This is a genomic window from Psychroflexus montanilacus (assembly GCF_020164535.1).
In the GTDB taxonomy this organism is placed as follows: Bacteria; Bacteroidota; Bacteroidia; order Flavobacteriales; family Flavobacteriaceae; genus Psychroflexus; species Psychroflexus montanilacus.
Map to the genome: position 1 here is coordinate 230,686 of NZ_JAIQZC010000005.1, position 54,525 is coordinate 285,210.

Annotated in this window: 50 protein-coding genes (1 of these 50 only partly in view); 26 read left to right on the forward strand and 24 right to left on the reverse strand. The window is 35.6% G+C overall.

What is annotated here, in order from left to right:
- Positions 1 to 542 carry the 3' portion of a 5-oxoprolinase subunit C family protein gene (locus tag LB454_RS13685; RefSeq protein WP_224465244.1) on the forward strand. It extends 310 nt beyond the left edge of the window, so 542 of the gene's 852 nt are visible here — the last part of the coding sequence; the start codon falls outside the window, past its left edge; the stop codon is at positions 540 to 542.
- Here LB454_RS13685 and LB454_RS13690 read toward each other — a convergent pair.
- The gene (locus tag LB454_RS13690; protein ID WP_224465245.1) at positions 523 to 1,899 is read right to left on the reverse strand and encodes an aldehyde dehydrogenase; all 1,377 of its coding nucleotides are present in this window, start codon (positions 1,897 to 1,899) and stop codon (positions 523 to 525) included. The two genes, LB454_RS13685 and LB454_RS13690, sit on opposite strands and share 20 nt — an antisense overlap.
- 104 nt (positions 1,900 to 2,003) lie before the next feature.
- Here LB454_RS13690 and LB454_RS13695 point away from each other — a divergent pair, with 104 nt between their 5' ends.
- From LB454_RS13695 to LB454_RS13705, 3 genes are all read left to right on the forward strand, one after another.
- Positions 2,004 to 3,767 (forward strand): TonB-dependent receptor, encoded by a 1,764-nt coding sequence (locus tag LB454_RS13695; RefSeq protein ID WP_224465246.1) that lies wholly within the window; start codon positions 2,004 to 2,006, stop codon positions 3,765 to 3,767.
- Between the two features lie 92 nt (positions 3,768 to 3,859).
- Positions 3,860 to 4,993 (forward strand): hypothetical protein, encoded by a 1,134-nt coding sequence (locus LB454_RS13700; protein WP_224465247.1) that lies wholly within the window; start codon positions 3,860 to 3,862, stop codon positions 4,991 to 4,993.
- On the forward strand, positions 4,990 to 6,633 hold the full coding sequence (locus LB454_RS13705) for an amidohydrolase (RefSeq protein WP_224465248.1): 1,644 nt from the start codon (positions 4,990 to 4,992) through the stop codon (positions 6,631 to 6,633). The genes LB454_RS13700 and LB454_RS13705 overlap by 4 nt, the downstream gene beginning before the upstream one ends.
- Here the strand turns inward: LB454_RS13705 and LB454_RS13710 are convergent.
- On the reverse strand, positions 6,626 to 7,333 hold the full coding sequence (locus LB454_RS13710; RefSeq protein ID WP_224465249.1) for a class I SAM-dependent methyltransferase: 708 nt from the start codon (positions 7,331 to 7,333) through the stop codon (positions 6,626 to 6,628). The genes LB454_RS13705 and LB454_RS13710 overlap by 8 nt on opposite strands.
- 23 nt (positions 7,334 to 7,356) lie before the next feature.
- On the opposite strand from LB454_RS13710, the gene LB454_RS13715 reads away from it, so the two are divergent.
- Complete coding sequence (locus tag LB454_RS13715; RefSeq protein ID WP_224465250.1) at positions 7,357 to 7,851, forward strand: YkgJ family cysteine cluster protein; 495 nt, start codon at positions 7,357 to 7,359, stop codon at positions 7,849 to 7,851.
- Here LB454_RS13715 and LB454_RS13720 read toward each other — a convergent pair.
- Positions 7,841 to 9,220: a pyridoxal phosphate-dependent decarboxylase family protein gene (locus tag LB454_RS13720; protein ID WP_224465251.1), complete on the reverse strand. Its 1,380-nt coding sequence runs from the start codon at positions 9,218 to 9,220 to the stop codon at positions 7,841 to 7,843. The genes LB454_RS13715 and LB454_RS13720 overlap by 11 nt on opposite strands.
- 70 nt (positions 9,221 to 9,290) lie before the next feature.
- Between LB454_RS13720 and LB454_RS13725 the strand changes: the two genes are divergently transcribed.
- The 5 genes from LB454_RS13725 to LB454_RS13745 are packed head-to-tail and all read left to right on the forward strand — an operon-like array spanning position 9,291 to position 13,328.
- Complete coding sequence (locus tag LB454_RS13725) at positions 9,291 to 9,827, forward strand: cysteine dioxygenase (RefSeq protein ID WP_224465252.1); 537 nt, start codon at positions 9,291 to 9,293, stop codon at positions 9,825 to 9,827.
- 13 nt (positions 9,828 to 9,840) lie between these two features.
- On the forward strand, positions 9,841 to 10,674 hold the full coding sequence (locus LB454_RS13730) for a 1,4-dihydroxy-2-naphthoyl-CoA synthase (protein ID WP_224465253.1): 834 nt from the start codon (positions 9,841 to 9,843) through the stop codon (positions 10,672 to 10,674).
- A 41-nt stretch (positions 10,675 to 10,715) separates the two neighbouring features.
- Positions 10,716 to 11,294 (forward strand): SPOR domain-containing protein, encoded by a 579-nt coding sequence (locus LB454_RS13735; protein ID WP_224465254.1) that lies wholly within the window; start codon positions 10,716 to 10,718, stop codon positions 11,292 to 11,294.
- Positions 11,294 to 11,815 carry a PH domain-containing protein gene (locus tag LB454_RS13740; RefSeq protein WP_224465255.1) on the forward strand — a complete coding sequence of 174 codons (522 nt, stop codon included), beginning with the start codon at positions 11,294 to 11,296 and terminating at the stop codon, positions 11,813 to 11,815. Before LB454_RS13735 ends, LB454_RS13740 begins: the two co-directional genes overlap by 1 nt.
- Positions 11,802 to 13,328, forward strand: a complete 1,527-nt coding sequence (locus LB454_RS13745) for a PH domain-containing protein (RefSeq protein WP_224465256.1) — start codon at positions 11,802 to 11,804, stop codon at positions 13,326 to 13,328. The genes LB454_RS13740 and LB454_RS13745 overlap by 14 nt, the downstream gene beginning before the upstream one ends.
- Before the next feature lie 2 nt (positions 13,329 to 13,330).
- On the opposite strand, the gene LB454_RS13750 is transcribed toward LB454_RS13745, so the two are convergent.
- From LB454_RS13750 to aroQ, 7 genes are all read right to left on the reverse strand, one after another.
- On the reverse strand, positions 13,331 to 13,807 hold the full coding sequence (locus LB454_RS13750; RefSeq protein ID WP_224465257.1) for a PAS domain-containing protein: 477 nt from the start codon (positions 13,805 to 13,807) through the stop codon (positions 13,331 to 13,333).
- A gap of 147 nt (positions 13,808 to 13,954) precedes the next feature.
- Positions 13,955 to 16,366, reverse strand: a complete 2,412-nt coding sequence (locus LB454_RS13755) for an alpha-ketoacid dehydrogenase subunit alpha/beta (protein ID WP_224465258.1) — start codon at positions 16,364 to 16,366, stop codon at positions 13,955 to 13,957.
- 211 nt (positions 16,367 to 16,577) lie between these two features.
- Positions 16,578 to 19,601 (reverse strand): AAA family ATPase, encoded by a 3,024-nt coding sequence (locus LB454_RS13760; protein ID WP_224465259.1) that lies wholly within the window; start codon positions 19,599 to 19,601, stop codon positions 16,578 to 16,580.
- Positions 19,598 to 20,809, reverse strand: a complete 1,212-nt coding sequence (gene sbcD, locus LB454_RS13765) for an exonuclease subunit SbcD (RefSeq protein WP_224465260.1) — start codon at positions 20,807 to 20,809, stop codon at positions 19,598 to 19,600. The genes LB454_RS13760 and sbcD overlap by 4 nt, the downstream gene beginning before the upstream one ends.
- Before the next feature lie 8 nt (positions 20,810 to 20,817).
- Positions 20,818 to 21,498, reverse strand: a complete 681-nt coding sequence (locus tag LB454_RS13770; RefSeq protein WP_224465261.1) for a DUF2490 domain-containing protein — start codon at positions 21,496 to 21,498, stop codon at positions 20,818 to 20,820.
- A 1-nt stretch (position 21,499) separates the two neighbouring features.
- The gene (locus tag LB454_RS13775; RefSeq protein ID WP_224465262.1) at positions 21,500 to 22,072 is read right to left on the reverse strand and encodes a hypothetical protein; all 573 of its coding nucleotides are present in this window, start codon (positions 22,070 to 22,072) and stop codon (positions 21,500 to 21,502) included.
- Positions 22,073 to 22,083: 11 nt separating this feature from the next.
- Positions 22,084 to 22,500: a type II 3-dehydroquinate dehydratase gene (aroQ, locus tag LB454_RS13780; RefSeq protein ID WP_224465263.1), complete on the reverse strand. Its 417-nt coding sequence runs from the start codon at positions 22,498 to 22,500 to the stop codon at positions 22,084 to 22,086.
- Between the two features lie 112 nt (positions 22,501 to 22,612).
- On the opposite strand from aroQ, the gene LB454_RS13785 reads away from it, so the two are divergent.
- The 4 genes from LB454_RS13785 (at position 22,613) to LB454_RS13800 (ending at position 25,909) form a co-directional block, all read left to right on the forward strand.
- Positions 22,613 to 23,386: a LexA family transcriptional regulator gene (locus LB454_RS13785; RefSeq protein ID WP_224465264.1), complete on the forward strand. Its 774-nt coding sequence runs from the start codon at positions 22,613 to 22,615 to the stop codon at positions 23,384 to 23,386.
- The gene (locus LB454_RS13790; RefSeq protein ID WP_224465265.1) at positions 23,387 to 24,043 is read left to right on the forward strand and encodes a DUF2461 domain-containing protein; all 657 of its coding nucleotides are present in this window, start codon (positions 23,387 to 23,389) and stop codon (positions 24,041 to 24,043) included.
- A gap of 9 nt (positions 24,044 to 24,052) precedes the next feature.
- Positions 24,053 to 25,537, forward strand: coding sequence for a BCCT family transporter (locus LB454_RS13795; RefSeq protein WP_224465266.1), 1,485 nt, complete (start codon positions 24,053 to 24,055; stop codon positions 25,535 to 25,537).
- Positions 25,538 to 25,603: 66 nt separating this feature from the next.
- Positions 25,604 to 25,909, forward strand: a complete 306-nt coding sequence (locus LB454_RS13800) for a DUF202 domain-containing protein (RefSeq protein WP_224465267.1) — start codon at positions 25,604 to 25,606, stop codon at positions 25,907 to 25,909.
- Between the two features lie 9 nt (positions 25,910 to 25,918).
- Here LB454_RS13800 and LB454_RS13805 read toward each other — a convergent pair whose 3' ends face one another.
- A complete protein-coding gene (locus LB454_RS13805) occupies positions 25,919 to 27,154 on the reverse strand; it encodes a 3-deoxy-D-manno-octulosonic acid transferase (RefSeq protein ID WP_224465268.1) in 1,236 nt (411 codons plus the stop codon).
- An 86-nt stretch (positions 27,155 to 27,240) separates the two neighbouring features.
- Between LB454_RS13805 and LB454_RS13810 the strand changes: the two genes are divergently transcribed.
- Positions 27,241 to 28,407 (forward strand): DegT/DnrJ/EryC1/StrS family aminotransferase, encoded by a 1,167-nt coding sequence (locus tag LB454_RS13810; RefSeq protein WP_224465269.1) that lies wholly within the window; start codon positions 27,241 to 27,243, stop codon positions 28,405 to 28,407.
- A 159-nt stretch (positions 28,408 to 28,566) separates the two neighbouring features.
- Here the strand turns inward: LB454_RS13810 and LB454_RS13815 are convergent, their stop codons facing one another.
- The 6 genes from LB454_RS13815 to LB454_RS13840 are packed head-to-tail and all read right to left on the reverse strand — an operon-like array spanning position 28,567 to position 33,190.
- The gene (locus LB454_RS13815) at positions 28,567 to 28,842 is read right to left on the reverse strand and encodes an ATP-dependent Clp protease adaptor ClpS (RefSeq protein WP_224465270.1); all 276 of its coding nucleotides are present in this window, start codon (positions 28,840 to 28,842) and stop codon (positions 28,567 to 28,569) included.
- Between the two features lie 45 nt (positions 28,843 to 28,887).
- On the reverse strand, positions 28,888 to 29,712 hold the full coding sequence (gene prmA / locus LB454_RS13820) for a 50S ribosomal protein L11 methyltransferase (protein WP_224465271.1): 825 nt from the start codon (positions 29,710 to 29,712) through the stop codon (positions 28,888 to 28,890).
- Positions 29,713 to 30,465: a triose-phosphate isomerase gene (tpiA, locus tag LB454_RS13825; protein ID WP_224465272.1), complete on the reverse strand. Its 753-nt coding sequence runs from the start codon at positions 30,463 to 30,465 to the stop codon at positions 29,713 to 29,715.
- A gap of 17 nt (positions 30,466 to 30,482) precedes the next feature.
- Positions 30,483 to 31,550 (reverse strand): ABC transporter permease, encoded by a 1,068-nt coding sequence (locus tag LB454_RS13830; RefSeq protein ID WP_224465273.1) that lies wholly within the window; start codon positions 31,548 to 31,550, stop codon positions 30,483 to 30,485.
- Positions 31,551 to 31,562: 12 nt separating this feature from the next.
- The gene (locus LB454_RS13835; protein WP_224465274.1) at positions 31,563 to 32,651 is read right to left on the reverse strand and encodes a BT_3928 family protein; all 1,089 of its coding nucleotides are present in this window, start codon (positions 32,649 to 32,651) and stop codon (positions 31,563 to 31,565) included.
- Positions 32,651 to 33,190, reverse strand: coding sequence for a DUF1599 domain-containing protein (locus LB454_RS13840; RefSeq protein WP_224465275.1), 540 nt, complete (start codon positions 33,188 to 33,190; stop codon positions 32,651 to 32,653). The genes LB454_RS13835 and LB454_RS13840 overlap by 1 nt, the downstream gene beginning before the upstream one ends.
- Before the next feature lie 203 nt (positions 33,191 to 33,393).
- Between LB454_RS13840 and lon the strand changes: the two genes are divergently transcribed.
- Together lon and porQ are read left to right on the forward strand one after the other, a co-directional pair.
- Positions 33,394 to 35,841, forward strand: a complete 2,448-nt coding sequence (lon, locus tag LB454_RS13845) for an endopeptidase La (RefSeq protein ID WP_224465276.1) — start codon at positions 33,394 to 33,396, stop codon at positions 35,839 to 35,841.
- A gap of 121 nt (positions 35,842 to 35,962) precedes the next feature.
- Positions 35,963 to 36,985 (forward strand): type IX secretion system protein PorQ, encoded by a 1,023-nt coding sequence (gene porQ, locus LB454_RS13850; RefSeq protein ID WP_224465277.1) that lies wholly within the window; start codon positions 35,963 to 35,965, stop codon positions 36,983 to 36,985.
- Between the two features lies 1 nt (position 36,986).
- Here porQ and LB454_RS13855 read toward each other — a convergent pair whose 3' ends face one another.
- Positions 36,987 to 37,964, reverse strand: coding sequence for an arginase family protein (locus LB454_RS13855; RefSeq protein WP_224465278.1), 978 nt, complete (start codon positions 37,962 to 37,964; stop codon positions 36,987 to 36,989).
- A gap of 111 nt (positions 37,965 to 38,075) precedes the next feature.
- Here LB454_RS13855 and LB454_RS13860 point away from each other — a divergent pair, with 111 nt between their 5' ends.
- From LB454_RS13860 to ribB, 9 genes are all read left to right on the forward strand, one after another.
- On the forward strand, positions 38,076 to 39,218 hold the full coding sequence (locus LB454_RS13860) for a trans-sulfuration enzyme family protein (protein WP_224465279.1): 1,143 nt from the start codon (positions 38,076 to 38,078) through the stop codon (positions 39,216 to 39,218).
- Between the two features lie 124 nt (positions 39,219 to 39,342).
- The gene (locus LB454_RS13865) at positions 39,343 to 39,981 is read left to right on the forward strand and encodes a peroxiredoxin (protein ID WP_224465280.1); all 639 of its coding nucleotides are present in this window, start codon (positions 39,343 to 39,345) and stop codon (positions 39,979 to 39,981) included.
- Positions 39,982 to 40,024: 43 nt separating this feature from the next.
- Positions 40,025 to 40,339 carry a thioredoxin family protein gene (locus LB454_RS13870; protein WP_224465281.1) on the forward strand — a complete coding sequence of 105 codons (315 nt, stop codon included), beginning with the start codon at positions 40,025 to 40,027 and terminating at the stop codon, positions 40,337 to 40,339.
- Entirely contained in the window at positions 40,320 to 40,571 is a 252-nt protein-coding gene (locus tag LB454_RS13875) for a DUF6952 family protein (RefSeq protein ID WP_224465282.1), read from the forward strand. The genes LB454_RS13870 and LB454_RS13875 overlap by 20 nt, the downstream gene beginning before the upstream one ends.
- 97 nt (positions 40,572 to 40,668) lie before the next feature.
- Positions 40,669 to 41,043, forward strand: coding sequence for a diacylglycerol kinase family protein (locus tag LB454_RS13880; protein WP_224465283.1), 375 nt, complete (start codon positions 40,669 to 40,671; stop codon positions 41,041 to 41,043).
- A 51-nt stretch (positions 41,044 to 41,094) separates the two neighbouring features.
- The gene (locus LB454_RS13885; protein WP_224465284.1) at positions 41,095 to 43,503 is read left to right on the forward strand and encodes a DNA translocase FtsK; all 2,409 of its coding nucleotides are present in this window, start codon (positions 41,095 to 41,097) and stop codon (positions 43,501 to 43,503) included.
- A gap of 10 nt (positions 43,504 to 43,513) precedes the next feature.
- Complete coding sequence (locus LB454_RS13890; protein WP_224465285.1) at positions 43,514 to 44,167, forward strand: LolA family protein; 654 nt, start codon at positions 43,514 to 43,516, stop codon at positions 44,165 to 44,167.
- A gap of 9 nt (positions 44,168 to 44,176) precedes the next feature.
- Positions 44,177 to 45,736 carry an LptF/LptG family permease gene (locus LB454_RS13895; RefSeq protein ID WP_224465286.1) on the forward strand — a complete coding sequence of 520 codons (1,560 nt, stop codon included), beginning with the start codon at positions 44,177 to 44,179 and terminating at the stop codon, positions 45,734 to 45,736.
- Positions 45,733 to 46,866, forward strand: a complete 1,134-nt coding sequence (gene ribB / locus LB454_RS13900; RefSeq protein WP_224465287.1) for a 3,4-dihydroxy-2-butanone-4-phosphate synthase — start codon at positions 45,733 to 45,735, stop codon at positions 46,864 to 46,866. Before LB454_RS13895 ends, ribB begins: the two co-directional genes overlap by 4 nt.
- 47 nt (positions 46,867 to 46,913) lie before the next feature.
- Here the strand turns inward: ribB and LB454_RS13905 are convergent, their stop codons facing one another.
- From LB454_RS13905 to LB454_RS13930, 6 genes are all read right to left on the reverse strand, one after another.
- Entirely contained in the window at positions 46,914 to 47,624 is a 711-nt protein-coding gene (locus LB454_RS13905) for a hypothetical protein (RefSeq protein WP_224465288.1), read from the reverse strand.
- Positions 47,625 to 47,850: 226 nt separating this feature from the next.
- Positions 47,851 to 49,659, reverse strand: a complete 1,809-nt coding sequence (locus LB454_RS13910) for an acyl-CoA dehydrogenase family protein (protein WP_224465289.1) — start codon at positions 49,657 to 49,659, stop codon at positions 47,851 to 47,853.
- Between the two features lie 82 nt (positions 49,660 to 49,741).
- Positions 49,742 to 50,098 (reverse strand): four helix bundle protein, encoded by a 357-nt coding sequence (locus tag LB454_RS13915; protein ID WP_224465290.1) that lies wholly within the window; start codon positions 50,096 to 50,098, stop codon positions 49,742 to 49,744.
- A gap of 41 nt (positions 50,099 to 50,139) precedes the next feature.
- Positions 50,140 to 51,327 carry an acetyl-CoA C-acyltransferase gene (locus LB454_RS13920; protein ID WP_224465291.1) on the reverse strand — a complete coding sequence of 396 codons (1,188 nt, stop codon included), beginning with the start codon at positions 51,325 to 51,327 and terminating at the stop codon, positions 50,140 to 50,142.
- Positions 51,328 to 51,443: 116 nt separating this feature from the next.
- A complete protein-coding gene (locus LB454_RS13925; protein ID WP_224465292.1) occupies positions 51,444 to 53,849 on the reverse strand; it encodes a 3-hydroxyacyl-CoA dehydrogenase/enoyl-CoA hydratase family protein in 2,406 nt (801 codons plus the stop codon).
- A gap of 5 nt (positions 53,850 to 53,854) precedes the next feature.
- Positions 53,855 to 54,310: a MarR family winged helix-turn-helix transcriptional regulator gene (locus tag LB454_RS13930; RefSeq protein ID WP_224465293.1), complete on the reverse strand. Its 456-nt coding sequence runs from the start codon at positions 54,308 to 54,310 to the stop codon at positions 53,855 to 53,857.
- Between the last annotated feature and the right edge of the window lie 215 nt (positions 54,311 to 54,525).

Here is a 54,525-nt window from a genome sequence, read left to right on the forward strand (position 1 = left end):
AGGAACTGAAAACTGGAAGTTGGGGTTACATCGCCGTGAAAGATGGTTTTGATTCAGCTAGTTTTCTAGGAAGTCAAAGTTTCTATAAAGCACTTACAGCCCATCAACTTCAAAAAGAGGATAAAGTTGACTTTAAGCCTTATGATGGTGAAACTGGTGGAGAATCTACTCAGCTTGATTTGACTTACTATGAAACGTCTGTTCTCGAAGTTTTCAGAGGTCCAGAGTATCACAAATTGAGTCAAACCTTAAAATATCAGCTTATCCATGCAGAGTTTTCGGTGTCTACCTCGCAAAACCGAATGGCTTATCAAATTCAGGAACGCCTGGAAAACGAGCTTGACGAAATTGTAACAGGCCCAGTGCTGCCAGGAACTGTTCAATATACTCCAGGCGGTAAAATGATCATTTTGATGAGGGATGCTCAAGTGACTGGAGGTTATCCACGCATACTTCAGCTCTCTGAGAAAGCTATTAATATATTATCTCAATTGCGTGCCAAATCTAAATTCACTTTCAATCTTATCGAAATAAATTCATAAACGACTTAAATGAATTGACACGGGTGTAGGGTGGATATTTAATTGGAATATCGAGCCATGTCTTTCGGTTTACAATTGGTTTTTTTCTAGTAAAAGTGTCAAAGGAAGCTTTTCCATGATAATTGCCAACTCCACTGGCACCAACGCCACCAAATGGCAGTTTGTCATTTACGAAATGAACAATAGTGTCATTGATGACACCGCCACCAAAATCAAACTTTTCATTTACACGATCTGTAAATTCTTTTCTACTGCTAAAGGCGTAAAGTGAAAGTGGTTTGTCAAATGCTGTAATTATATTTTCCAGTTCATCAAAAGACGAATATGAGTAGAGGGGCAGGATAGGTCCAAAAATCTCTTCCTGCATCAGTGAAGATGAGAAATCTGGAGAGTCAACTAATGTTGGCGATAGAAAATTTGTATCAGGATCACTGTCACCACCATAAATGATGGTCTGATCTTTTAAGTAGCCAACAAGTTTTTTAAAATGATCGGCATGTATTAATCTGGCGTAATCATCAAAACTACCGTCTTCATAAAAGGTCTTCAGAGTTGAAATAAGTTTCTCTTGAAATTCGGTTTTGATTTTAGCATCGATAAGCAGATAGTCGGGAGCAATACAAGTTTGACCTGCGTTAAGAAATTTCCCCCAGCAAATGCGTTTTGCAGCTACATCCAGATTGGCTGAAGCATCTATAATACAAGGATTTTTACCTCCCAACTCAAGTGTATGAGGCGTCATGTGTTTTGCGATTTGTTGTGATACAATTCTTCCTACAGGCACACTGCCGGTAAAAAAGACATAATCCCATTTTTGATTCAGAAGCTTTTTTGAAGTCTCTACCGCTCCTTGTATTACTTTTGCCTGTTGTGGTTCGAATACTTCACTGATAATTTTTTCGAGAATATCTGCTGTATGCGGAGTATGTTCTGAAGGCTTAAGAACAACTGTATTCCCACAGGCAATAGCTCCTATTACTGGTGTAATAGCTAATTGAAATGGGTAATTCCACGGTGCAATGACCAAAACTTTTCCCCAGGGGACAAAATGAATTTTATCCGAAGATGGAAAGTTGAGCCAGGCTGGAGATACAGACTGAGGCTTCGACCATTGTTTTAGTTTTTTGATAAAGAGGTTTAATTCCTTATAAACCACAAAAAGTTCAGTCGTGTAAACTTCAAATTCTGGTTTTTGAAAATCTTTATAAATTGCTTTAATGATTTCGTGTTCATGAGCTTTTATAGTCGCCTTTAATTTTTTCAGAATGGAAACACGCTCCAAGACTGAAGTTTTCGAAGTAGTTTTGAAAAATTGATCCTGTGACTGAAGCAAATTTGAGATGTCTTCTTCCTTCATGTTTTAGTTTTTATAAATTTGAACCGCAATGAAATAAAATCCATTGCATAGCAGTTAATATGTTTTAAAGATACCGTTATTTGTATTGATTAATTAAAATTACAATGAATTTAAACCAAAAGTCTTTTATCTTTTTCTTGCTTGGAGTTGTTGCTAGTTTTCAAAGTTTCGCCCAACGGGACACCATCAGCACTGATAAACTTATCATTATCAAACAATATTCACCGACAGTGAATGATGCGTTCAAGATCAAGCAAAAACCAAGTGAGAAGGACACTATAAAGCAACAGAGAAGAGCTATTTCTTACTCTTTTATAGATGTTCCTGTAGCTTCTACATTTACACCAGCCAAAGGAACAGCTTCTGGTGTTAGAATGGCGCAGCCTGAGAGACTTTTTGAAAATTATGCCCGTTTTGGTGCAGGAAATTTTGCTAGGATATTAGCTGATTTCTACAGTAACTTTGATATCAATCGCGATCGAAATTTGGATATCCGGTTCTCGCATTTATCTTCACAGGGAGGGATTGATAACGTGGTTTTGGATGATGATTTTTCTAATACTACTTTAGGGTTAAATTTGAAGTCAAAAGATCGATATTTCGAGTGGAATAGTGGGATTGATTTAAATCACAGAGAAGTCAATTATTACGGTATTTCAGATAACTTAATCTCCAGTCTGTCTGAAGACCAAATCAATTCAATTGATTCAAAACAAACTTATACTAAACTTTCCGCATTTGGTGGTATCGAATTTTACGATCAATATCTTAAATCTGCAGAAGTTGTCATTCAGAACTTTTCGGACAGTTATAGTAATTCTGAGCAGTTACTGCAAATCAAGCCGCTAGTTGAAATTCCATTGAGAACGCAAAATCTCTCCATCAAAGGGGATATTAGTCTTTTGAATGGCGGTTTTGAAACCTCTACGTTTATGCAGAATGAAATTGACTATCAACAATTACAAGCTGGAATAAATCCATTCGTGAATTTGAATTATGAGAATGTGAGTTTAAGACTTGGAGCTAAAGCTGTTTTTTTTAGTGATTTTGAAGCTAGCTCTAGCGATATCTTCTTTTACCCAGATTTGAAAGCTGAATTTTTATTGAATCAGGAAACTATAAAAATCAATCTTGGAGTCAATGGTGATTTGCAACAAAACACTTATGAGAATTTGAGTTCAGAAAATCCTTTTGTATCTCCTACATTAACAATAAGTCCAAGCGATCAGCAATACAATGCTTTTGCAGGTTTTTCTACAAAACTCTTGAACAATTTATCGCTTTCAGCTCAAGCCAATTACTCCAGCACTTCCAATCATGCTTTTTTCATATCCAATCCGAGCAATGAATTCCTATCTCGAAATCCAGCACGTCGGAATTTCGATTATCAAAACTCTTTTAATGTTATTTATAACGATATTGATATTTTATCACTATCAGCTGATTTAGTTTATCAAATTGAAAGTGATTTCAGTATTGGTTTTTACGGAAAATACTCCAATTTTTCGACTGAAAATGATCAGGAGGCCTGGAATTTGCCAGAAGTAGTCTTGAAGGCTTACGCTAATTATGATTTTACAAAAAATTGGAATTTTTCTGCTTCCTTATTTTATATAGGAGAAAGAAAAGATACTGTATCAGACCTTACAACATTTTCATCTGGAGCGGTAAATGTCAATGAGTTTTTTGTTAATACTGTGGATGGATTCTTGGATGTGAATGCGTCTGTGGAATACAAAATCAATCCAAGATTATCAGCTTTTGTGAACGTAAATAACCTTTTGAATAATTCTTATAACCGCTGGCAGAATTTTGAAGTTCAAGGTTTGCAAGTTCTTGGTGGACTTACCTATCAGTTTGACTGGTAAATGATTCCTTAATTTTCTTAACGAAAAAGAAACATTAGACAACAATATTTGAGTAGATTTGCGATAAATGACTTCAGAAATAATACTTTCTAATGGCTAAAAAATTTAAGCGCTACGATCGGGATCGTCCTTACTTAAATATTCTTGACTTTCTTTCAGAAGAAAAAACCTTTTTAATTATAGTTGTAGTTGGACTGATTTTAGCCGCAACTGCTACAACAAGTGCTAATCTAGCCATGTGGATTGGCTTTTTTTTTGCTGCCTATGCTGCTGTAGCAAACGATAGTATACAGTCTCTTGGAACTTTTATAGAGAGTAATAAAGCCAATAAATGGTGGATTCTCTGGCTGTTTATTGGAGGGATATTTTTGATTACAGTTTCCTGGAGTTTTTATACTTATGGAGGCGATGTTACTTACCAAAGGCTCACCAATCCCGACGGTACAACAGATTATCCTCATCCAGATAAATTTACTTTTTTTCAGGTTGTAGCTCCACTCATATTGCTTATTCTAACAAGGCTTAAAATGCCTGTATCTACTACATTTTTGTTATTGAGTGTGTTTAGTGCAGACACTTCTGGAATCACATCCGTTGTGATCAAAAGTTGGTCAGGATATTTACTAGCATTTGTAGTTTCTTTTTTAGTTTGGTACTTATCCTATAACACTATTCGGAAATATTTTAAAAGTAGAAAATACAGTAACTATTGGGTGGTTGTCCAATGGATAGTGAGTGGATCTTTATGGGCGACCTGGGTCATGCAGGATGGAGCCAATATTGCCGTTTATTTACCAAGAGAACAAAGTTTTAGTCAATTTTTGGTTTTTGCTTTAACAATTTTCTTTGGATTAGGATTATTGTTTTATTTAAGAGGAGATAAAATTCAAGGTGTCGTAAGTGAAAAAACAAGAGTTTCGGACATTAGAGCTGCTACACTTATAGATTTGTCTTACGTTATACTTTTGATTTATAAGCTTTTTATTTCAACTGTACCTATGAGTACAACCTGGGTATTTCTAGGTATCATTGGGGGTAGAGAAATTGCCATAAGCATTTCAAGGAAAAAGAGAGGGAATAAACACAAGAAGCGTGCATTGTCTATGATTGGTAAAGATTTTGGATATGCTATGATAGGTCTTTTGGTTTCGATTATACTTGCAGCAAGTGGTAATGCAGCAATCCGAAGTGAAATTTATAATTCAATACAAAATTTATTTACATGAAACATAATTTACTAATTGGTTTATTTATCAGTGCTTTATTTTTTAGTTCTTGCGAAAACAAGCAGAAAGTTGATTTCCTTGTAAAAAATGCAAAAATTTATACAGTAGATGATGAGTTTTCTATAGCAGAAGCCTTTGTGATTGAAGGTGGAAGAATTTTAGAAATCGGTACAGCTTCTAGTTTAACAAAAAAATACAAACCTTACAGTGAACTTGATGCTGAAGGTAAAACCATACTTCCAGGACTTATAGATGCTCATGCTCATCTTTATAATTTAGGTTTGAAACTAAGCAGAGTAGACCTGGATGGTACCAAAAGTTTTGAGGCCGTTATTTCACGTCTTGAGGAATTTCAGGCAAAATATCCAGATGCCGAATACATCATAGGAAGAGGTTGGGATCAAAATGACTGGGAGAGTAAAGATTTTCCAACTAAAGACACTTTAGATCATTTATTTCCTGATGTTCCTGTAGCCTTAACCAGGATTGATGGACACGCTATGATTGTTAATCAAACTGCCTTAAACAAAGCTGAAATTGATGAGTCTACAGAAATTTTTGGGGGAGAAATTCAAAAGAAAAATGGAAAACTCACTGGAATTTTAATAGATAATCCAATGTCGGCTATTAGATCTACTTTTCCCAAAGTGGACAAAGATGCCCAAACTAAAGCCCTTCAATCTGCAGAAGAAATAGCGATTTCGCTTGGTTTAACTAGCCTTGTAGATGCTGGATTGGATTCTGAAGTCATTCATTTGATTGATACTTTGCAACAGGATGGTGACCTCAAATTGAGAATTTATGCAATGCTTAGTAATAATGAAGAAAATATCAGGGAGTTTTTGAATTCTGGAATTTTAAAAACAGAACGATTGAATGTTAGGTCAATAAAAGTTTATGCTGATGGAGCTTTAGGATCCAGAGGTGCCGCTCTGAAGCAACCCTACTCAGACCATGATAATCACTTTGGGAGCATGATTATAGATCTTGAAGACTTTCAAACTCTTGCTAAACGTATTCACAAATCGGAATTTCAAATGAATACTCACGCTATCGGAGATTCTGCTAATTATGTAGTACTTAAAACTTATGATGATTTATTAAAGAATGATTCAGATAGAAGATGGAGAGTGGAGCATGCTCAAGTAATGGATGATTCAGATTTTTCCTTTTTTGACGGGGAAAACATTATTCCTTCAGTACAACCGACTCATGCTACTAGTGATATGTATTGGGCTGAAGACAGATTAGGAAAAGAAAGAACACAGTATGCTTATGCTTACCAAACATTGCTTAAAAATGCAGGAAAAGTTGCTTTAGGAACAGATTTTCCTATAGAAAATGTGAACCCATTTTATACATTTTACGCTTCTGTAGCTCGTCAAGATCTCGAAGAATTTCCTGAAGGTGGTTTTAATCCAAATGAAAAATTATCAAGAGAAGAAACTTTAAAAGGAATGACGATCTGGGCAGCTTATGCTAATTTTGAAGAAGAAGAGAAAGGAAGTTTGGAAGTTGGGAAATTTGCAGATTTCATCATCTTGGATCAAGACCCAATGGAAGTTGAAGAAAATAAAATTCCTAAAACTAAAGTACTTTCTACATACATTGACGGCGAAAAGGTTTACGAACTCAAATAAGTTCAAGTTTTGCCAGAAAACCATAATGATCATCTTTGAAGACGAGCTTGCAACTTAAGTTATGTTCGTTGGCTGCAGCCTTGAGAGAATCAAAATCTAAGTAAAGCCAGGGAAAAACATTGGAAACTTGATTTTTATAGCTAGTGGTGTAAACCATTTCTCCATAATAAGGATCATCATCCAGCACTTCGCCTTCAAAAAGAAAAATCAAATCGGAAGAATCGAGAAGCACCTGACTCTCTTGATGCATCAGATTTTTCAGTTTTTCAAAAAAGACGGGAAGATGTCTTAGGCTTTGTGCAATCCCAATGCCGTTCATCAGAAGTAAGATAGTATCAAAGCTTTGATCTTTAAGTTCAAAGAAATCAATGTGTTTTGCTTCTTTGAGTCCTCTTTTTTGGCAGGTTTCGATGCATTTTTTAGAAACATCAATAGGTAGGATTTCATGTCCTTTAGCTTTTAATTCCAAACTATGGCTACCCGCACAGCAGCCAACATCTAGCACTTTTCCTTTGCAAAAATCAATAGCTATTTGTTCCAGTTCAGGCATTTGATCATAACTTCTAAACAAATACTCCACAGGAATTTTATCATCATAAAAATTATCGTTATGAACAAGAATTGGCGTTCGGTCTTTATTTGAATAATAGCTTTCAACGGCTAAACCAAATATATCTTTTGAGGAAGACTTAGGATTCAATTTGAAGAATTTATATTTGTATTATGGAAGAATTTCTGAAAGACTTACCTGATCTGGCCAAAGATAAACATAAATTGCACAAAGACTTTTTTAAGCGCTTGAAAAAGCGACCACCAAAACATCTTGACCAAACCATGCAGCGCTTGCACAACGAAACCTTCGAAGAAGTGGATTGCTTAACTTGTGCCAACTGTTGCAAAACTACTGGTCCTCTTTTCACAAATAAAGATATTGAGCGAATATCCAAGCATTTTAGAATGAAGCCTTCAGTTTTTATAGACACTTATTTAAGAATCGATGAAGATAATGACTACGTGCTTCAAAGTGTTCCCTGCCCGTTTTTGGGAGGCGATAATTACTGTTCTATTTACGATGTCAGGCCGAAGGCATGTGCTGAGTTCCCTCATACAGATCGGAAGAAATTTCAACAAATCTCAAACCTAACTTTAAAGAATGTTGAAATCTGTCCAGCGGCTTTCAAAGTTGTTGAAAAAATGATGGAGCAAATTAAACTGTAACCAATTCCTGTTCTTTTTCTTCAACATATGTTTCCATGACTTTAAAGAAATTTAGAATATCTTCTTCCTGATTATTACTATTGATAGTAACCAGTCTCACAAAAGTCTTTCCTTTAAACTCACCATAACCCACCATCAACTTACCATCCTGATACAAAGAATTGCATAAATCTTTAGGGTCAATGTTTTTATAATTAAAGCAGACTGAAATTGAGTCTTCAAAGGAGTATAATTCATAATCAGGGTGATTTTTTACATATTTTCTGGCTGTTTGAGCCAACGTAAACTGTTGATCTATCATTTTTTCAAGGCCACGAGTGCCGACCGATTTCCATAAGGTCCAAAATTTCAAGGCATCATTGCGTCTGCCGCATTGTAACGAAGTTTTGCCAAGATTATAGTCATCACCATCAGTTTGATAAAGATAGTCTGCATCACAGGCAAAACTATGTTTTAGATTATGCTTTTCTTTAGTGATCAAAATTGAACAGCTAAGAGGTACATTGAGCATCTTGTGAGCATTGAAGCTGAAGGAATCTGCTTGTTCTACCCCATTAACCAAGTGTTTGTAACTCTTACTAAAAATTACAGAACCACAGTAAGCACCGTCAACATGAAGCCATAAGTTTTCGTAATTCTTGGTAATGTTATGAATGGCGTTGATATCATCAAAAGCTCCTAAAACAGTAGTACCAGCTGTAGCATTAACAAAGAAGGGCTTTAACCCCACTTTTAAGTCTTCTTCAATTTGTTTTTGAAGCGCTTTAGGTATCATTTTGCCGTGATTATCAGTTTCGATTTTTCGTATTTGATTAATACCAATGCCGCCAAACATTGCGTTTTTGGTGATGGAGTAGTGTGAGGTTTCAGACGTATAAATTACCATTCTATCAGAAACTCCATCAAATTTAATGTCCCTGTTATACGCATCTCTGGCCATGAGCATAGCCATAAAATTACTCATAGAACCTCCAGGAGGAAAAGTTCCGTCAGCATTCTTTCCAAAATTGAGCATTTCGCAAACTTTGGCTATAATGACTTTCTCAATTCCTACTTGCGGGCCGCCAACTTTATATGTATACATGCTGTTATTGAGCATAACCGCAAGTAGTTCTCCCAAAGTTCCTTTTTTGCTTCTTCCTCCAAATAATTGATTAAAAAACAATTTGGTTGAAGTTCTGGGAGTACTCAAAACCACTTGTTCTAATAAAGATTCGAATTCAGTTTCATCCAAACCTTCACTTTCCAGGTCGAGATCTAAAATGTCTAAAAGATTTTCAGCTCCTATAGGTTTGACAACACCATTTTTCTGCTCGTGAGTTATAAGTTTCTGTGAAAGTTTTTGAAATAGTTCAAGGTCTGCTTGCATAAGCCTTATTTGAAATTTATATTTACTTAATATCGAAAATGTTCGATTTTGATAAAAATAATTAAAAAGCATGGACTCTTCAGAAAACATAACATCTTTAAACAAACTTTTAGAAGTTTTGCCAACTTGTAGTGGTCAAGATTATTTTGACATAGCCAGAAACCTTGCAATTCCAGACGAAGATCTATTACCTTATGCGTTCTGGTCTGATGAAAATTATACAAGAAACTGTGTTTCAAGGACAGAAGATTATGAGCTCTTATTATTATGTTGGGAAGAAGGCCAAGAAACTCCTATTCATTGCCATAATGGTGAAGAATGTTGGGTTTATCTAGCCAAAGGCAAATTGAGAGAAAAACGGTTCATAGAAGAGAGTGGAAATTTGAAACTTATTGCAGATGTAAAGATGACCCAGGATCGTCTTTCTTATATGAATGATGATTTGGGTTACCATTCTTTGCATAACCTAAATGAAGGCAGATCTATGAGTTTACATCTTTACGTCGGACCGATTGATGAGTGTTCAGTTTATAAAGAAGAAAAAGATAAATTTGTCTTCAAGGAATTAGAATACCACTCAGAAAATAAAGAAATACTCTCACATTAAATTAAACCATAAAATGAACTGGAAAACGGTAAAAGAATACACAGATATTACATACAAGAAAAGCGAAGGTGTAGCAAGAATAGCCTTCAACAGGCCTGAAGTAAGAAATGCTTTTCGTCCAAAAACAGTGAGTGAATTATTTGAAGCTTTCCTAGATGCAAGAGAGGACCCAAAGATTGGAGTGGTGCTGTTTTCAGGAGAAGGTCCTTCGCCTAAAGATGGTAAATATGCTTTTTGCAGTGGTGGAGATCAAAATGCCCGTGGACATCAAGGCTATGTGGATGATGATGGAACGCCAAGACTTAACATTCTAGAAGTACAACGTCTCATTAGGTTCATGCCAAAAGTGGTCATAGCGGTTGTCCCAGGATGGGCAGTAGGAGGTGGGCATTCTCTTCATGTGGTTTGTGACCTCACACTCGCTAGCAAAGAACATGCGATTTTCAAACAAACCGATGCTGATGTGACTAGTTTTGATGGGGGTTACGGTTCTGCTTATCTAGCCAAAATGGTAGGACAGAAAAAAGCCAGAGAAATTTTCTTTTTAGGACGGAATTATTCTGCACAAGAAGCTCACGATATGGGAATGGTAAATGCCGTTATCCCTCATGATGAACTAGAGTCAACTGCCTATGAATGGGCTCAGGAAATACTTGAAAAATCACCGACCTCTATTAAAATGTTGAAATTCGCTTTCAACGCTACCGATGATGGAATGGTTGGTCAGCAGGTTTTTGCAGGAGAAGCCACACGCCTGGCTTATATGACAGATGAGGCAAAAGAAGGGCGAAATGCCTTTTTAGAAAAAAGAAAACCAAACTTTAAAAATATCAAATGGATTTCCTAAATTAGTTTCTTAATATCTGATAATCAATAATCCGCATAACTATGCCCATCCTAACAGAACAAGAACTTCAAGACATTGTAAATAAAGAGACAGAAGCTAATGCAAAGCTCGAAGAAAAAGATGAACAGCTAAGAGAATCTTATAGAGAAAAAGAAAGAATTAGAACTCAAAGGAGAGGTTTTCTAGCTTCTACCGTCATCTTAGGGATTTTGTTTTTGGCACTCTTATTTACGGTTTTATTTCAACCTTACTTACTTCAGCTTGATAATGGAATTCAACTAGCAGATGATGAAGAAGTTGTAAAAAAATCTACGTTGAAAAATTATCAAGATAAGGTTGTAGAGCTTGAGTCTCAACAAGAATCAAACAGTCCTTTAGATTTAGATGAGTTTTATGCAGTTCAACTTGGGGCTTTTAAAAAGTTTAATACAAAACTATCTTCAGATTCTTATAGCATTGTTCACAATGGGAGTTATAAAGATTTTAATCTCTATACTTTAGGCGTCTTTGAAACTGCAGAAGAAGCTGAAAAACTTCGAAATGTTGTAAGACAATTGAATTTTAAAGATGCATTTGTAGGTTATTATAAAGATGGAGAGCGTGTAAAATCTAATTATTGATGAGTTTTAAAAACTTAGAGATTCCAATTTCAGAATTGCCAGATTTCAAGACTGTTGACTTGGAATCTATACAACTCCGGTATAAAAAACTGATTTGGCTCAACGAGATATCAGTTTTCATTTTTTTGTTTGCACTTCCAATATCCGCTTTCTTTTTTGACAAAGTGCCCGTATGGATACCTGTTGTGGTCCTATCTATATTAGGTTTAATTTTTATTTTAAGAAGTATAGAGATTGAAAAGGGTTTTCCAATCAGAAAATTTGGAGTGAGACAACATGATATGATTTACCAATCTGGTTTTTTTTACTTTACAGAAACGGTCGTTCCGTATAACAGAATTCAACATGTCGAAATCAAACAAGGACCCTTATCTAGATTGTTTTCTCTTTACTCTTTGCGTCTTTACACAGCAGGAGCATCATCGGGTGATCTAATTATAGACGGTTTAGATAAAGTAACTGCTCAAAAACTGAAATCAAAAGTTTTAGACAAAACAACTGTGGTAGATGAGTCAGATTGATTTTTCAATTCCTAGATTACAGTCCTTTAATGGTATCTTTCTTATATTTTTAACTGATTTAGCTAAGCGAGTTCGACAAAATATCTATATTCTTGCTATTCCTTTTTTTCAAAATAACTTATTCGAAAATTACGGCACTTACATATATGCTGGTATTATAGTGTTAGTTGTTCTTCAGTTTGTGTTTTCATACTTGTCCTACAAAAAATTCAAATTTTCGATTCAGGAAGATGCTTTTCACCTGGATCATGGGGTGATCAAACTCAGCCACGTAGAAATTCCTTTTGAAAGGATTCAGAATATCAACCTTCAGCAAAATGTTCTCCAGCAAATCTTAAACGTTGTTGGATTTCAAATTGAAACAGCTGGAGAAGGTACAGCTGAGATTAAAATTAAAGCGCTGGATAAGGATTTTGCAAACCAACTTAAAGCAAAATTAATCGAAGAAAAAAATAAGATTCAAACTGATGTTTCTAGTGCCGAGGAAATTGATATGTTGGGTTCTAATGCTGAAGATACAGATGAGACAAAGCATTCAAAACTATTTCAACTTGATTTTAAAACTTTAGTGAAAGTAGGAGTGAGTTCAAATTTGTTTAAAGGGGTAGGCTTACTGATCGCTTTTTTTGCTTACCTCTATAATTTTGTCATGGATTTTTTGACACAGATTTACGATTTAAATCTCGAAGAGGATTTTAAAAACAGAATACCTGAGACGCTTACTTTCATTACAGTTTTAATTTTAGGTATCCTCATACTTGGTTTTCTTGTTACTGTATTGACAACAGTTTTTAAATATTTTGATTTAAAGATTGTGAAAAATCAGCAAAACTATGAAGTAGAATATGGGTTATTCAAAAAAGTGAATAAAGTAATCAAGAAGAGTAAAACTCAAATTTTTGAAATCAGATCGAACCCCATCAAGAATGCCTTTCATATAAAAAGTGTTTATGTAAGTCAGGCTTCATCTCATCAGGTTACGGAAAAACAAAAAATAGGACTTGTAGGCCTGTCAGATGAAAATTTACACACCCTTTTTAAATCATTGTTTCAACTTGAATTTAAAACCTTGATCTTTGATATAACTCAGTCTCAGAAACGATTATTTTTCAGATATTTTTACAAAAACCTGATTCTGATGTTAGGTTTATCTGTTGCAGCTTACATTATTTATTTCAATTGGGTGAGCATAGTAGGCCTAAGTCTATTATTTCTAGGATTATCCTTATTGGCCATGTTGAAAGTCAAGAAAAGTAATATTGGGTTAAATTCAAATCTGATATCCATAAGAAAAGGATCTATAGATACAAAATTCAAATTTATCGAGATTCATAAACTCCAGTCAGTGAGTTTAAGTAGGAATGTTTTTCAACAACATAATGGACATGCAGATTTAGTATTGGAAACTGCTTCTGGGACGGTGACGGTAGAGTATTTAAAACATAAAGAAGCCATTCAGCTTCTAAATTATTTGATTTTTAAAGTTGAATCTACCGAAAAAGACTGGATTTAAACTTAATTCAAATGAGATTCATTTTCAAGAGCAAGATAGTGCTCCACTTGCTGTTTTGAATTGGTAATAGGGAATATCTTAATTTCGCACATATATTCGCTCCCATCTTTTCTGTAATTGACCATGGAAGTTTCACAGATTGACTCTTTAGCAAGGTGTTCCTTGATGTTTTGTAAGGCTTCTTTAGAAGTTTTTTCTCCCTGAAGTAACTTTGGACTTTTGTCTTTTACAAAAGATAGACTATAACCAGTCATGTCTTTAAAACCATCATTTACCCAAATGATTTTTTGATTTTTATCGGTTACAACAATAGCCTTATATTCATTTTTGAAAAGAGTCTCTTCAATTTGAAAATCCCAGTTAAATTTTGATTGAAATTTATGAAGTCTTTCCACTTCTTGTTTCTTTCTCAAAGATTTGAGAAACTTATAAAAATATTCTGAATATATATCCCAAGATAACAGCGGTCCTCTTTTCATAGTCTTTTTTTATAATTGTTTGATTATCAAACCACAAAGTTAAATTTATATTTAGCTTACAGGGTTTTATAATCGTTATATTAAACATAAAAAACCTTAGCAAATTTAATGCTAAGGTTATAAAATCTAATTTTTTTTCTTAAATGCTTACATCAATTCTGGATAGCTTTCAGGTTTAAACTCTCTCAATATACCGTATACTTTTTCAAACACATCTTCAGCAGAAGGTTTTGAAAAGTAATCACCATCAGTTCCATAAGCAGGCCTGTGTGCTTTTGCAGTAAGGGTCTGAGGTTTGCTGTCAAGAAACCTGTAACCGTCCTGAACATCGATAATTTGCTGTAAAATAAATGCTGAAGCACCTCCTGGAACATCTTCATCTATAACTAACAATCTATTTGTTTTTTCAAGACTTTTTACGATGTCATGACCGAGATCGAATGGCAATAGAGATTGACAATCTATAATTTCCACATCAATATCAACTTCTTGTAATTCTTTAGCCGCTTGTTCGATGATTCTTAAAGTTGAACCGTAAGAAACAATAGTTAGGTCACTGCCCTCCCTTATGGTTTCCACTTTTCCTACCGGAGTTCTAAATTCTCCTAAGTTGCTAGGTTTTTTCTCCTTGAGTCTGTAACCATTTAAGCATTCTACAATAAGTGCTGGTTCATCACTCTCCAGCATCGTGTTATAGAAACCTGCCGCTTTTGTCATGTTTCTAGGTACTAAAACATTAACGCCTCTTATCAGGTTTAAGATTCCTCCCATCGGTGAACCTGAATGCCAGATGCCTTCTAGTCTGTGGCCACGTGTTCTTACGATCAATGGAGATTTTTGTTTGCCTTTCGTTCTATATGCTGTAGTGGCAAGGTCATCACTCATAATTTGCAAAGCATACAAAACATAATCCAAATATTGAATTTCTGCAATTGGTCTTAAGCCTCTTAAGGACATGCCAATGCCCTGACCCAAAATAGTAGCCTCACGGATGCCGGTATCAGCAACTCTTAATTTCCCATATTTTTCCTGAAGCCCTTCCAAACCTTGGTTCACATCACCAATTTCACCAGCGTCTTCTCCAAAAATTAAAGTTTCTGGACGAGTTTCAAAGATTTTATCGAAGTTGTCTCTCAAAATTACTCTGGCGTCTACATTTTCAGCATCATCAGCGTAAGATGGTTCAATAGCTTCTATATTAGTAGCTTTTCCATCATATTCACTCCACAAGTGACTGCTATAATCTGGTTGGGTTCTTTCAGTAAAGTCTTTAATCCACTGTATCAAAGCTGATTTAGCCTCAGACTGTTCTCCTCTTACATACCTTAATGCTTTTCTGGCTGTTGCTAAAATCACTGATTTTAAAGGCTCACCATTTTCTTTAAGCTCATTCACTAGAGAAGTGATAAAGTTTTTATTTTCAGATGAATTGGCGAGATCTGTCAATAACTTGATGACTGTTTTATTTTCAGTCTTAGCAGTCTTACCAAAAGCAGTCCAGGCTGCTTTCTTGCCATCTCTAACCTCTTTTTTGATGCTTTTTTCAAGTTCAGTTAATTCTTCATCTGTAGAAAAGCCATTGGAAATCATCCACTCTCGCATCTTTGTATTACAATCGTGCTCTTTTTCCCATTGTAATCTATCATCACTTTTATAGCGTTCATGAGATCCAGAAGTAGAATGACCTTGAGGCTGAGTTACTTCAACCACATGAATCAAAACAGGAACATGTTGTTCTCTTGCAATATTTTCAGCTTTCTCATAAGCCTCGATCAAGGCCGGATAGTCCCAGGCTTTAACGACGATTATTTCATAACCGTTGGTATCGTTTTCTTTTTGAAATCCTTTTAGAATTTCAGATATATTTTCTTTTGTAGTTTGGTGTCTGGCGTGAACAGAAATCCCGTAATCATCATCCCAAACGTTAATCACCATTGGGACTTGCATCACACCAGCGGCATTGAAGGTTTCCCAAAAATGGCCTTCACTTGTACTGGCATTACCAATAGTTCCCCAGGCGATTTCATCACCGTTTTTGGAGAAGTTTTCGGCATCAATGCCCTCTACATTTCTGTAAATTTTAGACGCTTGTGCAAGACCGAGTAAACGTGGCATTTGCCCGGCAGTAGGAGAGATATCCGCACTAGAGTTCTTTTGTTCAGTCAAGTTTTTCCAGCTTCCATCTTCATTCAGACTATGCGTCATAAAGTGACCACCCATCTGTCTACCTCCAGACATAGGTTCGTCCTCAAGATTGGTGTTGGCGTAAAGACCTGCAAAAAACTGTTCAATAGTCAATTCTCCAATCGCCATCATAAAGGTTTGATCTCTATAATACCCTGACCGAAAATCTCCGTTTCTGAATGATTTTGCCCAGGCCAATTGAGGAACCTCTTTGCCGTCCCCAAAAATTCCAAATTTCGCTTTACCAGTCAATACTTCTCGTCTTCCTAGCAAACTACATTCTCTACTGGTTACCGCTATTCTATAATCTTCTAGGACTTGTGTTTTAAACTCATCAAAGGAAAGATCTTCTTTTTTCTGAACTTTATCTTGCATTTTTTCAATTTTTCGACTCTCGCGAATATACTAAATTTCGGTGAGTATTTTGACTTTCTCTAAATCCAGGAAATGAATTTTTCGTAATTAATTTTAATTATAAAAGCTATTTCTCAAAATATGTCAATTTATATGAGATTATATTGCTGATCTATCAATAAAAGCATTTAAAGCTATACCATATTCTTTGAGAACATGGCATAGTTAAACTTTAGCCAATAACTTTCAACTGACTGTAGCCCTGGGCATTTCTATCCAATACAATCTGAGTTTGTATCCGCTCTTTTAAAGTGCTTACGTGACTTATAATGCCAATGGTTTTGTTACTTTCGGCCTGCAGTTTTTCCAGAGTATCCAGAGTCACATCCAGGGTTTCAGGATCCAGAGTTCCAAAGCCTTCGTCGATAAATAAACTATTAATTTCTACATTTCTGGAAGCCAAATCAGACAAGCCAAGAGCCAAAGCCAAACTCATCAAAAAGGTTTCACCTCCAGACAAGGTCTTTACAGATCGGCGCATGCCACCCATATGATGGTCGATCACATAAAGCTGATCTTTATCTTCATTTGGAAGGTAGCGATCCAACTCATAGCGGTCATTCAGGTGCTTTAGACGCTTGTTTCCCAGGTGGATTAAGCGTTGTAAACTCAAGTCTTGAGCAAATTTATTAAACTCAGTTCCAGTAGCATCACCAATCAATTTATTCAAGATCTCCCACTTTCTGTTAGCTTTTTGTTCTTCTGCAATGCTTTCTTCAATCCTTTTGAGTTCCGAGAGCAAGTCGCTGTTATTCTTCAATTGCCTATTGAATTCCTCCAGGTCTTTTTTCGTGTTTTCAAAAGTTTTGGATAAGTCTGCTATAGCCAGTTCAGCCTCATTTTTGTTGGTAAAAAATTCAAATTTTAAGTTTTCAATCTGGGCTTTGATGCCTTTTAATTTTTCCTTCTGAATTTGGATTCGTTCGCTTAATTCATTGTACTGTTGGCTTAGTGCCTGGTAGTCTGCCGACTTCATGCGAGATGAATTGGCTTCAGAAATACTTGAAAATGCACTGGCTTTTATTTTAGGCTCTAAGTTCGCCTGAAGTTGTAGCCGTTTGCTTTCAACACGACTTAAGTTTTCTTTCTCGTTGCTTAGTGATTTCCTAGTTGAGGATAAATTCGAATTTAAAGTGATCCAGTTTTTCTTCAATTCTGAAACCAAATCATTCAAATTTTCTCCAGCATACAAAGCCGTCATTTCAGCCTTCAACTGACGTCCCTTTTCTTTGATCTGATGAAGTTCATCCAACACACTTATAGCATTTTCTAAAGCCTGAATTTCTGCCTGAAGCTGTTTGGTTGTTTCAAGGTTTTCAATCTCTCGATTTGTGGAAAGTTCTATATCTGCAAGTGTTTTTCCTTGGAGTTGAGAAAGAACAAACTCAAAGTGTTTAGCGAAAGCCTCTTTTCTTTGGGCTAGATTAAGCTTTAAACTTTCAGACTCAGCTTCCTGTTCTTCAACTCGTTCTGTTTTAAGATGTTGCTGAGCTTTTAGAGTTTCAATAGCTTTGGAAAGCATCTGAAGTTCATCTTTCTTAGTTTTCAGCGTTTTGTCCAGTTCAGAATCCAGTGCTGGTTTATGTTCCGCATAAGGATGGCTTTTAGATCCGCAAACCGGGCAAGGCTCGTTTTCTAAGAGTTGTTTTCTAAGGTCTTCCACCTCTAGTCTTAGGTTTTGATTTTCCTTTTCAGTTTCCAGATGGATTACCTCTTTTTTAAGGATTTCGAAAGCTGTTTCTTTTTCTGAAATCAATTTTGGAAATTTAGCCAGCGCTTCTTTATCCAACTTGATTTGTTCGTTGAGCTTGGCAGACCTTTGTTCTAATTCAGTTAATGATTTTTCCTCATGTTTAGCCTCCTTGATTTGATTCAACAACTGATTTTTAGCCTTGATACTTTCATCTAAACTTGTATCGTCTTCAAACTGAATAGCAAAACCTTCAACTTTTTGTTTTGAAACTTTCAATTTGTCCTGAAGTTCACTTCTAAAATCAGGGATAGTTTGTGTTTTGAATTTCAAATCCAAAACTTCCAGTTCTCTATTCAGAATTTCAAGTTTGGATTTATAGTCACTGAGCTTTATTTGCTTTTGGCTCTCAAGGTTTTGATAGGTAGCAAGCAATTCATCTAAGCCTTTCTCAATTTCATTTTCTTCAGTTTCAGTCTTAAGCAGTTCCTCAACCTTACTTTTCACATCTTCAATTTGAGCCTGAAGTTGAGCCTGCTCTTGTTCTAAACTTCCAATTTTTTCAACCTGACTTTCCTTTTTTTCTGCTAGAGCATTATATTCGAGCAATTCTTCTTCAAAAGCTAATGTTTTAGAATGCTTGCTTAATTTTTCAGCATTTTTGCTTTGAAATTCCTCAAAATCAAGTTGGTACTGCTTAAGTTTTTTGGATTCAGCTTGGAGTTCCTGATCTAGCGTTTCCTTGGTTTTAAGTTGATCAAAGTCTTTTTCATAGCGAGAAAGCTTAAGCTTTTGTGCTTGCTCAAGTTTTTCAAGCTCAACTTTGTTTTTCTGCTTATGATGAAGGTCTTCTTCACTTAAAAGCTTTAGCTTCAGATCTTCCATCAAGGTTTTTTGACTAGAGATTTTAGACTTTAAAGCATTATGTTTTTCAAAAACTTTTCTTCCAATTTGTCTGTAAATAGACGTATTGGTGATTTTTTCTAAAAGCTCACTTCGCTCTTTTTCGTTAGATTTTAGTAAGGTTGCAAATTCACCCTGAGACAATAAAACAGACTTCACAAATTGATCGTAGGACAAACCGATTAGTCGCTCGATTTCTTCTCTATTTTCAGATTTCTTTTCACTAAAGGATTTTTCAATTTGTGCATCCCATAGATCCAAGTCGTATTCTCTTAATCCCCCCTTTTTCTTTGACGAAATCGACCAGGTAGCCACAAAGCTTCCCGAATTGCATGAGAACTTTACTTTCGCAAAAGCTTCGGTTTGGAATTTGGTCAGGATGCTGCCGTCCTGTTCAATTTTACTTTTAGTAACACTGGAAATTCGTGGTGTTCGTGCATAAAGTGCCAAACAAATAGCATCCAAAAGTGTACTTTTTCCGCTTCCTGTTGGACCGATAATCGCAAATAATCCACCAGAATTTAAGGGTGATGCATCAAATTTGATTTCGTGCTCTCCTTTAAGGGAATTGATATTTTTAAAATGCAGACATTCTATTTTCATTCTTCAGGTCTATTCAATTCGTCTAAAATTTCTTCAAATGCAGAAATGAGTTCTAGCTTAGTATTTTCAGTTTCATCTATCCCTTCCAACTTCTTTTGAAAAACTTCTTTTGGTGTGAAATCTGAAACCTGACTTTCTGCTGTAGAAACGCCTCGCTCAACTTTAGCCATGTTTTTAAAGGTGACTTTATGCTTTACGATGTCGCAATTTTGCTTGTCGAAAGCTTCAATGACTTGTTCAAGTTCATAAGTTTTAGTCGCAGAAAATTCAGCTTCATGCAGTTCAATTTCAATTAAAGTTTTTAACGGATACTTGTTTTCGATGTCTTCTAATTTTACTTTGATTTCATCCAAAGTTCCTTTTATCAAAATCAACTCTCTAAATTTTGGAATCGAAATGCTCTCTGGCTCAAAAGATGCTTCAGTATCCAGAACTAAAATGCGTTTATCATTTTTGCGTTCACTAAACGAAAGTGGAATAGGGGAGCCGCTATAAAAAATAGGAGTTTCAGAGTGCAGGCGCTGGGGTTTGTGAATATGCCCTAAAGCGATATAGGCGTAATCATTTCCAAAATGCGTAGTTTCTAATCCCGCCAAATTCCCAATTTGAATATCTCTCTCGCTTTCTGAAACGCTTGCGCCAGTCGCAAACAAATGTCCCATGCCAATAATGGGGATTTCAGGATAGTTTTCTTTGGCAAGTCTAGCAGTTTCCTGAAAATGGAAAGCGATGCTTTCTTTGACGGCTTCCTGCTTGTTTTCGTGACTTTCAGCTTCAAATTGTCGCTGTAAATTTTGGCTTCTTAAATATGGAATCGCGGCAATAATTAATTCCGTTTTAAGTTCAGAAGAAACAGGAATCAAACAGTCTTCAAACTGGTCAGGCATTCGTCCGATGACATGAATATCCAACTGATTCAGAATTTCCTTTGGGGCTTCCAATACACTAGGAGAGTCGTGATTCCCCCCAGTTATGATGATTTTTAGATTGAAGTTCTTTAGTTTAATAAGCGTCTTGTAGTACTGACTTCTTGACTCGCTGGAGGGGTTTGAAAAATCAAAAACATCACCAGAAATCAAAAGTACATCTACAGGGTTTTCCCTTAAATAATTACATAACCAGTTCACAAATAAGTCAAAATCTTGAGATAAATCTGTTTTATGCAAGCGTTTACCTATGTGCCAGTCTGCCGTATGTAGTATTTTCATGAATTATTTTAAAGTGATTTATAATATCCGAATTTGAACCACAAGCGGTGTCGAAATCTGTCTTCGACTAGATAATCATCAGTTCTATAATCGAGACCAATTTCTAATTTGTTTTTATCATCAAAATAAAATCCGTAGGCTCCTGTAAGCCTGTTTTCTAGATCATCTTCGCTGCTTTGAATCATATAGATGAGTTCGTTGGAAATTGCCAAATAATTTTCACCTGGATCTAATTCCTGACCTTGAAGTGGAATTTGTCCTTTTAACCGATAACGTGCTCTAAATAAAAGAGGTTCTTCTTTAAAAAAAGTCTGATCAATTCTGATACGATGTCCTATTCTAAAATAGGATTCCCTCTGTAAAATAGATACTTGCTGGATAGATCTGTGTGTATTTTCTCCTTCTTCCAACCTGTATTGATAGCCAATATCCACTTTTACAAATGGGGAGAGTCGTCTGCCTAAAAAACTTTGTAAATCGGTTAAGCTGTGTTCGTATTCAAGCTCATCATTGAGTCTGTTTGAGTCAAACATCCCATGTTGGGATTCTATTTTATGAGTTATAGAATAGTCTTCAGAAATCTTGTAGCTTAAAGAGGCTTCAGGGAAGAATCCAAAAATAAATCGATTGTTTTGAGCTTCAGCTATTATGGTTGAAAAGGCAAATGCAATGAAAAAAAAATATTTCATATTAATAATCTAAATTATCTGTGGCTTTTATTTTAACGACTCGTTTATTCAGAAAGATACCGTTTTCGTCAAATATGCCTTCCCATAATTCATCATCAGAATCCGATTTTCCGTAGTACTCAATTTCATAATTGATGGTAATATCTTCAAACTCATTTTCATCAATCATATCTTCAAGATCGTCTTCTTTTCCTGTATACTTTTTTTGAATTTTTGAAAATGAATACTTGTTATAATTATTCTTTAAGTGATTAATTATGTTTTGGTGCACTTCCTTATCTATTTCCTTTTCCTTAATAAGGACTTCCACATTTTGAACTTCACCTTCAAGATTAAACTCTACACTATGGAGATGTTTTTTATGCTTCAACTTGGCTTCATAAACTTCTTCATCTCCATCGGTTTGGAAATACCATTTGGTTTTCCGTTTATTTTCATAGGCATCTTTCAGCCAATCTACCGCACCTTCGTGGACTTCACTCTTTTTTATTCTTTTTTCAACTTCATTTTTTTCTTGTGCAAAACCAACAGTCGCGAAGAAAAATGTAAATACTAATAGCCTGAGTCTATTCATCTTAAAAAATTTTAATCCAAAAAACTTCTGATAGCCAGTTCGTAACTTCTCAACCCAAAGCCTATGATAATTCCAAATGCGTTGGGGGAGACGTAAGATGTTTTCCTAAAGTCTTCCCTGGCGTGAGTATTGGAAATATGTACTTCAATCACAGGTGTGGATATGGCCTTGATCGCGTCTCCAATCGCAACAGAAGTATGGGTGTAAGCAGCTGCGTTCAGTATAATACCATCCACATTATCATCTGCTTCCTGCAATTCTGAAATTAATTCCCCTTCAATATTGGATTGAAAGTAAGACAATTCAACGTCTTTAAACTCAAATTGAAGTTCAGAAAAGTAATCTTTAAACGTTGAATTACCATAAATTTCAGGTTCTCTTTTTCCTAAAATATTTAAGTTTGGTCCGTTGATGATGTGTATTTTCATGAGGGGTGTCTTAGCATTCAAATTTATTAAAATAAATTATGCCAGAAATTTTATTTGATTAGGATTTTTTCCTTAATTTCATGGAAATATTCCTAATTAACTAATTGTTGATATGAAATCAGATTTACCACTAGAAATTCAGCGTTTTAAACAAATTCGAGAAGAAAATAATTTCACTCAATCTGAATTTGCCGAAATTTTAAATATCAAAACCTCTACTTCTGATATCGAAAGAGGTAAAACAAAGCTTTCCGGTCAGGTGGTTATGATGCTTTTAAAGATTTTTGAAGTCAATCCCCTTTGGTTGTATGGTGAAAGCTATCAGAGAAAACTGGATGTGCATCATATTAACTCTATGCCTAAAGTTATTTCTGTAGATGAAACCAATTCCAGAGAAAACATGTTGTTGGTTAATCAAAAAGCTGCTGCTGGTTATCCACAAAACATCGGGGATGCGGAGTGGTATCATCAGTTACCAGCTTTCGAAATGCCTATTCCGCAATTCAGGAATGCCTCTTATAGAGGTTTCCAGGTAGAAGGCGATAGCATGGAGCCTAACTTTCATTCCGAAGACTGGGTGCTCGGAAAATCTGTAGAAAGTTTACAGCAAGCCGTCAATCATAAAGTTTATGTCTTTGTATTGCAGGATTCGGTGATGGTTAAAAAATTACATAAACATCCCAATTCGCATAAATTGTCCCTAATTTCGACCAATGCATATTATCCGCCTTATGAAGTAGAGGCTTCCGAAGTTCAGGAGATTTGGGAAGTCACTAGTAAACTGACGTTTTCTATCAATGAAAATTCTGAAAACAGCATGCTAAAAAAATTGGAGCAGTCTATGGAAGAATTAAAAACTCAACTCAATTCTATAAAACCAAACTAAATGAATTTTGAACGTTTATTTGATTTTCTTGAAACTCTGAATAAAAACAATAGCAAAGAGTGGATGGACGAAAACAGAAATCAATACGAAACCGTAAAAGCAGATTACGTAAAGTGGCTGGAAGACCTGGACCTTAAACTGTCCAAAATTGATGAAAACTACTATTCATCTTCTGGGAAAAAAGCCATCAACCGCATCAATAACAATTTGCTTTACCATCCTAATAAGCCTACATACAAAGATCATTTTGGGGCCGGACTTGACAAACGTCCAAAAACAGGCGATTTTTATATTCACTTAGGAATCCAAGAAATTTTTGTGGCTGGTGGATTTTACAAGCCTAAATCTGAATTGCTCAAAAGCATTCGTGAGGCCATAGATTATAATGGTGATGAATTCAAAGAAATCATCAATTCCAAGACTTTTCAAAAGCATTTTGGGGGCTTAATGGAGGATGAGGCTAAGTTGAAAACATCACCCAAAGGTTTTTCTCAAGACCATAAACACATCGAATTGCTCAGACTTAAGAGTTTTGCCGCGATGAAACCCTTCAAAAGAAAAGAGGTGTTATCCAATGATTTTAAAGACCAAGTCATAGAAACCTATAAAGCCATGTTGCCGTTTAGAAGGTACCTCAACAAAGCCGTCACTGTGTAATTTTATACTTTGAAAGGCTTCCAAAACAAAAATCAATTAATTGTTGCCTGTCTCATTCTACTGGGAGTGTTGGGCTTATGCTTTGTGTTTGTCCCCGAGTATTCTTTTGCTATAATTCACAAGTCATCCTTGGCGATACGATCTGTTTTTGGACAATTTTACCTGGTGTTAGGCTTATTTATTTGTCTATATCTGCTAATTGTAGCTTTTTCACCATTAGGGAAACTAAAGTTAGGTTCAGGGCAGCCAGAATATTCAACGCTTTCATGGCTGGCTATGATGTATTCTACGGGAATGGGTGCTGGTATCATTCTAAGAGCTGTACAAGAGCCTATTTACATGATGCAACAGCCCGACATTGAACTTTCAAGACCCAGTGAGATTCACGGCTATGAAATGACATTCTACCACTGGGGATTTACAGCCTGGGCATTTTATGGACTTTTCGCTTTGTTTATAGCTTACTTGCTTTTTATCAAAAAAGGAAATATTCAATTAAGCCAACTTGTGCCCAAGTTATCAAATCCTCTTGCTTCAAAATTGATAGATTTATTGGTCATAATAACTACAGTGTTTGGGGTAGTAAGCGCTGTTGCTTTAGGTATAAGACAAGCAGAGGGTGGCATTAATTTTATTTTGGAATCTGAATATGGATTTGTTTTAAGTTGTTTGCTTTGTTTGTTTATTTTTTCGTTGGCCATTAGTTCTTCTATACGAGGATTGAGCCAGGGTATTCGAAGATTATCAAATATCAATATCAGCCTCACTTTATTATTACTGGCTTTCGTGATTTTCAACAGCGACATTAGTCTCATTTTGTCTAATCTTTTTAAGTCGTCCATAGCACTGGTTCAGGATTTTATTCCACTGAGCCTGGCCATAGGTGACTTCGATTTTAGTGAAAAATTCCTGTCAGACTGGACTTATTATTACTGGGCGTTTTGGCTGGCCTGGGCTCCTTTTACGGGTATTTTTATTGCCAGAATTTCCAAGGGTAGAAGCATTCGGCAATTAATTTTGGGCGTGTTGATAGTTCCATGTTTTGGTACTTTTCTCTGGTTCACAAGTTTTGGGACGTCAGCAGTGGAGCTAATACACTCCGAAATCGTTTCTGTAAATGCTTTCAATGATGTATTCTCTGCCACCTTTGTGCTTTTAGAACAATTTCCACTTGGGTTCTCTGCTGTGATTTTGGCTATCTTACTTTTAGTAGGCTTTTTAATTACCTCTGTAGATTCTGCCATTTTTGTGTTGAGTATGTTTTCAGACCTTACTAAAATCAATCCTTCACAAAGTCACAAATGGATCTGGGGAATCATATTATTTCTGGTTACTTTGGGTTTTTTGGCAATAGGCAAGTTCAGTGAGACCAGCAATGTTCTGGAAGCCGTTCAGAAATTACTTATCGTGAGCTCATTGGCTTTGGCATTGCTCAGTGTTGTTTTCATCATAGGTTTTACTATCAGCCTTTTAAGAATTCGTAATTCTAAATAAAATCAAATTCAGAAGTAGTTTGTACATTTATAAAAGATTTAGGGATCCTTTTATCCATAAAAAATCATGAAAAAACAACTGAAAAACATAGTCAAATTTACAGATGATTACACCAACGAAGACCGTCTTATTCTTCGGGATCACCTAGCAATGGAGCGAACCAAACTTGCCAATGAGCGTACGCTTTTATCTTATCTGCGTTCATCTTTATATCTACTTCTTGGAGGAATAGGACTGGTAAGTATCAAAGATCCTATGTTTGAAGACATTAAGATTATAGGCTATGTAGCCGTGGTTTTCAGTATTGTATTTCTAGCCATTGGAATCATACGCTACATCCAACTCAAGCGACATTTACGGAATTTCAAATAGAGTTTCGTTTTAGAGATCTATTGTTGATAAGATTTTAGATGTAGCACCAGCCTCAGAATTTACAAAATGCCCGCCAATCTGTCCGCTTTTTTCTCTGAATTTGGAATCAGTTATCAATTTATCAAAAATGGATTGAAATTCAGCACTATCTTTTACACTAAACAATCCACCCAAACGTCTTAATTTTCCGGCCTCAGGAAATTTGTCGTAATTCTTGCCAATGACAATTGGAATACCAAAAGCAGCAGGCTCCAGGATATTGTGTAGTCCACTGTTGCCCATACCACCGCCTACATATGCTATATGCGCATAACTATACACTTTGGTCAGTAAACCAACCGTATCCAAAATAAGTACTTCATAATCTTTAAGGTCTTGATTTTTAATTTCAGAATAGCAGATCACTTTTTTGCTGATGTCTTTTTTTAATTTTTGAATTTGTGTTGAGTTGATTTGATGTGGAGTGATAACCAGCTTCATACTTTTAGGGGCATTATTGATAGCGTCCAAAGTTACCGATATATCTTCAGCCCAGGTACTTCCAAATACAGCTGTAAGTTCCCCTGAAGCTGTAAAGGAATCCATAAAATCCAATTGATTATCCATATCCAATTGAGCAATTACGCGATCATAGCGAGTATCTCCAGAAATACTTGACTTTTCAAATCCTTGATTTTTTAGAAGTTGTAAAGAATCCTCATTCTGAACGAAAATGTGTTCAAATTTTGCTAAAGCTTCTGCCATAAACCTTCCCATAGGGCGGAAGTAAAGCTGTTCTCTTCTAAAGAGTCCGGAAATTAGATAGGTCTTGATTGTTTTATCAAATAAAGCATCCATAAGGTTAGGCCAGACTTCATATTTGATGATAAACGCAATTTCAGGATTCAAAATGTTTAGAAATTCATTGGCATTTTTTCTGGTATCAAGTGGTAAGTAGGTCACTATATCCAATTTAGAATCTTTCTTTTTTACCTCATAACCAGAAGGAGAAAAGAAACTTACGGCAATTTTATAATTCGGTTTAGCGGTTTTCAAAGCATTAATAACAGGCACTGCCTGCTCGTATTCTCCAAGGGAAGCTGCATGAAACCAGATAACTTTATCAGAATCAGAAACTTGAGATTGTAGTTTGGACTTCCAGTTGGTGCGGCCTTCAACAAAAAGTTTGAGTTTGGGACTCAGCATTTTCAAAAGAGGTAGAAATAACTGAACGCTGTGAATGATGATCTGATAGAATAACTTCAAATTCGGATTTTTTTCAAAAATAAGCTTTTAGGTGAATTGTCGATTTGAATACTTAATATTCTTATTTTTGTGAAAGAAAAAATGCTATGAGAAAACTACAAATGGTTGACCTGAAGGGTCAATACGAAAAAATAAAAACAGATGTTGATAAAGCGATAATAGATGTAGTAGATTCTACAGCTTATATCAACGGTCCTGCAGTCAAGCAATTTCAGGAAAATTTGGAACAGTATATGGGTGTAAAGCATGTTATTCCGTGTGCCAACGGCACCGATGCCTTACAAATTTCTATGATGGGACTGGGATTACAGCCTGGAGATGAAGTAATTACTGTAGACTTCACCTTTGCTGCTACGGTGGAAGTCATCGCGCTTCTCAATTTAACTCCAGTACTGATTGATGTAGATAAAGATACTTATAACATTGATCTTAAGAAACTAGAAGAAGCGATTACTCCTAAAACCAAAGCGATTGTTCCGGTCCATTTATTTGGTCATGTAGCTCAAATGGAAGAAATCATGGCGATTGCCAAAAAACATAATTTATATGTTATAGAAGATAATGCACAGGCGATAGGTGCTAACTATACCTTCAAAGATGGATCTCATCAAAAAGCGGGAACAATTGGAAATGTAGGCGCAACCTCATTTTTTCCTTCCAAGAATCTTGGAGCTTACGGTGATGGTGGTGCTATTTTTACCAATGATGATGACTTAGCACATACCATCAGAGGAATTGTGAACCACGGCATGTACGAGCGTTATCATCATGATGTAGTTGGTGTGAACTCAAGATTGGATAGCGTACAGGCAGCTATCTTGGATATCAAACTCAATCACTTGGATGATTACAGTTCAAAACGCCAAAATGCTGCCAGACATTATACAGAAGCCTTAAGCAAATCTGAACACATCGAAACGCCTAAAACGGAAACCCATAAAAAATGCGATAATTCTAATGGTATTTGCGATACCTGCGATTGTCATGTCTTTCATCAATATACCATCAAAATCAAAAATGGAAAGCGGGATGAGTTAGCAGAACACTTTAAGAAAAACGATATTCCACATGGAATTTATTACCCGATTCCGTTGCATTCTCAAAAGGCTTATAAAGATGAGCGTTACGATGAAAAGGAGTTTACCGTCACCAATCAGTTGGTAGATGAAGTGATTTCTTTACCTATGCATACCGAACTTGATAAAGAACAAATCGATTATATTACTTCAGAAATTATTAGAGTGGTGGGGTAATTCCAAAATCACTGATAGAACTAGAACTGAAAAGTTTTTATTATCACCCTGAACTAATTTCAGGGTCTTTTTTTGAATATACTTAAGTGAATAACTTCTAAAATGGTTGTTTTTGAATATGATAAGATCTTGAAATAAATTCAAGATAACAAGAAGTAGTTATACAATTTCAGCGCTAATGCCCGCTCTTAAAATTTCGGTGCATCTGGGTTTTAAATCTTCAAAATCTCCAGATTTTACTGAGCATTTTCCTTTATAATGAATGAGCAAAGTACATTGTTCTGCCTGAATGGCATCGTGATCACAAGTTTTGATTAAAGTTTCTATGACATGGTCAAACGTATTGACTTCATCATTGTAAACAATGATTTCGTGAGAATCTGTCAGTTTTTCCTTGACATCTACTTCTTCTAAAACTTCTTCCTTAACACTCATAGTCCAGTTTTATGCAAATATATAGAGAATCTTAAATATCAATTTCTAATTTTTTGTGAATTTGGCAGCAACCCAGTTTTCTTTTGCTTGATGTTTAACGAATGTCAAATTTTGACGATTGGCTTCTTTTTGAATTAACCTCAGGTCTTCTTCATAAAAACCACTAAAATAAATTACTCCTCCAGAAACCAAATGCCTGGCATAAGTTGTCATATCTTCAAGTAAGATATTTCTATTAATATTTGCTAAAATCAAATCGTAATCTTTTTCAATTTTTTCGGCTCCTCCCAAAATGACGTGGCCTTGACAAAAATTGCGTTCCAGGTTTTCTTCCGTATTTTCCACGCACCAGGTATCAATGTCAATATAATCTACTGATTTAGCCCCTCGAATATCTGCTAATATGCCTAAAACTCCAGTACCACAACCCATGTCCAGAACTATCTTATTCTCACAATCTTCGTCCAAAAGCATTTCAGAAATCTGATAGGTCGTGGCATGATGACCTGTACCAAAAGACATTTTTGGTTCTATGATGATATCGATGTCAGCATTAGTTTTGGCATGAAACGGCGCTCTTATCGTCAATCTGTTATCGATATGAATAGGGTGGAAATTTTTCTCCCATTCTTCATTCCAGTTGACCTGTTCAATTTTTGATTTGACATAAGAAATTTCAAATTCACCTGAATTTAAAATGTGTATATCTTCTATTAGTGTTTGACTATCTTCCGATTCATCTATATAGGCAAGAAGACCCATATCAAAATCTTCAAAACTTTCGAAAGGCAATTCACCTAATTCAGCTAAAAGTATATCTCTTCCAGGTTGAATAGGATGAATTATGAATTTATATTCTATATAGACCATTTAGAAGGACATCACAATTTCTGCAAAGCTATCTGCGTCCAGGGAAGCTCCACCAATAAGTCCACCGTCTACGTCTTTTTTAGCAAAGATTTCTTTTGCATTGTTGGGTTTTACACTTCCGCCATATAAAATAGAAGTTTGCTCTGCTACATCAGCATTATATTTGTCTGCTAAGACTTTTCGGATGTGTTCATGAATTTCCTGAGCTTGTTCCGGGGAGGCAGTTTCACCAGTACCAATTGCCCAAACCGGCTCATATGCAATCACAACATTTTTCATGTCTGAAGCACCGATGTGAAACAATCCTTTTTCTAATTGTTCCTTGACAACCTCAAAATGTTTATCTGCTTTTCGTTGTTCTAAAACTTCACCAATACAAAACATAATTTTAAGGTCATGCTTTAGAGCTGCAGTTACCTTTTTAGCTAATAGTTCATCTGATTCAGCGTAAATAGCTCTTCGCTCACTATGACCAATGATAACGTATTCAACGCCAACACTTTTAAGCATGTCTGGAGAGACTTCACCCGTAAAAGCTCCTTTTTCATTTTCATTGATGTTTTGAGAAGATATCTTGATGGAAGAATCTTTCAACGATTGATGAGCAGCATATAAGTTGGTATAAGGAGGAGCTACAACGACCTCTACATCGGCTTTGGAAAAATCCTTTTGCTTTAATGCATTAAGTAAATGCTGGGATTCATCCAGATTACAATTCATTTTCCAATTTCCTGCTACAATTTGAGTTCTCATAAATGTTATTTTAAGATTTAAATTCTGGGGTCTAATAATTTGTAAATAATATCGACTAAGATATTAATAATGATGAAAATGATGGCTATCGTTAACACAGCTCCCATAATTATTGGTAAATCTAAAGTATTTAAAGCATCTACTATTTCTTTTCCTATGCCGTTCCAGCCAAAAATATATTCTACAAAGACCGCTCCTGCCAGCATTGAGGCAAACCATCCTGAAATAGCTGTAACCACCGGGTTTAAAGCATTTTTTAAACTGTGATTCATAATCACAGAATAGGAATTTAAACCTTTGGCTTTTGCGGTTCTTATATAATCCTGCTGAAAAACTTCTAATAATGAACTTCTCATGAGTTGAACCACAACCGCTAGCGGCCGAATTCCCAGTACAAATGCTGGTAAAATTAGATTTTTGAAATGAAATATTTTTTCTTCTCCAAAATCGTCTAATTCATAAAGATTCCCCGTCATATTAAGACCTGTGAATTCTTTAAGAACATATCCAAATAACCAGGCGGCGAGAATAGCACTAAAAAATGAAGGTAAACTCATTCCAAAGGTACTTAAAACCTGTATGCTTTTATCTATCCAAGTATCCTTTTGAAGTGCTGAAATGATGCCCAAGCCAATCCCAATAAGTAAAGCAATAAAAATTGAGGATACCGCCAAAATTGCAGTGTTTGGTAAGGTTTGTTTAATAATGTCAAGCACTTTTTGATCTTGTCGCTGAAACGAGGTTCTTAAATAAGGTGTTTTTACATACAATGCACCTTCTGAAATAGAGAACAATCGACTTCCTGTGTATTTTTTTTCGTCAAAATGGGTGAAAGCTGCTGTTTCCGAACTATGCCAGGAAATAGGTGAGAGGTCGTTGATATAATAAAGGTATTGCTGACCGATACTTTTGTCAAAACCATATTTTGCTTTCTGTTGCTGAAGTTGCTCCCGAGTTTCATTTTGACCTAACATCATTTGTGCTGGATCCCCTGGGAGTACGCTAAAAAGAAAAAAAATAACAGTCACTACACCCAACACTGTAAGCAAAGCATATCCTGTCTTTTGTAATACAAGTTTTAGCAATTGGAATTGATTTTAAAATTCATCTGCATCATTCCAGTGAAGTTTATTAACTATAGTTCCTCGATTCAAAATAACTAAACCCGGATTTGCTCTTATGATAGTTTTGATAGCAGTTTCATCTGCAAAATAGAAATCAAAATCAAGGTCAAAGTCAGTTTTAATTTTGTTAATATCATTTTCACCTGAAGCTGTCAACCCAATGATTTTAAAGTTTTGATCAGTGGCCTCTTGTAATGCAGATTTGATTTCAGTCCATCCTTCACGTTCGGTTTTAGATAGATTATAAGCGACAACCATTATTAATTTTTCCTCTAGCATCAAGCTTTCAATTTCGTCTTCTCCATCTTTTATGAGAGAAAAATCATGAATTGGCGGCTCATAGCCTTCGTTCACCATTTTGGTATCAACTCTTAAAAATTCGCCAGCTACTTCAGGATAACTTCCGTTAGTTATATAAGATTCTTCTTTACCATCAACCTCAAAAATCCATTCATATTCGTAAACAGCTTCCTGAGCATCATCAGGATAAGACATTGCCTCCGGAATATTTGTACCGATTTTGTAAGCTCTAAAATCAATGGCAGGTAGGTGCATCAGAACGTGATAAGCGAAATATAAACATGCGATAGTTGCTGCAAATACTACCCATTTCAAGGATGCTTTAGCAAAAATAGGTTGCAAATACCTTTCATTAAAAAATAAAATTAGAATCAAAATTAAAAGGATGATGTCTTTTCCAAAAGACTGCCAGGGTGTCAAAGGAATGGCGTCTCCAAAACATCCACAATCTGTCACCTTATTGAAGTATGCAGAATAAAACGTAAGGAATGTGAAAAATAAAATCATGAGCAGCAAGCTCCATTTGGTAAATTTTGGCGCATATCCTATTAATAATGTAACACCTAACAGCAATTCGTAAATCACAATAAAAATCGCTAAAACCAAAGCATAGGGGGTTAAGAATTCGAGATTGAGAACGCCTTCACCAAAATACTCTTCTAGTTTATATGAAAAACCAATGGGATCATTTAGTTTGACAAAGCCACTAAATATAAAGAGTGCCCCAACAAAAATTCTTGAAAAACCAACAATAAACTTCATTATGCTTTAAAATTAAGATGAATAAGTGCAAAAACCGAATAATTAATAATGTCTAAGTAGCCAGCTTCAATTCCTTCACTCACTAAAGTCTGTCCTTGGTTGTCTTCAATTTGTTTGATACGAAGCAACTTTTGTAAAATAAGATCTGTAAGAGAACTTACTCTCATCTTTCTCCAGACTTCACCATAATCGTGATTTTTATCAATCATCAGATTTTTAGCTTTTTCTACCTGCAAATTGTATTGAACTAATGCTTCTTCAGGACTAAGGTCAGCTTTTTCTGAAATCCCCAATTCAATTTGAATAAGAGCCATGATAGAATAATTGATAATACCGATAAATTCTGAATCCTCATTTTCCTCTACCTTTTGTGTTTTATGTTCCTGTAGACTTCTAATTCTACTAGCTTTTATAAAAATCTGATCGGTAAGAGAGGTGAGCCTTAAGATTCTCCAGGCAGTACCGTAGTCTTTTGTTTTCTTTACAAAAAGATCTCGGGTATCATTTATAATTTGATCAAATTGGTCGTTTGTGTTCATAGCTTAACAAAAAGGTAAATTTCGACTAATTATAGTAGAATACAAAAGCAAAACACATAATAGTACTAATTTAGCATGGCATAGGAATTGAACCTATTCAATTTGAATATTGATTTTAATTGAAAATCAAGTGATTTCAATACATTTAACGTAAAACGAGAAGCTGAGTCAGTTGTGACTGACATTTTGACAAAAAAATAATTATGGCAAAATCCGGACTATTTAATCTAGATAATTTATCATCAGAACATATAGATGAAGATGCAGAATTAATCCCATTAATGACCTCTGAAGACGAGGAAGAAATAAATCGGGAAGTCTTACCAGATGACTTACCTATTCTTCCCTTAAAAAATACTGTTCTCTTTCCGGGAGTTGTAATTCCTATTACAGCTGGACGAGATAAGTCTATCAAATTGATTAATGACGCAAATAATGGCAACAAAATAATAGGTGTAGTTGCTCAAAGAAATGACGAAGATGAACATCCATCTTATAAAGACATACATAAGGTTGGGGTAGTAGCTCGAATTTTGAGGGTTTTAAAAATGCCTGATGGAAATACTACTGTGATCATACAAGGTAAAAAGCGTTTCAAAATTACAGAGCCTGTAAGTGATCAGCCTTACCTGAGATGTAAAATTGAAGAGTTTGAAGAGTTAAAGCCTATTCCAGAAGATGAAGAGTTTAAAACTATCATTGATTCGGTGAAAGATTTATCACTCCGTATCATCAAGGATAGTCCAAACATTCCTTCAGAAGCCTCTTTCGCTATCAAAAATATTGAAAGTTCTTCTTTTCTGATCAATTTCGTTTCATCCAACATGAGCGTAGATGTTGAAGACAAGCAAAAACTTCTTGAAACCAGTGACCTTAAGGAAAGAGCACTTTCTACTTTGAAATATATGAATGTTGAGTTCCAGAAATTGGAACTTAAAAATGATATTCAGTCCAAAGTACAAAGCGATATGAGTCAGCAGCAACGTGAATATTTCCTTCATCAGCAAATGAAAACCATTCAGGAAGAGTTGGGTGGGGTTTCTTCTGAAGGTGAACTCGAGGAAATGCGCGAGCGTGCAAAAACTAAAACTTGGAAAGAATCTGTCGAAACGCATTTCAAAAAAGAATTGGCTAAACTCCAAAAAATGAACCCTCAGGTAGCTGAATATTCTATTCAGCGTAATTATTTAGATTTATTTTTGGATCTGCCCTGGGATGAAACGAGTGAAGATATTTTTGACCTAAAACGAGCTCAAAAGGTACTGGACAGAGATCACTACGGTTTGGAAGATGTAAAAAGACGAATTATTGAATATCTAGCAGTTCTCAAGTTGAGAAACGATATGAAATCTCCGATCTTATGTTTATACGGACCTCCAGGAGTAGGTAAAACCTCTTTAGGTAAGTCTATTGCAGAAGCTTTGGGTAGAAAATACGCTAGAGTTTCCTTGGGAGGACTTCGTGATGAAGCTGAAATTCGCGGTCATAGAAAAACTTATATAGGGGCGATGCCAGGTAGAATCATCCAAAGTTTGAAAAAAGCAGGAACCAATAATCCTGTGTTTGTGTTGGATGAAATCGATAAATTAGGCAACAGCCATCAGGGAGACCCGTCTTCCGCTTTGCTGGAAGTTTTGGATCCTGAGCAAAACGATGACTTTCATGATAACTTTTTGGAAGTTGGATACGATTTATCAAAAGTAATGTTCGTGGCGACCTCTAATAATTTATCTACAATTCATCCTGCACTTCGTGACCGTATGGAGATTATTCATGTTAATGGGTATACAGTAGAAGAAAAGATCGAGATTGCTAAACGCCATTTGCTTCCAAAGCAAATTAAAGAACATGGTATTAAAAAGGAGGATATCAAGCTTGGAAAGCAGCAATTAGAAAAGATCATAGATGGATACACCAGAGAATCTGGAGTACGTAATCTCGAGAAACAAATTGCCAAAGTAGTAAGAAATATCGCTAAAAATATTGCGATGGAGGAGGAGTATGATGTAAAAGTTTCCAATGAGGCTGTAGAGAAAATCCTCGGACCATCCCGCCCAAGAAATGCTTATGAAAATAATGACGTAGCGGGGGTTGTTACTGGTTTAGCATGGACTAGCGTAGGCGGTGAGATTTTATTTATAGAATCTATTCTGTCCAAAGGAAAAGGTAACTTAAGCATAACTGGGAATTTAGGTAAAGTGATGAAAGAGTCGGCTACCATTGCGATGGAATACATCAAATCCAATGCGGATAAATTCCATTTGGATCCTGAAATCTTTACAAATTATAACGTTCATATCCACGTACCAGAAGGAGCTACGCCAAAAGATGGTCCAAGTGCAGGTATTACGATGTTAACTTCCTTGGTATCCCTATTTACTCAGCGAAAAGTGAAGAAGAATCTGGCGATGACGGGAGAAATCACCTTAAGAGGAAAGGTTCTTCCTGTAGGAGGCATCAAAGAAAAAATTTTAGCGGCCAAACGTGCTAAAATCAAAGAGATAATTCTTTGTGAGGATAACAAGAAAGATATTGAAGAAATCAAAGAAGAGTATCTAAAAGGACTTACTATAAATTATGTAAGCGAAATGCATGAGGTCTTAGATTTAGCACTTTTGAAACAAAAAGTAAAAGATGCTAAGTCTTTATAGATATCACATCTTGAATTAGTAATTAAACCAGATGAGTAATTCATCTGGTTTTTTATTGATGAAGTAATTCAAAATAAATTACATTGCAAAGCGTTTCCATACAAGGTGCTTTAGACGTTTCATGAAACATATTTTATTTTTTTTGACCTTCATTTTAGGCATGACTTCTTCTGGTTTTGCTCAAATTGGTGGTCAAAATACTTATCAGTTTTTAAACCTGCCCGTCTCTCCAAAAATCTCGGCTCTAGGAGGAAAAAATGTCACTTCATATTCTGCAGATCCTGCCAATGCTATGGCAAATCCTGCTATCATTAACTTTGAAATGCACAATCAAATGTCTGTCAATTACATGAATTATTTTGCAGATGTCAATTATGGGACGGCTTCTTATGCCTATGATATTGGGAGAAGAACTCAGATGCTTCAAGCTGGAGTTACTTATATTAACTATGGAAGTTTCGATGGGTTTGATGAATCTGGAAATTCTACTGCAGAATTTGGTGGACAGGAAGCAGCACTTTCTGTTGGATATGCCAGACGAATAGGAAGAACAGATTTTTATGCTGGAGCCAATGTGAAATTGATTTCGTCGAAACTAGAACAATACACGTCATTTGCAGGTGCACTAGATCTTGGTGTGAGTTACATTTACCCAGAATGGGATTTGGTGATTTCTGGTGTGGTACGTAATGCAGGAACTCAATTTAAAGCCTTCAATGATGTAAGAGAATCTATGCCATTTGAAGTTATTCTAGGGATATCTCAAAAATTGAAAAAAGCTCCTATTCGCTGGCATGTCACTTTAGAAAATATGCAGGAATGGGATATTGCCTTTAGAAATACAGCAAGAGATGAAGAGGATTTAAGCGGAAATGTGACGCCAGATGATCCTGGTTTTATCAACAATGCTCTGCGACACACTATTTTGGGCGCAGAACTTTTCCCGGATGGTGGATTTAGTATTCAATTAGGCTATAACTTTAGAAGAGGCGAGGAACTAAGGATTCAAGATCAACGTGCCTTTTCAGGACTTACGGGTGGAGTAAGCATTCGTTTTAATAAAGTGAGATTCAGTTATTCTTATGCTCAGTTTAATAGAGCTGCAAGCTCTAGTTTTTTTGGACTCAATATCGATCTCCAATAGGCTAAACGTCAACTCTTATAAAATCAGAAATGATATAACTCAAAGAATTGCTTATGCTTTCGTTTTTAGTAGAGTCTATACCACATATGTGCAAAAATTGAATATTTTCTTTACGAATCATCTTGATAAAAGTTCTTATATCTCTTACGCTAAAACCCGATGAAGATTCGCATTTGGATGACATTCCTAACACAGAATTTAGATCTAGCCTAAAGCCTAATTTGCCCAGATGAAAATCTACGGCATTTTTAAATTTTACGCATTTATCCAAAGTTGTGAGGTGTAAGCAATCTTCAAAGAAATGAAAATTTAGTTTTTTGGAAAGATTCATTACTTCCAACTCTTTTTGTGAAACATAATTTTTATGAAGACCAAAAACTCCATACTTATTTATATTTAAAGTTTCTAGCCAGGAATCATCTTGATGAAAGTTGATCGCATTTTTTTCAATTTCAAGATTAACCTCTGTAGAGAGGTCAAGCAAATTTGTATGAGTATGTTGTAAGGCCTTCATTGCTTTTAAAATACTTAGAGTATCGCTATGACAACCACCGATAGCGATAGGGGTTTTACCAGAACTGATAATAGCCTGTATAATCTTAAAAATTACACCATTCACTATATCATTAAATTTTTCAATTTTTTCTGAATTTGAATTCAGTTCACTTAATTCATTAAAAATCAACATGGTATCAATGTGACCTAAGACTAGCAGATTTGCTCCTCTGTTGTACTGATTGTTTTGAATATTCAACAAAGGCTTTAGAAACTCCTGATATACTTCTGAAATCTTGATTCCCAAATCATCTTTTGAGGAAAGAAGACTTGGAATTCCAACTAAAACAAAATTAGCATCCGTGGATTTTAGTTGATCAAGATCTTTTATACAGACTACTTTTTTCCCGAATTTCTCTCCTTTGGTACTAAAATCTATTTGTTTTACTATATCTGAAGATTGTGTGAAGTTGAAGTATTTCATAAATATTGATTTACAGTTTTTGAAATTAGATAATTTTTTTTTCATCCTAAAATTTACTTCCCGAAAACATTAAGTTCTTTGTAATGAATTAAATTTGAAAAAAAAAGAAAAATGCAAAAAGGACTTAATACAATATGCGTGCACACTGGTGAAGTAGAAGATAAGGTTTTTGGTGGGGCAGTTTCTCCAATGTATTTATCTACAGCCTATGAATATGATGGTCTGGAGACTTCTATTTACCCAAGATATTTTAATAGTCCAAATCAACATAAACTATCAGAGAAAATTGCAGAGCTTGAAAAAGCCGAGTCTGCTTTGATTTTTGGTAGCGGTATGGCTGCAATTACTACTGCTATGCTAAGTGTACTTAGGTCTGGAGATCATGTGATTCTTCAGAATCAAATCTATGGTGGCACTCGTAACTTTATTGTTGAAGAATGTCAGCAATATGGTATAGCTTACAGTTTTGTTGATGTCAATAATTGGTCTGAATTAAATTCAGCTTTACAAGCAGAAACCAAATTAATTTACATTGAAACTCCATCCAATCCTTTACTGGAAATTACAGATGTTGCTGCTGTAACAAAGTTTGCTAAAGAAAACAATGTTTTGACGATGGCAGACAATACTTTCGCAAGTCCTATAAACCAAAGACCCATAGAACAAGGAGTTGATATTGTAATTCACAGTGCGACCAAATATCTTGGAGGGCATAGCGATATTACTGCAGGTGCTGTGGCTTCAACTCACGACATCATGAAAAAGGTTTTTTCTAAGGCCAAAAACTTTGGAGGGAGTTTGGCAGACCAGACCGTATGGCTTTTGGAAAGAAGTATGAAGACTTTGAACCTGAGGGTTTCTCAACAGTCCAATAACGCTTTGGTAATGGCAGAATTTTTAGAAAATTCTGAACATGTTGATAAAGTTTATTATCCAGGACTAAAGTCTCATCCGCAACATGAATTAGCAAAATCTCAGATGCTTGGTTTTGGAGGAATGTTGTCTTTTGACTTAAATGAAAAATGTGATATTTCAAGATTTTTTAAAGGTTTAAAGCTGATTAAAAATGTATTGAGTCTTGGTGGTGTAGAGAGTACCGTTTTATCTCCAGAGAAAACTTCTCATTCTTTACTTACTCCAGAAGAACGAAAAGCCCAGGGCATTAAGTCAAATCTTGTGAGATTTTCTGTTGGAATAGAAGATACAAGCGATCTTAAAAGAGATTTACGAATGGCCTTCTCAGAGTCTTTATAGTTTATACTATAAACTATAGATAGAGCTTATCAAAGTATAAGAAGAGATGTTAAAATTCCACCTAGAATATCTAGCTTTCCACTTACTTTTGCAATGAATTATTAATCAACTAAATATTTATAATATGTCAATAGTAGGAAAAAAATTCCCAGATTTAAAAGTTAACGCCATGGATGAAATGGGTGATACTTATCAAATTAATATTTTAGAAAAAGCTAAAAAAGAAAACAAAAAAATAATTTTATTCTGGTATCCAAAGGATTTTACTTACGTATGTCCAACAGAATTACATGCTTTTCAAGAAGCTTTACCAGAGTTTGAAAAAAGAAATACCATTGTTATTGGTGCTTCTTGTGATACACCTGAAGTACATTTTGCATGGTTAAATACTTCTAAGGATAATGGAGGAATTGAAGGTGTAACTTACCCAATCCTTGCAGATTCCAATAGAAATTTAAGTAGCAGATTAGGTATCCTCGATACTACTAATGAGCGTTATGACGATGAAGACGGACACCTTACTGTAGATGGAGACAATGTAACATATAGAGCTACATACTTAATAGATGAAGAAGGAACTGTATTTCAAGAAAGCGTAAATCACATGCCATTAGGAAGAAATGTGAAGGAATTCATCAGATTGATAGATGCTTATACACATGTACAAAAGCACGGTGAAGTTTGTCCAGCAAACTGGGAAGAAGGTAAAGAAAGTATGAAAGCAGATAGAGAAGGTGTAGCTTCTTACCTGTCTAGCAACTAATCATTTCAGTTTTAAACTGAATTATTTTAAAAAATTAAAGTTTATGTTTAAAGAATTAGAACAAGATAATTTAGCAGAATCAGTTAATAGTAATGAAACTGTTGTTGTACAATATTCTGCAACATGGTGTGGAAACTGTAGATTGATGAAACCTAAATTTAAGAAGTTAGCAAGTGAGAATGAAGATATTCCATTTATAATGGTAGATGCAGAGAAATTTCCTGAATCCAGAAAATTAGCTAACGTTGATAATCTTCCAACATTTGCAACTTTTGTCAACGGAGAATTTAAAAATCAAGTACAAACTAATAAGTTTGACTCTTTAAAAGAATTAGTAAATGAAGTTACCAATAATTAAACATTTTCAAAAAAACAATGATGTTCAAAAGCTTGAGCATACCATTGAAGTTTTAGAATCTTTTACAGAACATAGATCTGTGAAAGATGAAGAGATGGATGTAGTTGGAGAAATAATTACCAATATCGCTGGTGCCATTGAAATGGATAAAATGGTTAAAGATGGAATGTCTGAAAAAGATGCTGCCAACACTTTTGCACAGCGCGTATTAGGTTCTATTGATAGATCTTAGACTCATTCATCATAATACTTAAAAAGAAACTGTGAGAGCAGTTTCTTTTTTTTTTGCCTTAAAATAAAGCCGTAAATTTCAATTCAAAATAGTATTCATGTTTAGATTGAAAACCATTAAAGAGCGTTTGTATTCTCTAGTCTTTGCATGGAGAGGCTTATCCTATTTAATATTGAGGGAGGACAGCTTTAAGTTTCAACTGTTTTTCTCTTTTCTTTTTATCATTGCAGGTTTTTATTTTCAGATAACAAATATTGAATGGTTTGCTCAACTTGGCATGATGGCTTTAGTTTTGAGTGTTGAGGGACTTAATTCTGCAGTAGAAAAACTGGCAGATTACATGCAACCAAATTTTGATAAACATATTGGGAAGATAAAAGACATCGCCGCTGGTGCAGTACTGGTCGCAGGCTTGTTCGCATTAGCAATTGGATTGATAATTTACATTCCTTATTTCCTAGACTTAATTTGATTAGTTTAAGCGGTTAATATTTGTATTTTTGTTTCGTACTTTACTAACTCTATGGCTAAAACAAAACGAAGCAAAACGACCAAACCTAAGCAACCTAAAAAAAGCTTCAACTTAAAAACATCAAAGCGAACCAAAATTATTTTTGGTAGTTTTTTGATTCTGTTTTCTATAGGTCTATTCATTTCGTTTATATCCTATTTTTTCAACTGGCAGGCAGATCAGTCCATGATGGGGGATGTCCTGAATAGAGGCGAAAACGCCAACAACTGGCTCAATAAATTTGGTGCTTACATAAGCCATACTCTTATTTACAAGGGTTTTGGTGTTCCTATTGTAAGTTTACCAGCTATGCTATTTATTACAGGAGTTTATTTATTTCTGAATTTAAAGCTATTTAGATTGAGATCACTTTGGTTTTGGGGAGCTTATCTTATTCTATGGTTTTCATTGCTTTTAGGATTTTTTGTCACTACCAATCCAATTTTAGGTGGAGTAGTTGGTTACGAAATAAACGATTTTCTTCAAGCTTATATTGGGAAGCTGGGTGTAGTTCTTATTTTGATTTTTATGTTGATTATCTATCTGGTATCACGGTTGAATTTAACACCAGACGCATTATCAAAATCGTTTTCTAAGCAAAAACAAAATGTGAAAGAAGAAGTTTCTGAAGTTAAGTTTGAACGAAAAACAACTTCAGATGAAAAGGGTATAGATAAAGAGATAGATATAGCCACTACTTCGGATACCCTTTCTAAAGAAGATTATGATCAGGACAAGGATGTGGAAATAGAAAATTCCTTCAGTGAAAAAACAAATGTAGGACCTGTTGAAAAAGAGAAAATCGTTATTAAGTCAGAGGATGAAGATGACGTAGAAATGGAGGTAGAGACCGCTCAAGATGAAGAAGAGTCTGATCAACTTAGCAAAAAGTTAGTTGAAGATTTTGGGGAATTTGATCCTACTTTGGAGCTGGCTAATTATCAATTTCCAAGTATAGAATTATTGAAAGATTATAACTCTGGCCGTGGTATTACGATTGACCAGAAAGAGTTAGAACAGAATAAAAATAAAATTGTAGATACACTTAAAAACTACAAAATTGAGATTGCACAGATAAAGGCAACGGTTGGACCTACAGTAACTTTATATGAGATTGTTCCAGAAGCTGGTATTCGGATTTCAAAAATTAAAAACTTGGAAGACGACATTGCTCTTTCGCTTTCAGCTCTTGGTATTCGGATTATCGCTCCAATTCCTGGTAAAGGAACCATTGGTATAGAAGTTCCTAACCAGAACCCATCTGTTGTCCCTATGCGGTCTGTAGTGGCTTCCAATAAATTTCAAAATGCTGAAATGGAACTTCCTATTGCGATGGGCAAAACCATTTCCAATGAAACTTATACTGTAGATCTAGCTAAAATGCCTCACTTATTGATGGCAGGAGCGACTGGTCAAGGTAAATCTGTAGGACTTAATGTCATATTAACTTCCCTGCTTTATCAAAAGCACCCTGCTGAGGTAAAGTTTGTTTTGGTAGATCCTAAAAAAGTAGAATTGACTTTGTTCAATAAAATTGAAAGACATTATTTAGCCAAACTACCAGATACAGAAGAAGCTATTATTACAGATAATACAAAAGTAATCAACACCCTGAATTCACTTTGTATTGAAATGGATAATAGGTATGATTTACTGAAGGATGCAATGGTTCGAAATATTAAAGAATACAATACAAAATTTAAAGCACGTAAACTCAACCCTGAAAATGGTCACAAGTTTCTACCATATATTATCCTTGTTGTTGATGAGTTCGCAGATCTTATTATGACGGCTGGTAAAGAGGTGGAAACACCAATAGCCAGACTTGCACAGTTGGCTCGAGCTATTGGTATACATCTAATTATCGCTACTCAAAGACCGTCTGTAAATGTTATAACCGGAATGATCAAGGCTAACTTCCCTGCCAGAATGGCCTTTAGGGTGACTTCAAAAATTGACTCAAGAACTATACTGGACGCTGGAGGTGCAGACCAGCTGATTGGTCGAGGCGATATGTTGTTTACTCAAGGAAATGATTTGATTCGCCTACAATGTGCATTTGTAGATACACCTGAAGTTGAAAAGATTACCGACTTCATTGGGTCGCAAAAAGCCTATGCTGATGCACACCTCTTACCCGAGTATTCTGGGGAAGACTCTGGCATAAGTGTTGATAATGATATTGAAGATCGAGACAAACTGTTTAAAGATGCTGCAGAGGTTATAATTACAGCTCAGCAAGGCTCTGCATCTCTTTTACAAAGAAAGTTGAAGCTAGGTTACAACAGAGCTGGAAGGATTATAGATCAACTTGAAGCTGCTGGAGTTGTAGGACCTTTTGAAGGAAGCAAAGCTAGGCAGGTGCTTGTACCAGATCTTATCGCTCTGGAAGAATTACTCAAAAACGAACAAAACACATAACTCATATTCCATGAAAACAATTAAATTATTTAGTGCATTAGCTTTCATATTATTATTGTCCAACGCCACTTTAGCACAAAATGATAGTGAAGCCAAAGCTTTGGTTAAGCAAGTGCTGGATAAAGTAGAATCCTACGATAATCTGGTCATTGATTTCTCTTACACTTTAGAAAATAAAGAACAGAATGTTAAACAAGAAACTCGTGGAGATGTAAGCATAAAAGATGAAAAATATGTTTTAAATCTTATGGGAACTACTCAAATTTTTGATGGAAAAAAGATTTACACTATTGTACCAGAAGATGACGAGGTGACAATATCTGCTTACGATGAAATGGATTCCGATCAAATAACTCCCTCCAAAATGCTTACATTTTATCAAGAAGGATACCGTTTCAAAATGGATGTGTTACAAGATGTAAAAGGAAGAAAAATTCAATATGTAGAATTGATTCCTATGGATTCTGATAATGACATGAAACAAATCTTGCTTGGAATTGATAAACAAACCAAGCATATCTTTAACTTGATCCAAGTACAGCCAGATAATACAAGAGTAGAGTTTCGAGTTACTAAATTCAAAACCAATGAGCCGTTATCTGCAACTCATTTTCAGTTTCAAAGATCTAAGTACGCAGACTATTATATCAATGAATTAGACTAAAACCTGGTATTGAAAACATTAGACCGCTATATATTAACCTCATTTGTAAAAACCTTTCTTTCTGTTTTTACAATTTTGATGTTCATATTCATTCTTCAGTCTGTTTGGAGGTTTATCGAAGAGTTCGCAGGAAAAGACATTGATTTAGAAATCATTTCTAAATTTTTACTTTTCCTTCTACCTAACCTCATTCCCATGGTTTTGCCATTGACTATACTACTGGCATCCATAATGACCTTTGGAAGTTTTGCTGAACAATACGAGTTTGCAGCTATGAAGTCAGCTGGGATTTCCCTTCAGAGAGCCATGCGTAGCCTCATTGTTTTTATATTATTACTAGGGGTAGTTACTTTCTATTTTGCAAATACAGTTATTCCTTTTGCTGAAGGAAAAGTCCTTAACATGCGAAAAAATATTGCTCAGGTTAAACCATCTATGGCAATTGTAGAGGGTGCTTTCAATGATTTGGGAAATATCAACATAAAGGTGAGCAAAAAAAGTGGGCCAAATGGTAAGAATTTGGATGATGTTATAATCCATAAAAAATCTGAAAGCAGGGTTGGCAATTACACTGTAATCAAGGCTGATAATGGAGTTTTAGAATCTGAAGAAAATTCAAATGTTTTGTCGCTAATTCTTTATGATGGTAACTACTATGATGAAGTCCCAACTAAAACTTATCAGCAAAAACTAAAATCTCCTTTCGTCAAGTCAGCTTTCGATAAATATATCCTTAATATGGATTTATCTTCATTTAATGATGTTGACCTTGAAGATGAAAGTTTAAAGCATCCTTATAAGATGTTAAATACAAGCGAACTTAGAATTCAATTAGATTCGTTCTCAAATGATTACAATCGCAGTGTGGAGAGTTATGACAGAATTATCAAGCAAAGAAGTGGGTTACAGCGTTCTTTGAATATCGAAAAGGTATTAGATGTCGTTAAAGACGATTCACGAAAAATAAACAAGAGTATTACAGAAAGGATAAGTGTTGAAGACACATTGGATGATTCAGAAGAAGAAACGTCCTACGATTTGTTAACCACTTTATCTATCGATAGCTTATTTTGGGAATATCCTGACAGACAAAGATCTCAGCTATTTAATGTAGCTACCAATTCTGTAAATAGCATTACACCACAAATAAGTTCAAAAAAAAATCAATTTAAGCAAAAACAAATTCTATTGAATAAAATCGAAATGTCAATGCATAGCAAATACGCATTACCATTTGCTTGTGTGATTTTATTCTTTGTAGGAGCACCACTTGGTGCAATCATTAGAAAAGGTGGCTTGGGGTTGCCAATGGTTGTTGCGATTACCATATTTCTAACATATCATTTTATTGGATTATTTGCTTCCAATAGTGCAGAAGGTGGGAGTTTACCTCCATTTCTGGGATCATGGTTGTCTACAATTATTTTGTTTCCTCTAAGTATTTATTTGACTTATAGAGCAACAACAGATCAAGGATTTGTGAATTTAGATTTTATAGCTGTTCCCATTGACAAGCTAGTGAAAAAAATAAAAGCAAACGTTTTTAATATCAGAAATAATAAAAAATGACAGAAGGAAAGATAAAACTGGATTCTATACAAGAAGCCATAGACGATGTAAGAGCTGGAAAGGTGATTATAGTGGTTGATGATGAGGACAGAGAAAATGAAGGAGATTTCTTGGCAGCTGCAGAAAAGGTGACTCCAGAAATGATCAACTTCATGGCCAAATATGGAAGAGGGCTTATTTGCTCTCCACTGACTGAAGGGCGCTGTAAAAACCTAAACCTTACCTCTATGGTCGGTAACAATACTGACCCAATGGAAACGGCTTTTACAGTTTCAGTTGATCTTAGAGGAAAAGGAGTTACCACTGGAATTTCAGCTTCAGATAGGGCCTTGACTATCCAGGCTTTATGTGATGATGAAACCAAACCACACGACTTGAATCGACCAGGACATATTTTCCCACTTATAGCTAAAGAAGGTGGCGTGTTACGACGAACTGGACATACAGAAGCTTCTATTGATTTTGCAAGATTAGCAGGTTTGAAGCCAGCAGGTGTCATTTGTGAAATCATGAATGAAGATGGTTCTATGGCCAGACTCCCTCAGCTCGTTGACGTCGCTAGAGAGCATGATCTCAAATTGGTGTCCATAGAAGACCTTGTCGCCTATAGAATGCAACACGACTCTTTGATTGAAAAATCTGAAGACTTTGAATTGAACACTCGATTTGGAAGATATAGGTTGAGAGCCTATCACCAAACAACTAATGACCAGGTGCATTTGGCGCTAACTAAAGGAACCTGGAAAACTGACGAGCCAGTATTGGTTAGGATGAATTCTACACTAGTTAACAATGATATTCTTGGTACACTAACCTCCAATGCCGATCAAAAATTAGACATGATGTTCAAACAGCTCAATGCTGAAGGGAAAGGGGCTATTGTATTTATCAATCAAGATATCCACGGATTTAACTTAATCAATAGATTAAAAGAATTAAAGCAAAATCAAAAAGAAGGCATTGATAAAGCTCCTCGTGTGGTCATGGATGAAAAGGATTTTGGTATTGGAGCACAAATCCTGCACGATCTAGGGGTGCATAAAATCAAACTAATGTCCAATTCCCAACAAAAGAAACGAGTGGGCATGATTGGCTATGGTCTTGAAATTATAGAATACGTTAATTACTAATCTCAAGTCATCAACTGATAAAGCTCTTCATCATGAAGAGCTTTTTTTTATTTAAATACTTTCCAGCGTTCTTGGATGTAGTCTCCTTCAGAGCTTTTTCCATTGTGATTCCAGATGCTGTCCTTTATTTCTTTTTTGAAGGTAAGGGTGTCTCCAACCATGGTCGGTTTTTTTGAGAAAAAATGAATCCTTTCTTGGTGTCGCCCATCTTCATTGGACCATGTACCACCGCTAGAACCAAAAAATTCACCTGTCTGACTATTTAGCGCCAAAACTTGATAGTAATTATCGGTTAACATCTTGAGGGTTTTTCTGGGCTTGTCTTCTATCGTAAGCCATTTGGAATCTCTAAAGGCCTGATGAATTTTCCAGCAGGTGACATATTCTCCTTCAGCTTTATCAATTCTTACCCAGGTTTCTTCATTTCGAGAGTTCTTGTCCTGTAAGTTTAAAGTGTCGTTTTTGACCTCAAAATCGAAATTCAAATAAGTTCCAGTAACAGCTCTGGACTTTGAATCAATTTCATAATTTTCGATGTAATCTGAATTGGATAAGGAATAAGTCCCACCAGTCGCTGAAATAAATTCCCCTGAAGATACCAGGTAAGTTGAACTTGTAAAATAAGAGTCGCTGTAGAGCTTGATGGTTTTTTGGTCATCAGCATTTTTATCGATCTTCTGCCAAGCTCCTTTCAGTTCTTGGGCACTGGATGGCTGGAGTATAATAAGCATTATTACAAGTAAAGGTATATGTTTCATCGATTTTTTATTTTATTGAATAGTAATCTAAACATTTTTTAGTTGATCATCTATAGTTCAGTGGTAATTTTATCTATTAATTTTTGTCGCTTTGAAGGCTTTGAGTCTACGTAAGCATCAAGAAATGTATCTTAAGGCATACAAGTTAACTAGAGCAAATTCAACATAAAAAACCCTGCCTTATAAAAAAAAGACAGGGTTAAAATTTAAAAGAAATACGCTAAAGTTACACAGCGTATTTATTGTCTTCAACAATTTTGTCTGCGATGGTATTTCTTAATTCAACAATGTTAGGATAGTTTTCGTATTTGGTATAACGTTTTAAACCCATCAACATCATTTTTTGCTCATCACCTTCAGCGAAGGAAATAATTCCTTCTTTGGCTTTCTCATTGATTTTATCAACGGCTTTGTATAATCTCAACTTAGCCATAGCGATTTGAACCTTTTGAGTGTCTTCACCGAAACGATTGGCGTTTTTCTCAGCTCTCAAAATCGCTGATTCTGCCATGTAAGTTTCGATCAAAATATCAGCCGAAGCTAAAAGCAGTTGCTGGTGCTCTTCTAATTCTTCACCGTACTTCTGAGCAGCACTACCTGCGACCATCAAAAATACTTTTTTTAGTTTTCTCAACATAGCTTTTTCCTCTGCAAGAAGCTCACTGTAATCTGGGGTGTCAAAGGATGGAATTCCTGTCAATTCATCAGAAACTTCCTTTGCTGGACCTAAAAGATCAACGTGACCTTTCATCGCTTTTTTAACCAACATACCCACAGAAAGCATTCTGTTGATTTCATTGGTGCCTTCGTAGATTCTGGAAATTCTAGCATCTCTCCAGGCAGATTCCATCGGTGCATCGGCAGAAAAGCCCATACCACCGTAAATCTGAATACCTTCATCTGTACATTTCTGAATATCTTCGGAAACGGCAACTTTTAAGATTGAGCACTCTATCGCAAATTCTTCAACACCTTTCAATTCTGCTTCCTGATGTGAACTTCCGCTTTCTTTTCTCAAGTTGATGCGGTCTTCAATATTTTTGGAAGCCCTGTAAGATGCTGCTTCACCGGCATATATTGAAGTTGCCATTTCTGCCAATTTGGATCTGATCGCCCCAAATTTTGAAATAGGCGTATCAAACTGAACTCTGTCATTGGCATAACTTACCGCAGAACCTAATACCCTACGCTGCGCATCCAAACAGGCCGCTGCCAATTTGATTCTACCAACGTTAAGTGCGTTCATAGCGATTTTGAAACCACCATTTCTTTCTCCTAGTAGGTTTTCTGCAGGCACTTTAGTGTCATTGAAGAATACTTGACGAGTAGAGGAGGAGTGAATTCCTAATTTTTTCTCCTCATCCCCCATGGAAATTCCATTTTCAAGGTCTTTTTCAACGATGAATCCAGTGATGTTTTTGTCATCTTCTATTCGTGCAAAGACGATGAATATATCACAAAATCCAGCATTGGAGATCCACATTTTTTGTCCTGTGATCTTGTAATGCGAACCGTCTTCAGACAAAACTGCTTTTGTTTTTCCAGAATTAGCATCCGAGCCAGCTCCTGGTTCAGTTAGGCAATACGCACCAAACCATTCGCCTGTCGCTAGTTTAGGAATGTATTTTTTCTTTTGTTCTTCAGTTCCATATAAGGTAATAGGCAAGGTGCCAATTCCAGTATGTGCGCCAAAAGCCGTGGCGATAGAGCCTGTGGCACCAGAAATGTAGTCACAAACCAGCATGGTAGAGACAAAATCCATTCCGAGTCCGTCGTATTCTTCTGGTACAGCAACGCCTAAAAATCCGAGTTCACCAGCCTTACGCATCACCTCTTCGGTCAATTCGTAATTCTTTTTCTCAAACTCTTCTTTTTTAGGCCATATTTCTCTGTCCACAAACTCTTTTACAGAGTCTCTCATCATTTTTTGTTCGTCAGAAAAATCTTCTGGTGTGAAGATGTCTTCTGCCTTCGTTTCTTTTACAATGAATTGACCACCTCGGATCATTTCATCTAGTTTTTCTTTTGTTTCCATTTTTTCTTTTTTTATAATTTTTGCTCTTTGTTTGTATTAAGTAGGTAGTATAAAGTAATCAGTATTGATTATAAAACTGGGGTTATGATTTTGAAATTATTAGTTTATATATCATCCGCTGAATTTCATTATTTTCTTTCAAAATCATTTTAATGCCTTCATTTTGATATTCTAGATTAAATAGCTTTTGGATTAAAATAAATTGAGTTTCAAGTTCAAAACTTGACCCCAGGCTAATATTTAAAAAATTCACGAATTGTTTATCAGTATTTCTTCCAGCACCTTCAGCAATATTTGAAGCTATAGATACGGAGGAACGCTTAATTTGACTTGTCATGCCAAACTTTTCCTCAATTGGTAAGTGCTCTGAAAATTCATAAACAGATTTTGCTAACTCAATAGCTTTTTTCCAAACTTTTAAATTTTTATAATCATGCATGAGTTTAATTTTTCTAAGTACTTACTACTAGCTACTTACTACTAATAAACCTCATATATCCCTGCAGCACCTTGTCCAGTTCCTACACACATGGTGACCATAGAATACTTATTCTTTAGGTTTCTTTTCTTCATTTCATCAAAAATTTGAACCGACAATTTTGCTCCAGTACATCCTAAAGGATGACCAAGAGCAATAGCACCACCGTTTACATTTAAGATATCTTGATTGATGTCCAATTCTCTCGCTACCGCAAGGGACTGAGACGCAAAAGCTTCATTAAGCTCTATGAGTTCAATGTCTTTTAGTTTTAGGTTAGCTTGGTTTAAAGCTTTTGGAATAGCTTTTACGGGGCCTATTCCCATGATTCTAGGTTCTACACCAACAGTAGCGTATGAGACCAATCTAGCAACAGGCTCAAGATTCAATTCTTTCACCATCTCTTCACTCATCACCATAACAAAGGCTGCACCATCACTCATTTGCGAGGAGTTGCCAGCGGTAACGCTTCCACCTTCAGCAAATACAGGTCTGAGTTTGTTCAACACCTGCTCTGAAGTATCTGCTCTTGGACCTTGATCCTGATCAACTTTGTAGGTCTTAGATTGCTTTTTGCTCTTGGAGTCCACAAAAATATCTTCAACTTCAATCGGAACGATTTGGTCTTGAAATCTATTTTCTTGTTGAGCTTTTATAGCTTTTTGATGAGAATTATAGGCAAATGCATTCTGATCTTTCGCATTGATTTTATATTTCTCAGCTACAGCTTCTGCTGTCAATCCCATTCCCCAATAATAACTTTCATTTCCAGCCTTTGCAGTTTTATAATTAGGGACGGGTTTATAACCTCCCATAGGAATGTAACTCATGCTTTCAGCTCCACCTGCGATAATGCAGTCGGCCATGCCACTTTGAATTTTTGCGGAAGCCATAGCGATAGTTTCAATTCCTGAGGCACAGTACCTGTTGACGGTTACGCCTGGTACTTCTTCAGATTTAAGTCCCATAAGAGATACTAAACGTCCCATGTTCAAACCCTGCTCAGCTTCTGGCATGGCATTACCTACGATGACGTCATCAATTCTGGACTTGTCAAATTCTGGTAATTGCTTCATCATGTAGTCAATAGTTTCTGCAGCCAGGTCATCTGGTCTTTTGAACCGAAATACACCTTTTGGCGCCTTTCCTACTGCGGTTCTGTATCCTTTTACTATATATGCTGTTTTCATTTTCCTATCCCTAACCCTTTCCAAAGGAAAGGGGATTTTGTGGGTATTTTTTTCGGTTAATAAATTTATACTTTTACGATCTTCAGGTCTTCCCTTTGGGAAGATTTAGATGGCTACTAGTTTCTTAGCGGTTTCCCTTTCTTGATCATATGTTGTAAACGTTCCAGTGTTTTTCGCTCTCCACAAAGGGAAAGGAAAGCCTCACGTTCGAGATCTAATAGATACTGTTCAGAAACATAATTGGCTTCAGATAAATCACCACCAGACATAACGTAAGCGAGTTTATTGGCGATTTTGTGATCGTGCTCACTGATGTAATTTCCAGCTTTCATTTGGTCCGTTCCAACTAAAAAGGCTCCTAAGGCTTGTCTGCCCAAAACTTTTATATTATTGGTCTTTACCGGTTGTGTGTATCCGTTTTTGGCCATTAGTAAAGCTTGTTCTTTTGCAATGGCAAGCTGACGGTCTCTACTCACAACAACGATATCTTTTCCTCTTTCTAAAATATTCAAGTCATAAGCTTCATGAGCCGATTTAGCTACTTTAGCCATACCGATAGTTAAGAAGTTTTCTCTTAACCTGTTCAATTCAACGTCATCTTTTTGAAAGGTCATCGCCGCTCGTCTGGTCATTTCCTTAGAACCACCACCACCTGGGATAACACCTACACCAAATTCAACTAAGCCGATATAAGTTTCAGCGTGAGCAACAACTTTATCGGCATGCATAGACAGTTCACAACCCCCGCCAAGTGCCATTTGATGAGGCGCGGCTACAGTTGGAATGGAAGAGTAGCGCATACGCATCATGGTATCTTGGAAGTACTTGATAGCTCCATTGAGCTCTTCGTACTCTTGCTCAACCGCGAACATAAAAATCATTCCAATATTAGCGCCGACAGAAAAATTATCACCAGTATTTGAAATCACAACTCCATCGTACTCTTTCTCTGCAATATCCATAGCAGTATTGATACCATTGAGGACATCACCACCAATGGAATTCATTTTACTTCGGAATTCAATATTCAAAATACCATCCCCAAGATCTTCTGCAACTAAATCTTTATTACTGAAGACTTCGTGGCTTTCTCTGATGTTATCAAGAATAATGAACGCATCCTGACCTGGAATCTTTTCGTGTGATTTTTTATCTATGTCATAGAAATAAGTTTTACCAGATTTTACGTGATAAAAAGATTTATCTTTTGATTCTGAAAGCTTTGTGATCCAGTCAGCAATTTCAAAGCCTTCATCTTTCATCAACTGGATACCTTTTTCGAGTCCAATAGCATCCCAAATCTGGAATGGGCCATGTTGCCATCCAAAACCAGCCTTCATCGCATCATCTATTTTATAAAGAGCATCTGTGATTTCTGGAATTCGATTTTGAACATAGGCAAACAATGCAGCAAAGTTTTTTCTGTAAAATTTTCCCGCTTTATCTTTTCCTTCTATTAAAACTGGAAATCTATCAGCAACAACATCAATGGACTTGGTTTTTTCAAGAGTGTCAAATTTTGCTGATTTACGTTCTCTATAGTCTAATGAATTAAGATCTAAAGATTTGATTTCACTAGAACCATCATCTTTTTTTACCTTCTTATAAAAGCCCTGACCAGTTTTACTGCCTAGCCATTTTTTGTCCATCATGTGTTCGATGAAGTCAGGTAATTTGAAAAGATCGTGCCGTTCATCTTTAGGGACATTTTCATAAAGGCCGTTAGCTACATGAACTAAAGTGTCTAATCCAACAACATCTACAGTCCTGAAGGTCGCCGATTTAGGTCGTCCAATAACAGGTCCAGTTAGTTTATCCACTTCTTCAATCGTCATGTCCATGTCTTTAACCATATGGAATAAACTCATGATGCTGAAAATCCCAACTCGATTACCAATAAAGGCTGGAGTGTCTTTGGCAACTACAGTGGTTTTTCCTAAGAACTTTTCTCCATAGTCATTTAAGAATTCCAAAACTTCAGTTGAAGTATCGGGACCAGGAATAATTTCTAATAATTTAAGGTAACGTGGTGGATTGAAGAAATGGGTTCCACAGAAGTGTTTTTTAAAGTCCTCCGATCTTCCTTCATTCATGAATTTTATAGGAATTCCCGATGTATTAGAAGATATCAAAGTGCCTGGTGTTCTGTGTTTTTCAAGATTTTCAAAGACTTGCTTTTTGATATCAAGTCGTTCCACAACCACTTCTATGATCCAATCTGCATCTTTAATCTTTGAGATATCATTTTCAAGATTGCCTGTCTCAATCCTTTTCGCAAAGTCCTTATGATAAATAGGAGAGGGGTTAGATTTTAATGAAGACGTTAAAGCTTCATTGACGATTCTATTACGAACTGAAGTGTCTTTTAAAGTTTTACCTTGTTTTTCTTCGGCTTCAGTAAGCTCCTTTGGTACAATATCAAGAAGTAAAACTTCTACGCCGATGTTGGCAAAATGGCAAGCAATACCGCTTCCCATAATACCGGAACCAACAACAGCAACTTTTTTGATTCTTCTTTTCATATAATTTATTGAGTTTTAGGTTGTTCTTGTTTAAAAATCATTTTCTCTGAAATGAGTCTATTAATTTGATCTGTTACTTTAAGGAAAACTTCTAAATCTTCTTTAGAGATATTCTCTTTAACTGCTTCGTCAAATGAAAGCACTACATATTTTGAAAATTTCCTCATTTCAATTCCAAAGTCTGTAAGGTGAATCAAGACACTTCTTCCGTCATTTGGATTTTTCTCTCTTTTAATAAGCCCCTTTTCTTCCATTGTTTTCAGTGTTCGAGATAAACTAGTGGATTCAACACCCATTTTTGGACCTAAAGCTGTAGAAGGAGTGCCTTTTTCTGGATCTATACTTAATAAGGCAAATCCAGTGGCCATACTACTACCTTTTTTGTTAGCTTCTTCATTATACATTTTAGCTACTGCAATCCAGGTAGATCTTAAAACGTAGTCTATGGTTTTCTCTTTCATATTTATCTATTATTACAAATATAAGCAATTTTACTATGCATGCATAGTAAAATGCAATTTTTTTCACAGCCTGCCATTATTTTTTTGATCTAATAGAAAGGAGTTGTGTGAGTTATGAATTATCTCAAAAAAACCTTCAAAAAAGTTTGGTTGGTAGTGGGAAAGAGTTGTAATTTTGCACCCCGCTAATTGAGGTATTGGAGTAAGGTTAACAC

Excerpts from the sequence above, each read along its gene's own strand:
- LB454_RS13690 (WP_224465245.1), bottom strand. The coding sequence starts at position 1,899 with ATGAAGGAAGAAGACATCTCAAATTTGCTTCAGTCACAGGATCAATTT.
- LB454_RS13695 (WP_224465246.1), top strand. The coding sequence starts at position 2,004 with ATGAATTTAAACCAAAAGTCTTTTATCTTTTTCTTGCTTGGAGTTGTT.
- LB454_RS13700 (WP_224465247.1), top strand. The coding sequence starts at position 3,860 with ATGGCTAAAAAATTTAAGCGCTACGATCGGGATCGTCCTTACTTAAAT.
- LB454_RS13705 (WP_224465248.1), top strand. The coding sequence starts at position 4,990 with ATGAAACATAATTTACTAATTGGTTTATTTATCAGTGCTTTATTTTTT.
- LB454_RS13715 (WP_224465250.1), top strand. The coding sequence starts at position 7,357 with ATGGAAGAATTTCTGAAAGACTTACCTGATCTGGCCAAAGATAAACAT.
- LB454_RS13720 (WP_224465251.1), bottom strand. The coding sequence starts at position 9,220 with ATGCAAGCAGACCTTGAACTATTTCAAAAACTTTCACAGAAACTTATA.
- LB454_RS13725 (WP_224465252.1), top strand. The coding sequence starts at position 9,291 with ATGGACTCTTCAGAAAACATAACATCTTTAAACAAACTTTTAGAAGTT.
- LB454_RS13730 (WP_224465253.1), top strand. The coding sequence starts at position 9,841 with ATGAACTGGAAAACGGTAAAAGAATACACAGATATTACATACAAGAAA.
- LB454_RS13735 (WP_224465254.1), top strand. The coding sequence starts at position 10,716 with ATGCCCATCCTAACAGAACAAGAACTTCAAGACATTGTAAATAAAGAG.
- LB454_RS13740 (WP_224465255.1), top strand. The coding sequence starts at position 11,294 with ATGAGTTTTAAAAACTTAGAGATTCCAATTTCAGAATTGCCAGATTTC.
- LB454_RS13745 (WP_224465256.1), top strand. The coding sequence starts at position 11,802 with ATGAGTCAGATTGATTTTTCAATTCCTAGATTACAGTCCTTTAATGGT.
- LB454_RS13750 (WP_224465257.1), bottom strand. The coding sequence starts at position 13,807 with ATGAAAAGAGGACCGCTGTTATCTTGGGATATATATTCAGAATATTTT.
- LB454_RS13755 (WP_224465258.1), bottom strand. The coding sequence starts at position 16,366 with ATGCAAGATAAAGTTCAGAAAAAAGAAGATCTTTCCTTTGATGAGTTT.
- LB454_RS13760 (WP_224465259.1), bottom strand. The coding sequence starts at position 19,601 with ATGAAAATAGAATGTCTGCATTTTAAAAATATCAATTCCCTTAAAGGA.
- sbcD (WP_224465260.1), bottom strand. The coding sequence starts at position 20,809 with ATGAAAATACTACATACGGCAGACTGGCACATAGGTAAACGCTTGCAT.
- LB454_RS13770 (WP_224465261.1), bottom strand. The coding sequence starts at position 21,498 with ATGAAATATTTTTTTTTCATTGCATTTGCCTTTTCAACCATAATAGCT.
- LB454_RS13775 (WP_224465262.1), bottom strand. The coding sequence starts at position 22,072 with ATGAATAGACTCAGGCTATTAGTATTTACATTTTTCTTCGCGACTGTT.
- aroQ (WP_224465263.1), bottom strand. The coding sequence starts at position 22,500 with ATGAAAATACACATCATCAACGGACCAAACTTAAATATTTTAGGAAAA.
- LB454_RS13785 (WP_224465264.1), top strand. The coding sequence starts at position 22,613 with ATGAAATCAGATTTACCACTAGAAATTCAGCGTTTTAAACAAATTCGA.
- LB454_RS13790 (WP_224465265.1), top strand. The coding sequence starts at position 23,387 with ATGAATTTTGAACGTTTATTTGATTTTCTTGAAACTCTGAATAAAAAC.
- LB454_RS13800 (WP_224465267.1), top strand. The coding sequence starts at position 25,604 with ATGAAAAAACAACTGAAAAACATAGTCAAATTTACAGATGATTACACC.
- LB454_RS13810 (WP_224465269.1), top strand. The coding sequence starts at position 27,241 with ATGAGAAAACTACAAATGGTTGACCTGAAGGGTCAATACGAAAAAATA.
- LB454_RS13815 (WP_224465270.1), bottom strand. The coding sequence starts at position 28,842 with ATGAGTGTTAAGGAAGAAGTTTTAGAAGAAGTAGATGTCAAGGAAAAA.
- prmA (WP_224465271.1), bottom strand. The coding sequence starts at position 29,712 with ATGGTCTATATAGAATATAAATTCATAATTCATCCTATTCAACCTGGA.
- tpiA (WP_224465272.1), bottom strand. The coding sequence starts at position 30,465 with ATGAGAACTCAAATTGTAGCAGGAAATTGGAAAATGAATTGTAATCTG.
- LB454_RS13835 (WP_224465274.1), bottom strand. The coding sequence starts at position 32,651 with ATGAAGTTTATTGTTGGTTTTTCAAGAATTTTTGTTGGGGCACTCTTT.
- LB454_RS13840 (WP_224465275.1), bottom strand. The coding sequence starts at position 33,190 with ATGAACACAAACGACCAATTTGATCAAATTATAAATGATACCCGAGAT.
- lon (WP_224465276.1), top strand. The coding sequence starts at position 33,394 with ATGGCAAAATCCGGACTATTTAATCTAGATAATTTATCATCAGAACAT.
- porQ (WP_224465277.1), top strand. The coding sequence starts at position 35,963 with ATGAAACATATTTTATTTTTTTTGACCTTCATTTTAGGCATGACTTCT.
- LB454_RS13855 (WP_224465278.1), bottom strand. The coding sequence starts at position 37,964 with ATGAAATACTTCAACTTCACACAATCTTCAGATATAGTAAAACAAATA.
- LB454_RS13860 (WP_224465279.1), top strand. The coding sequence starts at position 38,076 with ATGCAAAAAGGACTTAATACAATATGCGTGCACACTGGTGAAGTAGAA.
- LB454_RS13865 (WP_224465280.1), top strand. The coding sequence starts at position 39,343 with ATGTCAATAGTAGGAAAAAAATTCCCAGATTTAAAAGTTAACGCCATG.
- LB454_RS13870 (WP_224465281.1), top strand. The coding sequence starts at position 40,025 with ATGTTTAAAGAATTAGAACAAGATAATTTAGCAGAATCAGTTAATAGT.
- LB454_RS13875 (WP_224465282.1), top strand. The coding sequence starts at position 40,320 with ATGAAGTTACCAATAATTAAACATTTTCAAAAAAACAATGATGTTCAA.
- LB454_RS13880 (WP_224465283.1), top strand. The coding sequence starts at position 40,669 with ATGTTTAGATTGAAAACCATTAAAGAGCGTTTGTATTCTCTAGTCTTT.
- LB454_RS13885 (WP_224465284.1), top strand. The coding sequence starts at position 41,095 with ATGGCTAAAACAAAACGAAGCAAAACGACCAAACCTAAGCAACCTAAA.
- LB454_RS13890 (WP_224465285.1), top strand. The coding sequence starts at position 43,514 with ATGAAAACAATTAAATTATTTAGTGCATTAGCTTTCATATTATTATTG.
- ribB (WP_224465287.1), top strand. The coding sequence starts at position 45,733 with ATGACAGAAGGAAAGATAAAACTGGATTCTATACAAGAAGCCATAGAC.
- LB454_RS13905 (WP_224465288.1), bottom strand. The coding sequence starts at position 47,624 with ATGAAACATATACCTTTACTTGTAATAATGCTTATTATACTCCAGCCA.
- LB454_RS13910 (WP_224465289.1), bottom strand. The coding sequence starts at position 49,659 with ATGGAAACAAAAGAAAAACTAGATGAAATGATCCGAGGTGGTCAATTC.
- LB454_RS13915 (WP_224465290.1), bottom strand. The coding sequence starts at position 50,098 with ATGCATGATTATAAAAATTTAAAAGTTTGGAAAAAAGCTATTGAGTTA.
- LB454_RS13920 (WP_224465291.1), bottom strand. The coding sequence starts at position 51,327 with ATGAAAACAGCATATATAGTAAAAGGATACAGAACCGCAGTAGGAAAG.
- LB454_RS13925 (WP_224465292.1), bottom strand. The coding sequence starts at position 53,849 with ATGAAAAGAAGAATCAAAAAAGTTGCTGTTGTTGGTTCCGGTATTATG.
- LB454_RS13930 (WP_224465293.1), bottom strand. The coding sequence starts at position 54,310 with ATGAAAGAGAAAACCATAGACTACGTTTTAAGATCTACCTGGATTGCA.